We start from the raw sequence: 57,671 nt of genomic DNA, 5'->3' as shown, positions 1-57,671 counted from the left end.
CGAAGCTCCTATTGTTATCTTTCGATTGTTCTCATCTATTGTGATTCTTGAAACGTCGTTACGTTCCCAAGCATCAGAATTTCCAATTATGGCTGAAGCCTTGCCTGACTTATTAATGTAAACGTCATAAATCCCGCCTAATTCCATAGAAGAATCGGCTATCACTTTATCATAGGCGCTTCTTATATCTGTACTGCCAGAATATGGCACCTCGTATTCCACGCCAGATTCAATATCTAGCATATGGGTCATATCATTGGCTGTATCTAAATAAGTCAAAACTCCAACTAAGGTTGCAGACTCTGAGTCTTCTTCCTCAACAATATCATCTACTTTCTTAACCACTCTTCCGAGTGTTATTGAGCTTCCCGGCGTAATTGTACTAGACGACTTGCCATCTCCAGTTAAAGAACAAGCCGAACCAGTAAACAATAAACTAATACTTACCCCTAAAGCCATTAGTCTAAACCACATTCTCTTCATATTATTATCCCTCATAAAAATGGCAGAAAACCCGCCAAAAACAAACCCTACTCCACTTGAATTTTATCACAGTGCTTGGAATTTGTGAAGTTTTAGCTTAATATATTGATTTTTATCTAAGTTTTTTTATGCTATAATATCCATGACTTAGATTGCGCTTGGTGGTGCTAACGACCACTAGTTTGCTCGCGCCCTTATGGGCTATATAAGCGGATGGCTTAGGCGCGCCCTTTGTAGAGCGTTAACATTGCTACTTTCGTGCGCGCAGTATGGGCGCTAACGATATGGGCGGGCACGCCTTGGCAACAAATCTAAGATAATCTAATTTCGAGGTTTATATGGATACTAACTTTAATAAGGAAGCTTTCAAGCTAGAACTTCCAGAGGACGTAAAATTTATAATAAGCAAAATTGAAGAAAACGGACATTCTGCCTACGCAGTTGGCGGCTGCGTCCGAGACACTCTTCTAGATAAGGAACCCCAAGACTGGGACATCACAACTTCTGCTCTCCCAACTCAGGTAAAATCTTTCTTTAGAAGAACCATAGATACAGGCATAGAGCATGGCACCGTAACTGTCATGATTGATAAGAACGGCTATGAAGTTACAACCTACAGAATTGATGGAGAATATAAAGATGGAAGACATCCGGAATCTGTTGAATTTTCAGTATTATTAACAGATGACTTGAGTCGCCGCGACTTCACCATCAATGCCATGGCCTACAACGATAGCGAGGGCCTAGTGGATGAGTACGGCGGAATTGCTGACCTTAATAACAAGCTTATTCGCTGCGTTGGCGTGGCTCACGACCGCTTCACCGAAGACGCTCTTCGAATGATGAGAGCTATTCGTTTTAGTGCCCAACTAGGTTTTGATATTGAAAATGAAACAATGGCCGCAATTTACGATCTCGCCCCAACAATTAAAAAGATCAGTATGGAAAGAGTTCACGTAGAACTTGGAAAGACTCTTCTTTCTGACAACCCAGAAAAATGTCTTTTATATTCAAAAACTGGTTTGTTTAAGGAAATTCTTCCATACATAGATGAGGCGCTAACTAACAAGCATACTAGAAAAACTTTAGAGGCAATGAAACATTTTCCTGAAGATTATGACAAGGACTTGCTTCTTCGTATGCGTTATGCCATTCTTTTCTCTTCCCTTGGAAGTGAAGCAGCCACAAAAACTTTAAAGACTTTAAAGATGGATAATGTGACTATTAAGTTAGTGGGCGCAATTTTAGATGCGAGTGAGAAAGAAATTCAAGAAACAGAGCCTGCTGTAAGAGAGGCCTTAAGACGACTTGGCAGAGACCTATTCTTCTTAACTCTTGATTATAAGAAAGCCTTAAGCCTTGCGGCTTCTGAGCTTACAGGAATTTCTAATCCTGTTAAGATTTCTCACTACGATAATTTGAAAAAAATGGCCACATATATCATAAGCCGAGGTGATTGCTTCTCCATTAAAGAGCTTGATATCTCCGGCAATGACTTACTTGAATTTGGCTTATCAGGCAAGGATATTGGAAAAACTCTAGAATACTTATTGGATTTGTGCATTGAAAATCCTAGACTTAATGAGAAATCTACGCTTTTAAGCATGATTCCTAGAGATTAATATATTCCCCCGTTGATATGGCATCAACGGGGGTTTGTGTTTTGCCCCGGTGGTTGGAGCCTGTTGTGGGCCTGTTCTTCTTCCTGGCTGGCTTATTTCGGGCTTTTTTTCTGCTTCTTCCTGGGGGTTCGGGCCTGTTGCGGGCAATCCTCTCTTTTTAGTTATTTACCTGTATCGTTGTTCTTAAATATCTTTCACAAGCTACCGGTAATTCCAAGAAATCTTCTTATTGACCGTAAGCTAAAAACTTCCGTTCAGCGAGTCATACGGTCAAACTATTCAAAAATCCTATTTGACTGCAAGTTAAATCACTTTTACACAACCCCATGAAACTAACTATACCGTCAATTAATATATTTCTCTGTTATGCCTGTAACCTACTTAATTCCTTTAAGTTGCCTTATACCATCAATCTTGCTTTTCTCGCTTAATTGCCTGTATGTATAAATAAAAAACAATTTTTACTTACCATCAGTTTCAAAAAAACATCCAGTTGACTGTATGTACTTTTAAAATACAATTTCGATTTGCAGGTAAAAGAGTAAATTTCTGTGATTGACTGTATAATTCCCTACATATCTGGCAATCGGTTAAAATTCCTAAACAAAAATAACCCTTTAAAATCAACTTCACAGCCAGCTGATTATTGCAATCACACTAAAAAAACAGAGAAGAGATGAAGGTCATCTCTTCCCTGTTAAATAAGTGGATTCGTCCCACTACAATCCTATTCATATATGTATAGAGCAAGCTCCATACTAGTCACAAGGTTCCACCAGCAAAGCTGGTTCCCCTTATGACAACTAATATGCCTTTCCCCAGTAAACCATCTTCTTAGCTGGCTTGCCGCAGCAAACACATACATCTGAAAGATGTTCCTGTTCAAATGGCATACATCTTGATGTTGCTGTTGTGTCTTCCTTGATCTTGTCTTCACAAGCCTGGTCGCCACACCACATAGCCTTTACAAATCCTGGCTTTGTAGCAACAACTTCCTTGAATTCTTCATAATTAGTTGCAACATTAGTATGAGCTTCTCTATGAGCTCTAGCTCTTTCTAACATTTCAACCTGCATTCTATCTAAAATAGCCTTAATCTCTGTAGCTAATTCTTCAATAGCAACTTCTGTCTTCTCTCTAGTATCACGACGAACGATAATAGCCTTACCAGCTTCAATATCTCTAGGTCCCATTTCAACTCTTACAGGGATACCACGCATCTCCTGTTCAGAGAACTTCCAACCTGGATTCTTATCTGAATCGTCAACCTTAACTCTAAGACCAGCAGCCTTAAGTGCTTCCTTAACTTCAAATGCCTTATCAAGCACGCCTGCCTTCTTCTGCATAATTGGAATAATATCAACCTGTGTAGGTGCAATTGCTGGTGGTAATACAAGACCTGAATCATCACCATGAACCATGATAATAGCACCGATAAGACGAGTTGTCATACCCCAAGATGTCTGATGAACATACTTAAGCTTATTATCCTTATCTGTGTACTGAATTCCAAATGCCTTAGCAAATCCATCACCGAAGTTATGGCTTGTACCTGACTGAAGAGCCTTACCATCATGCATTAAAGCTTCAATAGTATATGTAGTTTCTGCACCAGCAAACTTCTCCTTATCTGTCTTTCTACCCTTAACAACAGGGATTGCAAGAACCTGCTCGCAGAAATCTGCGTAAAGATTTAACATCTGCTGTGTTCTTTCTTCAGCCTGCTCAGCTGTTGCATGAGCTGTATGGCCTTCCTGCCATAAGAATTCTCTAGAACGTAGGAAAGGTCTTGTTTCCTTTTCCCATCTAACTACTGAACACCACTGGTTGTAAACCTTTGGTAAATCTCTATAAGACTGGATTTCATCCTTGTAAAAATCGCAGAATAATGTCTCTGATGTTGGACGTACACATAATCTCTCCTGTAACGGATTAAGTCCGCCGTAAGTAACCCATGCTACCTCTGGGGCGAAACCTTCAACGTGGTCCTTTTCAACCTCAAGAAGACTTTCAGGAATGAACATTGGCATGTATACATTTTCAACACCAGTTTCCTTGAATCTTCTATCAAGTTCTTTCTGTATATTCTCCCAAATAGCATAGCCTGCGGGCTTGAAGATCATGCATCCTTTAACACTTGAGTAACCCATAAGCTCAGCTTTTTTAACAACATCTGTGTACCACTGAGCAAAATCTACATCCATCGATGTAATTGCTTCAACTAATTTTTTCTCATCAGCCATACTACTTTTCTCCTATTCATAATATTTTTTTATGTAATAATTTTCTACATAAAGTTATACGGTGTCTAGTTTAACATTATTCTATAACTAATTCAAGTATAGTTTTATTAGGAAAATGTACCTTTCCCCCACTATTTTAGTTCCGTTCTAAACTTCTGCCCATCCACCTCTAACTCAACTGCCGCAAGGGCTATAGTGTTACGTCTGAGTTTGCATTTTCTTACAAGTCCATCAAAAGTTTCCTTAGAGATGGCCTCGCCTCCTAGCTTTTCATTGGCCATTTGAAAATATTTATAATCCCCAACAATCGCATGTCCCCTTGAGGCTAGCTGCACACGGATCTGATGGTGCCTGCCCGTGTGGAGCTTCACGGAAATCTTAGTAAGATTTGTTGCCTCGTCATAGGATAAAACTTCATAGTCTAGGCGGGCTTCCTTGGCATCTCCAAATCCCTTGGCGTTCTTGCCAGTTCCGAGTTCCTTGGCGTCCTTGCCAGTTCCGAGTTCCTTGGCATCCTGCACGTCGCCTTCCCACACAGAACTTGTATTGTTTAATTTGTCGTGAATCAAATAGTCTGTTAATGTCCCTTTTTTACAATCAAATTTACCATAGACATATGCCTCATAGACCTTGCTAATTGAGCCTTTGTCCTGAACTTCTTTGGAGTATTTTGCCGCCGCTTCTTTAGTTTTTGCAAAAAGAACTAAGCCGGCAACTGGTCTATCCAACCTATTAATTATGGCAGCGTAGACCTCCTCGTCCTTGCGCTTTCTGTAGTTTAGCACCTCGGAAACCAAATCCGGCTCCATGCCTTTTCCACTTTGAGAAAGCTGGCCGGCCTTCTTATCCACAATTAACTTCTCGTTATCCTCATAAATAATCTTTATCATAAAATGTCCTTGTTTTTCCCTATTATTACTATTATAAGTTTCTTTAATTGGCTTTATCTGGCTTTGTTATATACCAACGCTTCCAGTAACCGCAGTGTTTCTGCGCTTTCGCAAGCCGCGAAGCGGATTGCGAAAGAATACTAATAAAGCCTAAATTTGATTATAACACATTTATGAGCTTTCCCACTTGTTAAATCGGGACGTGGCCAGAACCCGCATAGATACTGACTTCCGGGACTTGTAAAAGGCAAGTTGGTGCTTCTTGCTTATTTACTGCTTCCTGGGGTGTATACCATTGCTATAGTTTCTGCGTAAAGCGGACATTCGGAATCCGCTTCGCTACTTCCTCATGAACGCAGTGGCACTTTGTGCCACCTGTCAGAAGGGGCTTTAACCCCTTCTGACACTAGTAAGCTTTATACCCCCGCTTAAAGCTTACGCTTTTGAAGCGGGGGATTGCTTACACTGCGTTCAAAAAAAGAACTCATACTTTTAGGACTTTTTCTGTCCATTAGGTCAACACCTTCCCGATTTAACAATTCTTGTTTTAATCCTTTTGAGGTGTTTTTTACTCAAAAGTACTAATCCCCCTATTTTTACCAAGCTTTTCTCCATATTTATAATCCCTAGAGGACATTTTTTGCCAAAAAGGATTATCTCTTAATTAAATTGAACTATCTTGCTTTCAAAAAATAATCCTTTTTGGAAGATTTCTTCCTGTACGTACTATTTTAGTCCCGCCCAATCACTAAAAAAGAGCTATGAAACTTAGTTTCTTAGCTCTTATAGGTCTTGACTGCTTCGCAGTAAAGACATATTACATCTTAAATCTATAACCTACGCCCCAGATTGTTTCGATATACTGTGGCTTTGATGTATCGTATTCAATCTTCTCACGAATCTTCTTGATGTGAACTGTAACTGTAGCGATGTCGCCAATTGAATCCATATCCCAGATTTCCTTGAAAAGCTCGTCCTTTGTGTAGACGTGGTTTGGATTTTCGGCAAGGAATGTTAAAAGGTCGAATTCCTTTGTAGTAAAGGCCTTCTCTTCGCCGTTTACAAATACACGTCTTGCTGTCTTGTCGATCTTGATACCACGGATTTCGATAGTATCGTTTGTTGGCTTGCCGCTGCTTACCAATCTTTCATATCTAGCAAGGTGGGCCTTAACTCTAGCAACAAGTTCGCTTGGTGAGAAAGGCTTTGTCATGTAGTCATCGGCGCCAACCCCGAGACCACGAATCTTATCGATATCTTCCTTCTTTGCAGAAACCATGATAATTGGTGTGTCCTTCTTCTCTCTGATAGTCTTACAAATCTCAAAACCATCAACTCCTGGTAACATAACATCTAAAATGTAAATGTCGTAGTCATTTTCAAGAGCCTCAGCCATACCGCTAGTTCCATCAGAACAAACTGTTACTGTGAAACCGTTAAGCTCTAAATAATCCTTTTCAATATCTGCAATCGCATCTTCGTCTTCAACAATAAGAATCTTACTCATAATTACCTCCGTGAATGTCGTATTTTTACAAAAATGTTTACAAGCTATAGAATTAATCCCTTACTTGCAACCCTGGCAAGCTAGCTCATTTTTCTTATATTTAGGGAGCTTTAAATGCATTGTAGTGCCTTGGCCCTCAACGCTGTCTGCCCAAATCATACCCTTGTGGTCTTCAACGATTTTCTTAACAATGGCAAGGCCTATGCCGCTTCCGCCCTGCTTAGAATTTCGTGAATCGTCCGTTCTATAGAATCTTTCAAAGATTCGCTCGAGGTCTTTACTTGCAATACCCTTACCGTTGTCGCTAAACTGCACGTGCACGTATTCGCCCTCGTCGTAAATATCGATACCAATCTTACCCTGGCGGCCTTCCACCATGTATTTCTCTGAGTTGCTAATGATGTTGTTAACCACACGCTTTAGCTGCTCAGGATCCACACAAATATAGGCGGCCCCATCTAAATGGGATGTATAATCAAGCTCAATCTGGCTTGCATCAAGTTCCACGCTAATCTCTTCCACGCAGTCGTTAAAGTAGTCGCCCGCGCTGATTTTCACAAAGTTATAAGGAACCCTGTTAGTATCAAGCCTTGAGTAAATCGATAGCTCATCAATAAGTCTGTCCATATCATTAACTTTATTAGCAATGGTTCTAATGTACTTCTCCTGCTTTTCAGGAGTGTCTGCAATTCCGTCCTGCAAGCCCTCCACATAGCCCTTGATGGCTGTAAGTGGTGTCTTTAAATCATGGGAAATGTTTCTAATAAGGTCCTTTTCCTCAAGGTCGGATTTAAGCTTCGCTTCAGTATTCTCTTTTAAAATGAGTCTCATTTCCTCAAAATCCTTACAAAGCTGACCTATCTCGTCATTTCCAGTTTTTGGCATCTTAAAATCAAAGTTTCCATCTTTAATGTTATTAGTTGCCAATTTTAATTTATTAATCGGTCTAACAATTGATTTATAAATCCAGAAAATCAGCAAAGCCGCTGTGATTATAAGCACTATGGCAATGGCTAATACCATCAAAGTCAAAGTGTTTCTAATCTGTGGCACCACCTGCGAGATAGACGTTACAATGGAAACGTTATACACATTTCCCTCTTCATCGCAAAAACCTAAGGTCTTAACAATACAGCCGTACTCACTTTGATAATAGCCGGTATCACAAATACTTCCATATGTAACCTCGCTACATTCTGGAATCAAGCTTTCTAACTCATCGTTTGAAAAGCTTGTTGAGTTATATAACAAAACGCCGTTCCATCGAACTACCAAATCAGAAAGCTTAGTTTTTAGCTCGCTAGATAACTCTCTTAAAGTTGTTTCATCAGAAAAACTCTCCGGATTTGTCTCAGCCTGTTCAATCATGCTTTGATAAATTCCACTTGTTATCTCACTTATGGCGTTTCCGTTTGAATAAAATGTTTCTAAACCTACGTTTGTATCAATGTTATAAGCTTGTTTATAGTTGTATGCTTGCCACTTTATTATTATAAATGCTGCTATGACGAATAAAATCATCGGCACGATAATCATAATGCAGAAGGACAATTTTAATTTATTTTTTAACTTCATAATCTTGCCTTTACTTGTATATTTATTTACTAAAGATATTTTATCACATTTTTAACAAATTGTTTATGATTTAACGATTAAAAGAATAAAGAATGCATTAAAAAAGAATAACATTTTAAAAATGCATCTTCTTATCGACTTTGACAAAATAATCACAAGTCGTTATCGTTTTAACAAACTCAATCAAAAGCCGATATTAAGTAGATTTAATTAGGCTCTTGTCGAATTTGTTAAATTTTTCCCAATCAAAAGTGCCTTCAGCCCGCATAAAATCTACAACTTTCGTAAATTTTTCATTGTACCTTTTACATTATTATGCTACAATCAATTTATGTAAAATGCGCTTAGCCGCAACTGCATACTAACAATTCAATCAAAACTCTAAAGTTTTATAATTCATTGTGAGAAGCTTGACTTTACCGTAACATTTTCCCTTCTATGGGAGTAATTCTTACAATGTTTTTTTATTGTTAGTCAGAACCTGAGCGCGAAAAAAAAATATGGAGGACAATATGATAGGTAATGTTATCGTGGGCCAGTCAGGTGGTCCAACATCAGTAATTAATTCAAGCCTAGCTGGTGTATTTAAAACTGCAAAGGACAGAGGAGCTAAGAAGGTATACGGTATGCTCCACGGAGTTAAGGGCTTACTTGATAAGCAGTATGTTGACTTATCAGAAAAGATTAAGACTGATATTGATATCGACTTATTAAAGAGAACACCTTCTTCTTATCTTGGTTCATGTCGTTATAAGTTACCAGAAATTGGTGAAGACAAGGAAACTTATGAGAAGATTTTCCAGATTTTAGATGAACTTGAAGTAAAGTACTTCTTCTACATCGGTGGAAATGACTCAATGGATACAATCAAGAAGTTATCTGATTACGGTTTAATTATCAACAGTGATATCCGTTTTATGGGTGTTCCAAAAACTATCGATAACGACTTAGCTGTTACAGATCACACACCAGGTTATGGTAGTGCTGCTAAGTTTATCGCATCAACAATGAAGGAAATTATTAGAGACGGTCTTGTTTATGATTATCCACAGGTTACAGTTGTAGAAATCATGGGTCGTAACGCAGGTTGGTTAACAGCAGCTGCTGCACTTGCTCGTGGTGAGGACTGTGAAGGTGTAGATTTAATCTACCTTCCTGAGAAGGTATTTGATATCGATCATTTCATGGCTAGAGTAGAGGAAAAAGTTGGGGATGGACGTTCCGTCGTTGTTGCTGTTTCAGAAGGTATCAAGGTAGAAGATGGACGCTACGTATTTGAACTTGGTGATCACGTAGAATTCGTAGATGCATTTGGTCATAAACAACTTGCAGGTACTGCTAAGTTCTTAGCTGACAAGATTGGTGCTGCTTACGGCGTTAAGACAAGAGCTATCGAGCTTGCTACATTACAGCGTTGTGCTGCTCACATGTCTAGTAGAACTGATATTACAGAAGCATTTAACGTTGGTGGTGCTGCTGTTAAGGCTGCCTTTGAAGGTGAATCAGGTAAGGTTGTAGTATTAAAGAGAGTTTGCGATGACCCATATATGTGCATCACAGAAACTCACGATGTTCACAAGATTGCTAATATTGAAAAGAAAGTTCCACTTGAGTGGATCACAGAAGATGATTATGTAACAACGGATTTAATCCATTACATTCGTCCATTAATTCAGGCAGAGTTATCACCAATCATGGTTGATGGTTTACCACGTCACTTAAATATTAACATCTAATTATAACTAAAATATTTTAAAAAAGACTGTGCAATGAGATTCTATCTCACTACACAGTCTTTTATCTATCTATATATTATTTTTTCCTCAGGAATTTCTCCTTTTATCAAGTTTGAAAGTTCTAAAAATAAGGCTTCCCCTACATCGTCCTTAGTTATAAAAAGCTTTTTTTTATTTGATATAATATTTTCTGATATGTATATTTTTTTTAACTTGAAAATATATCTATTATTTAATCTACAAAACAAATTATTTTTATCATCTTTATATATTTCATAGTCTATATAGACTTTTTTATTCTTTTCGAAATCAAAATATTTCTTCAATTTGGGATAAGCTTGTTTTGGAATTTTTTTAAAATTACCTTTTACACTCTTGTATCCATTTACATAGACTATTGATGCAATTATGCTATATATCATATAATCAATGAACAATTTATCATTTATTATAAAGTAATATATAGTTTCAACAAAAATTGGAGAAATAAACAAGAAAATCAACACGCATGATATAAGCACTGCCTTTCGTTTGATATAGAAATTAAAGTTGATTAGTTTTAAAAAGAACGAATCGTCAGCTTCAAATGAAATCTTCATATTACCTCCTTATATAAGTACTAATGTAAAAACTATTTTGTACAAACCATATACTATTAATACTATAATACCTATTTTTGCAGCGCCTTCTACAGCATTCTTTGTTGCCCTTAATATTTCATTGGTAAATACTAATCCTACTGACACTATATCGCTCATCATTTCATACTGTGCTTCTTTATTTAATTCTCTTGCTTTTCTTTTATTCTCATAATACTTCTTAACATCTTCTAATGGCATGTGTTCTTTAAACGTAATCTTCAATCCAACTTCTACATATTCCGTTAATCCTTCTGAAACATTAGCATCCTTATGTATTAAATATGATATGCTAACTTCTCCTGTTTCTGAAATATTTAGTCCATATTCTATATATCCATTTTTTACATTAAATTGTAATTTGTTCTGCAGATCTACAATGCCATTGTAATCTATATTAACAGAATTATCAGAGGACGCGTCTTTTAATTTGTTCATTACTTCATCGTAGGTTGCATTAACTATCTTTCCATCCTTAACAGTTAAACTTGATCTTCGATTACCACTTCCTACTGACACTTTATGCCCGTAGGTTGTTTCACAAGAAATTGTTAATTCAGGTAAATCAATGGTATATGTCTCATCAAATGATTTTATATCAATGTCATAACCTAGAGCTTTTGTAGTATCTTTACTAAAGTTTAAGGCAATGTCTTTTGATGAAAGTGTCTTTTGACTTGATTCATTAGCCACTATATTTTTAAAGCCCATATATTTACCAGATGTTGCTACACAATCTAGGGCAAAACTACCATCAGCTGAGCCTTGTGTGTATTCTCTTATCTGATCAAAAGCCCAATTTTCTGGTAAAATGAATCCCTTATTACCGCTGAAACCTGTAGACATATCGCTAACAAAACTATAGGTTGCATATCCATTATCAGATATTCTTTTACAGATATTTCTTGGGCCATAGCATCCTACAAGATATTTATTACCGTTTTGTCTAATATATTCTATAATTCCTTGAAAGTGTGGAATTATCATATCTGTTGTCTGATCATTATTAAAATCATAATCAACAGCAAAAAATATAGGCTCTCCATACGGAATCCCTAAATCAGAAGCCGCTTTCACAGCTTTTTTAGCATCTTCAAAACCTTGATTATAATTATAATAATTAACTGTAGTCTCTTCATCTGGATGTGTTCTATAGTATTCTTTTTCATCCTGATAAATAGCGAATACTGATAGCCCCTGGTTAAATAAAGTCTCTAATTCTTCTTTTGTGAGATTTTTAGGGCCAGCAAGAGTACTACCTGTCAAATATCTACCTATAATTCTAAAATCATTGGCATATATTCTCTTAGCTTTAGTACTTGTGACTCTAGTTGATGTGTCACAGGCCAGGACATTTCTTTTTGGATATCCAGTGCTTACAAGAAGAGACATCCATACTTTTATATCTACTTTTCCATCAACTTCTAGTATACCAACATATCTTTGAAAATTTTCGACATTATCTTTCATTTTAGAATCGAATACATCTGAAAATTCTCCATTTTCACTACAATCAAATCTATTTACATTATTTCTTCTTACACCATTACAATAAAGAGCATATTTTGCTATCTTTACTAATTCACCTCTAGCATTGCCAGTTTCTAACTGCTTTTCGCCTGCTAATTTAGTTGTTGCTGGACCAAAATTTCCATTAGCAATTGCCCTATCCATTCCACTCTCTATCTGAAATGCATATATTAAGGCTTCATTAGTTGCTGCATTATATTTACCGTCACAACTAATAATTCCAGTTAAGTCGCTATATTTTCTATTAAGATTTTGTTGGATTTTTCTTAACATTTCTTCTCCACCAGAGACAAGCGTTAATGCATCTGATGACAATATAGCTTTAAATGCTTTAGCTGATAATGTGTCTGATAGATCATTTTCATCAAATCCTGCATCAACCAAAACTTTATGAACAGCCTTTAATGTATTTTCTCCAAAGTACCCTGTTACGGCTGTAGGATTATAACCTTTACAATAAAGTCCATGCTGAAGAATTCTAATTATAGATTTGTCTTTATCTTCATCGCCCTTCTTTATAGGATTCTTATTATATAGATTTTCTGTGGCTTTACCAAAATAACCTGTTGGATTTTCAATGCCAAGTTCGATCTGTAAAGCCGTAACTAAAGCTTGCATAACTACATTACCGGTTCTGCCAGTAACAGATATAGTTTTAAATCCAGTTTTGCCCTGATACTTTTTATTTAACCAAACTTGAGCATCTTTTACGCGTTCATCCATAAGTCTACCTCCCCTTTTATGTCTATCTTAAACGTCAATTTTATTATAAACCTTGGGATAAGTGATATTATTAATAAAGTATAAAAATTTTATGATAAATCTGGAGCTAGACTTATCATTTTTAAATCTAATCCTTAATAACACATAAAAAAAGAAGATAGATACAATTAAACTTGCTCAATTATATCTATCTTCTAAGTTTTGTTTATTATCAAATCAGTATAATAATATCAATTTTATTCGATATTACTTAGCAACTATATTAAAGATCTTTCCCTTAACGTAGATTTCCTTAATAATATTCTTTCCTTCAAGTGCCTTAGCAACTCCAGCAACTTCCTTACCTCTTGCCTTTACTGATGCTTCATCTTCATCAACCGCAATTTCAAGAGTACCACGGACTTTACCGTTTACCTGAACACCGATTTCTACTGTGTCATCCTTACACTTGTCTTCATCGTATGTTGGCCACTGCTCATAAGCGATTGTGTTGTCATGACCTAAGAGCTGCCATAATTCTTCACCGATATGTGGACAAATACATGAAAGCATCTTAATGAATCCTTCTGCATAAACCCTTGGACACTTTTCCTTAACAGCTGCATTCATGAAGATCATCATCTGTGAAATAGCTGTATTAAAGCCAAGTGTTTCAAAATCAGATGTAACCTTCTTAACTGTCTTATGGTAAACCTTTTCAAGGGCTCCACCTTCGCCATCAATTAAGTTTTCTTCTACTGAGAAGTAGTTCCAAACCTTATTTAAGAATCTTCTTGCACCTTCAACACCATCATTAGACCATGGCTTTGAAGCTTCAAGAGGTCCCATAAACATTTCATATAATCTAAGTGTATCAGCACCGTAATCTCTTACGATATCTGAAGGATTAACTACGAATTCTGGGAATCTCTTACCCATCTTAATACCATTAGAACCAAGAATCATACCCTGGTGAACTAACTTCTTAAATGGTTCCTTAACTGGAGAAATACCCTGATCGTAAAGGAATCTATTCCAGATTCTTGAATACATTAAGTGACCAACTGCATGCTCTGGTCCACCGATGTAGAGATCTACTGGTAACCAGTGCTTAAGAAGTTCTGGATCACATAATTCCTTGTCATTCTTAGGATCAATATATCTCATGTAGTACCATGATGAACCTGCTGAACCTGGCATTGTAGAAGTTTCTCTCTTACCCTTAATGCCATTGTGGTCATACATTTTCCATTCTGTAGCATTCTCAAGAGGAGCCTGTCCATTCTTACCCTTGTAATCTTCAAGTTCAGGAAGGATAAGTGGTAATTCATCATCATCTAACACATGAATCTGTCCATCTTCTAAGTAAACTACAGGAACTGGTTCGCCCCAGTATCTCTGTCTTGCGAAAATCCATTCTCTAAAGTGGTAGTTAGCTGTACGCTTAGCAACGCCCATCTTCTCAAGCTTAGATGTGATTGCTTCCTTAGCTTCTTCAACAGTTAAACCTGTGAATTCTTCTGAATTCATAAGCTTGCAGCCCTTACCTAAATAATCCTGCTTTTCAAATGCATGCTCAGATACATCTTCGCCTTCAATAACCTGAATCATAGGAATATTGTGAGCCATAGCATATTCAAAATCTCGCTGATCGTGACTTGGAACCGCCATAACAGCACCTGTACCATAGCTTGCAAGTACGAAATCACCGATATATAAAGGAACTTCCTTGCCATTAACTGGGTTAATACAAGTAACGCCCTCAAGTGGACAACCTGACTTAGTCTTGTTAAGTTCAGTTCTATCCATGTCGTTTTTCTTCAAAGTTTCGTTGATGTATGCCTGAACTTCTTCAGGGTTCTTAACTCTTGGAAGTAAGCTCTTAACAATGTCTCCATCTGGAGCAAGTACCATGAAAGTAATACCATAGATAGTTTCAATACATGTTGTAAAGATAGAGAACTCGCCACCACCAACGATCTGGAACTTAACTTCAACACCTTCAGACTTGCCGATCCAATGTCTTTGCATTTCCTTTGTTGATTCTGGCCAATCAATTTCATTTAAACCTTCAAGTAACTTATCTGCAAAAGCAACCTGGTCAATTACCCACTGCTTCATGTTCTTACGAACTACTGGATAACCGCCACGCTCTGACTTACCATCAATAACCTCATCATTAGAAAGAACTGTACCTAATTCCTCGCACCAGTTAACAGGCATATCGATATATTTTGCATAGCCTTCCTTATATAACTGCTTGAAAATCCACTGAGTCCACTTATAGAATGATGGATCACTAGTAGCAATTAACTTATCCCAGTCATAGTCAAAACCAAGTTCCTTTAACTGACCAGTGAAAGTCTGAATATTCTTCTGTGTAAAGCCATTAGGATGATTACCTGTCTGTACAGCGTACTGCTCAGCTGGAAGACCAAAGGAATCATAACCCATTGGATGAAGGACGTTAAAGCCCTGCATTCTCTTCATTCTTGAAATAATATCTGTTGCTGTATAGCCTTCTGGATGACCTGCATGAAGACCTACACCTGATGGATAAGGGAACATATCAAGTGCATAGAATTTAGGCTTTGAAAAATCCCAAACATCAGTTGCAAATGTCTTGTTCTCCTCCCAGTATTTCTGCCACTTTGGCTCAATCGACTTCGGATTGTAATTAGTTGTATTAGCCATAATCTTAGTCCTTTCATTTATGACAATTTTATTCTAGGGTTTGCACCCGTCACATTTACTATATTAGTGCAAATGCATGCACTCACACGAATTCTAGTATAAAATTTATTCCAACTATTGTCAACGCAAGTTCCTAGTCGTTTGTATCTGTTAGACTAATTGCGCCAACAAGCATAACTACTAAGAAAAGTGCAGCTACAATACCTGTGAAAATGTTATCATTTCGCTGCATTTTCTTGTAATCGTTTCTAGTTGCCTTCTTAACTTTCTTTGTGAATTTCTTCCATGATTTTTTAAAATTTGCCATAGCTAATCCCCCTCATATTTAATTTGTTTTTGAAAATGAGTTAAATCGACCCTAATCCTCCTCTATTACTTCAATCTCTAGATAAGAAAAGTCGATTTCTTCCACAAAATTATCTTGAATAAATTTTACCTTACTATGCTTTTTAAAATCTTCTATATTTGAATTCAACCAGATGGGTTCCCCAAGGTCGAACTCATAACAGGCATCTCTTAAACCGTTGAAAATCTTTCTTGTTCGATTTAAATTTGGATCCGGGTTTTCAATGACTGTATCTTTTACAAGGTGCCTGCTATCATCAAAAATTTTACACCAAAGTCTAAACATAATTTATCTCTCCCATGAAACTTTTTCTTCTAATACTGCGACACATTTTAATAAGCCTTCCTTATCTGCCTCAGAGAAACGATTCTTATAAGGGCTGTCGATATCTAGAAGTCCGATGATTTCACCATTCTTGTGAATTGGAACAACGATTTCTGAATTAGAGGCACTATCGCAGGCAATATGTCCAGGAAATTCATTAACATCTTTAACTAACATTACCTTATCCTCTTTAACCGCAGTGCCGCAAACTCCGTTACCTACAGCAATCTTAACGCAGGCGTTCTTTCCATTGAAAGGTCCCAAAATCAAATCGTAAGGAGAACGTTCCTTATTAGAATGATTGTGAGCGCTTAAATTCTGCTCTTTTACTTCCTTTTTATCAAGGCCTAAAAACTTCTCTGTTAAATAAAAACCTGCCCAGTTTAAGTCCTCTAAATTCTCCATAACTAGTGCGCTAGCATTGGCAAGCACTGGAATGAAGTGGTCTTCTATCTCAATAAAGCCCTCAAACTGAGCCTTTAAAATGTCGTAATCTGTCTCATTTTTCTTAATATAGTCCATTTTTTTCCCTTCCATTGTGGTTAATTTTATATAAAAGTGTAGCAATACATTTGCAAAAAATCAATTAAATTAATAGAATACTTCTTTTTGGCGTGATATAATGGTTTTAATGGGGTGAAGCGATGAATCGCGGCGCCAAAACACGCATGTTACTGCATGCTAGCAGAAAGGGAGGATAGTTTAATATGTCGCAAAGAACAGATATCAAAAAGATTCTCATAATAGGCTCTGGTCCTATTATCATTGGACAGGCTTGCGAGTTCGATTACTCGGGAACTCAGGCTTGTAAGGCACTTCGCCAGCTAGGCTATGAAATAGTCCTAGTAAATTCCAATCCAGCAACCATCATGACTGATCCTGAAATGGCAGATGTAACCTACATCGAGCCGCTTAACACAAAGCGTCTTGAGCAAATCATTGCCAAGGAAAGACCGGATGCGCTTTTGCCAAATCTTGGTGGACAGTCGGGTTTAAATTTGTGCGCCCAGTTAAATAAAGAGGGGATTTTAGATAAGTACAAGGTTCAGGTTATCGGCGTTCAGGTGGATGCCATTGAGCGTGGCGAGGATCGTATCGAGTTTAAAAATACCATGAACAGTCTTGGCATCGAAATGGCGCGTTCAGAGGTTGCCTACTCCGTGGATGAGGCCCTTCGAATCGCCGAAAAGCTTAGCTATCCAGTGGTTTTACGTCCTGCCTACACAATGGGGGGTGCCGGCGGCGGTATCGTTTACAACAAGGAAGAGCTAAAGACAGTTTGCGAGCGTGGCTTGCAGGCTAGTTTAGTGGGCCAGGTTTTAGTTGAGGAATGCGTCCTTGGCTGGGAAGAGCTTGAACTTGAAGTTGTCCGCGATAAAGAGGGCAACATGATTACTGTTTGTTTTATTGAAAATGTTGATCCTATGGGAGTTCACACTGGCGACTCCTTCTGTACTGCTCCGATGCTTACTATTTCTGAAGATGTGCAAAAAAGACTTCAGGAGCAGGCTTATAAAATTGTTGATTCAATTCAGGTAATTGGCGGAACTAACGTCCAATTTGCTCACGACCCTGTGTCTGATAGAATCATTGTAATCGAGATTAATCCTAGAACTTCTCGTTCTTCTGCCCTTGCTTCAAAGGCAACTGGTTTCCCTATTGCCTTGGTTTCAGCAAAGCTAGCAGCGGGCCTTACTCTTTCAGAGATTCCTTGTGGAAAATATGGCACTCTTGATAAGTACAAGCCTGACGGGGATTATGTGGTAGTTAAATTTGCAAGATGGGCCTTTGAAAAATTCAAGGGTGTTGAAGACCAGTTAGGTTCTCAGATGCGCGCCGTAGGCGAGGTTATGAGTATTGGTAAGAACTACAAGGAGGCCTTCCAGAAGGCTATTCGTTCTCTTGAAAAAAATAGATATGGTTTAGGCCATGTTAAAGATTTTGATACACTTTCAAAAGAGAAGCTCTTGATGAAGTTAAATACACCAAATTCAGAGAGACATTTTATGATGTATGAAGCTCTTAGAAAGGGCGCTACCGTAGAAGAAATTCACGAAATTACAAAGGTGAAGAAATATTTTATTGAGCAGATGAAGGAACTTGTGGAGGAGGAAGAATACTTAGTTTCTACTTATCTTGGCAAGGTTCCAGCAAAGGAGGACTTAAAGAAGGCTAAGCTTGATGGTTTCTCTGATAAGTATTTAAGCCAGATTTTACAGGTTTCTGAGTCAAACATTAGACATGCTAGAGAGGATGCCGGCATTTTAGAGGCTTGGGATAGCGTCCATGTTTCTGGAACTAAGGATAGCTCTTACTTCTACTCAACTTATAACGGCGAGGACAAAAATCCAATCAGCTCTGAAAAGCCAAAGGTTATGATTCTTGGCGGTGGTCCAAACAGAATCGGCCAGGGTATTGAGTTTGACTACTGTTGTGTTCATGCCGCACAGTCTCTAAAGAAGCTAGGATTTGAGACTATCATTGTTAACTGTAACCCTGAGACGGTTTCCACTGATTATGATACTTCGGACAAGCTTTATTTTGAGCCACTAACCCTTGAGGATGTGCTTAGCATTTACAAAAAGGAGAAGCCGGTGGGCATTATTGCTCAGTTTGGTGGTCAAACTCCTCTTAATCTTGCCAATAAGCTTAAGAAAAATGGAGTTAAGATTCTTGGTACAAGCCCTGAGGTTATTGACCTTGCAGAGGATAGAGACCAGTTTAGGGCAATGATGGATAAGCTTGGAATTCCAATGCCTGAGTCTGGAATGGCTGTGGACACTAAGGATGCTATTGATATTGCAAATAAAATCGGCTATCCAGTTATGGTTCGTCCTTCTTATGTTCTTGGCGGACGTGGCATGGAAGTGGTTTATGATGACGAGCAGATGACAGAGTACATGGGGGCTGCAATAGGTGTAACACCTGACAGACCTATCCTTATAGATAGATTTTTACAACACGCCCTTGAATGTGAGGCTGATGCTATTAGTGACGGGCTCCACGCCTACGTTCCGGCAGTTATGGAACATATCGAGCTTGCAGGCATCCATTCTGGCGATTCCGCTTGTATCATTCCTTCAAAGCACATCCCTAGAGATGTTCTTCGCACAATCAAGGAATATACAAGAAAGATTGCTGAGGAAATGCATGTTGTGGGCCTTATGAATATGCAGTATGCCATTGAAAAGGGTAAGGTTTACGTTCTTGAGGCAAATCCAAGAGCATCGCGTACTGTGCCTTTGGTTTCTAAGGTTTGTAACATTCGTATGGTGCCACTTGCCACTGACATCATCACTTCAGAAATTACTGGCAGACCTTCTCCTGTGCCAAATCTTAAGGATCAGAACATTCCTTACTTTGGTGTAAAGGAAGCCGTCTTCCCATTTAACATGTTCCCTGAAGTAGATCCACTTCTTGGACCTGAAATGCGCTCTACTGGTGAGGTTTTAGGTATTGCAAGGGATGAGGGCGAGAGTTTCTATAAGGCTCAAGAAGCTGCAAAGCAGACTCTTCCTTTAACAGGTACTGTTTTAATTGCAGTTAACAAGGCGGACAAGCCTTACATTGCTGAGATTGCAAATCTCTTTAAAGAGAGCAACTTCAACATCGTGGCAACGGAAGGAACTTGCAAGATTATTAATGATGCGGGCATTCCAGCTAATCGTATTTATAAGATTTACGAGGGCCGCCCAAATATCATCGATGCAATAAATAACGGCGAAATCGACTTAATCGTCAACTCTCCGGTTGGCAAGGATTCCGCCTATGATGATTCTTACTTAAGAAAAGCAGCCGTTAAGGCTAAGATTCCATATATCACAACCGTTGCAGCTGCCAAGGCCGCAGCTACAGGAATCAAGACAATTAATGAAGCCCACAAGGCTAGAAAAGATAGCGAGGTTAACTCACTTCAGGATTGGCATAAGTTGATCAGTCCAGTGGTGGAGTCTATTTAGCGATAAACTAGTGTGCGGAAGGAAAAGATGGCGAAGCGCGTAGCGCTTTGGCCATCTTTTTTAGTGGTGGGGGTGCTTCCCGGGTGTTGCTGCCTCCCGGGTTTTTGTTCGTAGTGGGGCTTGGTGTCGTCCCGTCTGGCTAGCATTTCCCGGGGATTTGTGCCCCCAACTTGCTTTTCTCGCACTTTCAGGCACAAATTCTATTAAATTCTTGGAAGCTACCCTCTATTCCTTGTGCTCTTTTTCTTCTATCTCGTCCCTAAAGGCACAAACAAGCTTTTTCCACTATTTCCTTGCGGAATTTTCTGTGCCTTTTTTCCCGCGTTAAGCTTCTGGGAAGCACAAACTCGCTTTTATAAGCATTACAGCTGTGGGAATTGCTGTGCCCTTTTTTAGTGTTTTTCGCTCCGGGAAGCACAAACTTGCTTTTTGTAAGCTAAATTTCTCTGTTAAGTCCCGGAAGTTGATGGCTGAAATGAGAGATATCACACACGAAAGGCACAAGTCCCCCATATTAAGTAAACACCCCCTCGCAGTTTCCTACACAACTGTGGCTGAAATGAGAGATATCACACACAAAAGGCACAATCCCCCAGCCAAAAGAAACAGCCTAACAAATATTTACTCACTTCTCATCAAATATCTTCCCCCCATCAGCACAACAAAGCCCCCACCAATGCTTCGCATTGGCGGGGGCTTCCCTATCCTATCTTAGAACCACTCATGTTCTACTAATTCATTTCCTACATAAATCAACTTAAGGTTGAAGAATTCTCTATCTTCTTCTAATGCCTTTAAGAAGAGCTTGTCGCCTTCCCATATTGGAAGGTCGTAGATGTCTTTTATCTTCACCCACTTTAACTTGCCTTCATCACAAGGGAAATTAGTGCCACAAGTTTCCTCATCTCCTGAGAAATCTTCTGATAAGAATACGTGTACGTATTCGCAGATTCCGTTTTGCTTCTTTTCGTAGTCTTCCCTGTTGTCAAAGGCAACGAAAGTCACAATGCCACGGAAGTCTGGCTTATTTACTGTGTAACCTGTTTCTTCCTTGACTTCTCTTATAATGCATTCACTTGGACTTTCATAAGCCTCGAAGTGACCACCAATTCCAAGCCACTTATCCTTGTTGATATCATGCTTTTTTGAAACTCTATGAAGCATGAGATAACTGTCGTTTTTTTTCAAATAAATGAGGGTTGTTAACTCTGCCATCTTCTATCTCCTTATCTCTAAAACCTTGCGGATTGTGACAATTTAGCATCTTTCCGCATGTAAATTAGTATTTTCCATACAATTAAAAACGGATAATCCACAAAGCCTTAGTTTTTAATAGCCATAATCCACAAAAGCAACTAGCTTTCCACTAGCCCACAATGTCTAAAATCTCCATTGGCTTTTCCACGATATATGTAGAACCGCAATCTTCTAATTCCTTGCGAGTTCCGTAGCCGTACTCTGCACCGATTGAATCTATGCCCACCTTGTTAGCGGCGTTAATGTCGAAAAGTCTGTCCCCAATCATGACACAAGTAGAGATATCGTCTACATTTTCCATGGCAAAAACTCGACGAATAAGCTCGTCCTTGCCGTGAGTCTTTGAGTTAGGATCTGAACCCACAACTCCAGCAAAATACTTGTCGATGCCGAAGTGGTCAACGATTGCCTTGGCCATGCGCTCAACCTTTGAAGTCACCACGTAAAGCTTCTTACCCTTAGCATGTAGCTTCTTTAAAACCTCTTCGATGCCCTCGTAGAGCGGAGCGTTGAAAAGAGTTGTAGATTCATAATATTCTCTGAAAATCTTCACGCCCTTGTTGGCCTTTTCATCATCGTAACCAAGAATTCCCACGAAAGAATCATAAAGAGGAGGGCCGATAAATTTGAGCATTGTTTCCTTGCTAGTCTCCTCCTCTCCCATCTTTTTTAGGGTATATTCAATGGCCTGTAAAATGCCAAATTCAGACTGTGTCAATGTTCCATCCAAATCAAAAAATACGTAATTATACATTGTAAAAATGTCCTTTTCTTTCAAAAATTTCCTATTAAGACAAAAATTTTTTCCGTCTTAAACATTGTTTAAGATTATACCATTACGTTGTTTATTAGACAACATTGTGCTATTATTAGAATGTTATTTAAACTATTTTTAGATAATATTTAAGGAGGGATTTTTATGGCATGTTTTTTAGTTCCAACAGCAGGAGCAGTTGCAGCAGGCGTCGCTTCTAAGGTTGCAAAAAAGAATGAAAAACAGGATAACAAAGAAAAAAGCAGTGAGCAGATTCAGGCTATTCCAGTATCAAGAAAGTTATCTTGGTTAGTGAAAATGTTACTCGGTGGGGCAGTTTTACTCGCATTTGAGCATGTTTGGCACGGAGAGGTTGTTCCTTTCTTCCCATTCTTAACAGCAATGGAGGATTCTGCATCAATGGCTGATATGTTCCATGAAATGGCAACTGTTGGTGTCACAATGACAGGTATTATCCTAGTTGTATGGATTGGAATGTTAGCTGTAGTTTCAGCAATGGAAAAGAAGCTATTAAAGGCAAAGGCTAACTAATTAGCTAACACTAATAACTAAAAATAAAAGGGGAATATTTATGACATTACTTATATCCACAATTGCAGCAATTATTGCTACAGTAATTTGGTACGTAAATCCAAAGGCTCGCCAGTTAAAATGTGGAATTCTTATTTGGTTATATTGGGGAGCTTCCCTTATGTGGCTTGGAGATGCTATTTTTGAATATGCAGAATTAAAAGCTGCTTACTTTACACCTAGCGCAGCTGATATGTTAAACGATACATTTCTTGGTTTATCAGTAGTTGTGCTTGCTCTTATTATATGGCTAGTTTATATGTTAATTACTGATCCACTAGGAACATTAAAGTCTGAACTTTTCTTAAAGCAGAATGAAAATGTATCTAAGAAGGACAGCTTTAAGAAGGCAAACTAAATTTTTCAACTATGCTAGATTGACAATAATAACAATAAAATGTCGCTTTTATTCAAACTAAAGTTTTGAATAAAAGCGACATTTTTATTTATATATACAAGCTATCGAGCTTGTCAGATTATGCAAATAACAGCTCCCAGCCATGCAAGCTAGGAGCTGTTTTGGAATATTCCTCTATGTCAGAAGAAGCGTTATATAATGATTAATTAACAAAGAGGTTATGCATTTTTATACAATAACGTTTCTTTCACGACCATCGAAGTATGCGACTATATTTTCATAAATCTCATCCATTAATCTTTCTCTTGCCTCATGAGTTGCCCATGCAATATGAGGTGTAATGATTAACTTGTCGCTATCCTTAATCTTAAGGAGTGGATTGTCCTTAGCAATTGGCTCTACGCTAATTACGTCAAGACCTGCAGCACTAATTCTTCCCTCTTCTAAAGCCTTAGCTAAATCTGCATCGTTAACAATAGGTCCACGACCTAAGTTAAGTAAAACCGCACTCTTCTTCATCTTAGAAAGATTTTCATAATTAAATAAGTTATTAGTGTATTCATTAAGTGGTGCATGAATTGAAATAATGTCCGATTCTTTCAATAATTCGTCGAGTTCCACCTGTCTATATGGACTGTCGTATTTGTGACCACTTGCTGAGTAAGTTAACACTTCGCAACCAAAATCTGCAGCGATTTTAGCTACCTTTGAGCCTATATTTCCAAGCCCTACAATACCCCATTTCTTACCTTTTAATTCATAAAAAATGTTATTAAAATATGAGAATACTGGCCAGTTAGCGTAACTTCCGTCCTTAACGAACTCGTCGTAATGTCTCATTTTTTCATAAAGATAAAAGAGTAGTGCAAATGTATGCTGTACCACTGAATCTGTAGAATAGCCTGCTACATTTGCCACTCTAATACCTTTTTCTTTAGCATATTCAATATCAATATTATTATAGCCTGTTGCAGCTTCTGCAATTACTTTCAAATTCGGAGCGGCATCTATGGCCTCCTTGTTCATGAGAATCTTGTTTACAATTACTACGTCAGGATTGTGTTTCTTTAGTCTTTCTAGAGCCTCACTAGGATTAGATTGCTCATATTTTGTCACATTTCCTAACTTATCAAACTTATCTAACGAAATATCATCACCATAAACGCTAGATTCCAACATTAAAATTTCCATAAATGCCTCCTTATTTTTTTAGTACTTGCTCACCTCCACTACTTTAAATGAAGCAGCTTCATAGCTTGCAATTTCATCACTTGATATATATTCGAAACAATCAAAGACCTGGCTCTGATTAGCTCCCAAATCATTAACGTAAACATAGTCATCACCAATTCTGCTGCCATTAGCATCAACGGCTTCTACATGAATTGAATAACTTGTTGTTTCGGCTTCAAGGTTAGTTACTGTTACTGGTAACTTTGTTGAAGTTATAAATTCGCTATTATCAACACTAAATGCGCCAAAAGAAACCTTAATAGATTTCTCTAATAACTGATCTGTGTTAGATCCGTCTATATCATCAAAAGCGGAATCTACTTCGCTAATTGCGTCATCTACTGCCTTAGATACACTTTCCTGCATGTAAAGTGTAATAGCACAAGCAGCAACACCAAGAACTAAGCCAACAAATGCACTTGCCTTACTAGCTCTCTTAATTAAACTTACCAATCCAAAAATTGCTGCCAACACGCCAAGAACAAACGCTGCGTTGTTGATAATTGGAATGAAGGATAATACAATTGCAACAATACCTAATACTAATGCTGCAGTTGCAAAACCACTGTGTCTTTTTTCCTTTTTTACTTCGTTTTTCATTTCCTCTGCCATAAAAATGACCTCCTCGTTATTTTTTACTTAACGAGAATATCAATTTTCCTATTGCAATGGGTACGCTGACAGCGGACTTTTAACCTAGATTAATAGTATTGACTCTAAACTACTCCATATAAATGCTACAACAGTAAATACTAGTAAAATAATTACAAAATACCAAATTATAGCTAATGTAAAATACAATACTCTATTATTAGTTTTCATTAAAGGTAGCCTATCTCTAATGCCGCGATAATTGCCGATCCAAAAAAATAAGAACCAAAAAGCCAAAGTAAGGTATGTCGTATATATCATTCCTTCAAGAAACTTATAATCTTTAGGAACGCTTGGAAAATAGCAACTACACGAAAACAAAAAACTAGCAATATAATAAATCACCGCAATAATTGCCTTCTTTTTGTTGCCAGATCTAAATCCTGGTAGCTTCAAACTTTTAGTGTTAAAACGACTATTCATTTTGCGTAGCATTTTGCTATCATAGAGCAACTTCAAATTATAAGGCATATGATTCTTATAGCAAAACATAATCGCCTTCATAAATTCATCGATATCTTTAAATCTCTCTTCCGGCTCTAGTTTAGTTGCCTTTCGAATAATCTCCTTATATACCCCACTTGCAATCCTAATCTTAGGATAGTCTCCTGTTAACATCTCATTGAAAACTATTCCTAAAGCATATATGTCAGTTCTTTCATCAGAGGAGTGAAAACCAAGTCCAATCTGTTCTGGCGCAAAGTATTCAGGCGTTCCAATAAATCTGGTATCTGTATTGGCTTCCCTATTAATCTCTTTACCAGAATCCACATCTACAATTTTAACTTCCCCAGTTCTAGTAATAATAATATTATCTGGTTTTATATCTCTATTTATGAAGTTCTTTTTATGCAAATGTTGCAAGCCCTTACAGATATCTATTATTATTTTAACACTTTCATCCTCGGAAAGATGTCCGTTTTTTTCAATTTTTTTGCTTAGAGTTTCCCCGCTTATGTACTCCTCTATAATGATTAATTTTTCGTTTAATTCCTTATCATCAGAAAAATTCTCATCATCTAATATACATTCACTAATGATAGGAAAGAAAACGTTTCTCGTTTCCTTGAGGTAGTCATATATTTTCTTATTATAGTTTTCTAGTTCTTTTTTTACATAAAATTGATTATCTACCAAACTTCTAACTAAACTAACATTATGACCTTCATCAACCTCATCAACAGTTTCATACATAGCCAACGCTACTTTCTCGTATTCTGTCATAATTCCTCTTTGTTATCTAATAATTAATCCCAAAATATCCCTTAGAGATACTTTTATTTATACCTAAAATATTATATCATAAATCTAGTGTCCATCAATATTTGATGGCACTTTATTTTGCTAAAGGATAATGTTTTATCATGATCATGGGGAGGGTATTATGGCAAACAATCAAAAGGATACAGTCGAGTTACTTAATTACTTAGAATCCGTCAATAATCCAAAAGATTTACAAGATTATCTAAGCTATGTTAAAGGACAAGAGCTAAGTTTTAGTCAATATTATAATGACATTTTAGCAAAAAAGAATATTAGCCTAAATGATGCGAGATTAAATTCAGGTCTAGCTAAAAGCTATGCTTACGATATAATAAATGGTAAAAAAACAAATCCCTCAAAAAACAAAATACTAGCTTTAATTGTTTCTGCTCATATGGATGTAAAGGAAGCTAATAAAGCTCTTAGACTAATTAACAAAGGAAGTTTAGATCCAAAAAATCCTCGAGATTTTTGCGTTATATCTCACCTTTTACATGACAATTATGATATTAATTCTATTAACCAAGAAATATATGATTTGACACAAGATGAAAGCTTACTTCTACTATAAACAAAAAATCAAGTCTCATGAACGAGACTTGATTTTTTCTATTTTAATTATTACTAAATATCTATTTATATGCTCTACTCTTGTTCAAATATACATACAATGACAATAAAAATGCTAAAACAATCATTCCTATAATAATTGCTATATGTAAATTTAACAATACATTAATTATAGAAATTACTATCATACATATTGCAATTGTAGTATATCCTTCAAAAAACGATTTATATAAAGGCTCTTTTTTACACCAAAAAAATTCAATTAACGCAATACCCACAAAACCTATTGTGTATATAATTAAATTCACAGGACTAGTTATCCTATTAAAGACTACAATTAATGTCAAAATAAGTACAACTATCAGAGCATATTTTTTATGAACTAAATCTTTTATCTCCATATTCTCGCCCTCCAATCCAATATATTTGTTTGATTGTTTCTTTAATTATACATTGCATCTTTTTGATATACCTGTCAATTAGCCCTTATTTCCTAATCTCCATGGCCATAAGTCCTATAGCTACAATCAAGAATGCACAACTTATCCATATAGCATGAATTCCTATGTCTTTTGAAAATGTTCCACCAATTCCTGCACCTATTGCAAAAATAAAGATTACGATAAAATAATATGCTGCTTTTTTTAGAGTTTCTCTTTTTCTTGTTCTTGTAAACGCTGATAATGCCGCCATTCCACTTCGTAAATTTCCTATACACATTGTTGTTGCATAAGCATTGCCACTTACTTTTCTAAAAGCCTGAACCTGCATTGCACAAGCTAGAGACACTAAAGAATTAGCTAAAATATTATATTTTAAAGGCATAAAGCCTACTGCAAAAAGTATTATGATTTCTATTAATAGTACAATTTGTCTCCAATGCACTTTTTTAGAGTATTTAAACTTAAAGCCAATTTGCTCTGCTATAAATACGCCAAGGGCAAAGGCCACTAATGGGACTAGGTACTTAAGTGCATATATATGCTCATTTTTCATAAAATGTGTACTCATAAGTACAATGTTTCCTGTCTGGGCGTTGGCAAATACATTTCCTCTTAAAATATATGTATAAGCATCTTGAAAACCCCCTGAAAACGCTAGAAAAAGCCCCACAATTAAAGCCTCTGACATCTGTTCTTGTTTTGTAAGTCTACTTGCTAATGATCTCATTTCATTTCCTCTTTTATATTCATCAAGACTCGCTCGCGAGTCTTGCGCGTCGGATTCGGGTCTGCTTAAGCAGACAAATTCCTGTCCGAATCCGTGCGCATCCTCGCGGAGCGTTTAACTCAGTCGGAGCTTGTACTCCGACTGAGTTAAAAAATCCGCCGCAAAATTGCGACGGATTAAATGTTAAATATTAGCTACTAATTCCTTTAATAACTTAACTGAATTAGCAATTGCCTGCTTTTCAAATGTTGGATAATCAACTGTTGCTGAATCATCTGCCTTATCTGAAATAGCTCTAAGAATAAGGAATGGAACCTTATTGATATATGAAACCTGTGCTATTGCAGCACCTTCCATCTCTGTACAGTAGCCATGAAATGTTGATTCAATTCTTTCCTTTACTTCTTTATCAGAAACGAACTGATCACCAGATACTACTCTACCAACATATCCTTTAATTTCAGGTAAAACCTTAGCAACTGCTTCACTTGCAAGCTTTACTAATCTTTCATCTGCCTTAAAAGAAAGTGTATCCATTCTTGGAATCTGTCCTAGTTCATAACCAAAACCTGTTGCATCTACATCATGATGTAGTACATCACTTGAAATAACGATATCAGCGATATCAATCTTTGCATTTAATGAGCCTGCAATTCCTGTATTAATTACGTAATCTGCTTTAAAATCATCTACTAAAATCTGAGTACAAGCTGCAGCATTACATTTACCAATTCCTGAACGTACAACACAAACTTCCTTTCCGTTTAATGTTCCAGCTCTGAAATTCATACCTGCTTTAGACTCTTCCTTTGTAATGTCCATTGCAGCTACAATCTGCTCAACTTCTTCATCCATTGCGCCAATAATTCCTATCATAGGGCAGCATGCCTCCTTTTGTTATTAATTTTCTAATCTCTTATATAATAATCGATTGTTTTCATTTCATTCTAATAATAGACTTTATTTATTATAACACATTTTCCTCTGTCAAAAAATGTTACTAAAAGCTATTATTTAGAATACTTCTTAATTAATTCAATAATAGTTGAAATGGAATCCGCCTGCTTGCTTTCTCCCATTGTCTTTATGAATTCTTCTCTATTCTCATATAATTTATTGATCTGTTCAAGTAATAGAGCACCCTGAATCTTATCATCTTTAATTAAATCGTCCTCATCTAATACTAATGAGTAACCATGTTCCTTAAAGGACTTAGCATTAAGAATCTGATCACCTCTACTTGCCTTAGCTGATAAAGGGATTAAAAGGTTAGGCTTCTTAAGGGCTAACAATTCGCAAATAGCATTAGCACCTGCTCTTGATACCACAATATCTGCCATAGCAAAGAGGTCTTTCATCTCCTCGCTAATGTATTCAAACTGTCTATAACCTGGTAATGTCTCATACTTGCTTTCTTTCTTACCCTTACCGCATAGATGACACACCTGATAGTTCTCAAGTAGTTCTGGTAAAATGTCGTAAATAGCCTCATTAACGTGCTTAGCGCCTGTACTTCCACCAACTACCAAAACGATTGGCTTCTCTTCATTAAAACCGCAAAGCTTACGACCAGCTTCCTTGCTACCCTTAAGTAATTCCTGTCTTATTGGTGAGCCTGTTAAATGTGCCTTTCCTTCTGGAAGGTACTTAACTGTCTCTGGGAAGTTACAGCAAATGGCTGTGGCCTTCTTCATTGCTATTCTATTGGCAAGACCTGGAGTCATGTCTGATTCGTGTATAATTACAGGAATATGTCTATGTCCTGCTGCAAGCACAACTGGTACAGATACAAAGCCGCCTTTAGAAAATACCACATCCGGCTTAATCTTTCTTAACTGTCTATTAGCTTGAACTATACCTTTAAGAACTCTAAAGATATCTGATATATTCTTAGCGCTTAAATATCTTCTTAATTTACCTGATGAAATTCCGTGATATTTAACATTTTCCGCTTCAATTAACTGTTTCTCAATTCCATTGTAAGAACCGATGTATTCAATCTCATAACCTGCCTCAACTAATGATGGCATTAAAGCAATATTAGGTGTAACGTGTCCTGCAGTTCCGCCGCCTGTAAGTACAATCTTCTTCACTTTTAAACTTCCTCCTTATACTGTAAAAGAGCAGTTGCCAACTGATCAGGGCAAGATGTTCCTTTTCCACCGCAATCGATACCTTTTAATCTCTTGATTGCTTCGTCTATATCCATTCCTTCGACTAATCGTGAAACACCCTGTGTATTACCGTCACAACCGCCTAGGAATTCCACATCACAAACTTTTCCATTTTTCACTTCAAAATGTATCTGTCTAGAACAGACTCCTTTAGTCCTATATACCATACTAAATCCTTCTTTCTTGCATAAATACACAATCTCACTAAGTATAGCATACTTGATTTTGAAATTAAACCAACAAAAGGTTGATTAACGAAAATAGCCGCCTGCATAAAGCAAGCGACTACTCCCGTTGTTGTCTATAGTTTTATATGAGATATAGCAATAAAAATTATTACTTTGTCTCCATTCTAGTAGGTCCTAAACCAATTTAGAACCCTGTTCTAAGTTATCTTAGAACTCTCTCTTCTTTGAAACAACTGCAAGTGTCATAGCTGATAACATTGCAATGATGATAAATACAGCTAAGCTGTTAGCATCTGCAGTATTCTTATCTGTTGTTGAAACTTCTGAAGCATCTGCTGCAACTACATCTGTATCTGCTGCGATTTCTCCTGAAACTACAGCTGTGTCAGCTGCAACTTCTGTTGTCTCTTTATTAATTTCTTCAGTAGCAATTTCGCCACTAACAACTAATGTTGCACTAGCATAACCGCCTTCTGAAAGAATTCTTACTTCATGATTACCTGATGATAATGATGCTACATAATCAGCATTTAATGTAATAATTGTTGAACCAGCCTTAGCTGTGTAGTTTGAAGGATCAATTACTACGCCGTCTACTGATACACCCTTAAAGAGTGAGAAGTCAGCTTCTGATCTAAGTACTACATCAACCTTGTCACCAACATTTACTGTCTGGTTAGCACCTTCAAGCATTTCAAAGATTGTATCTTCGTCTGCTGCCACTTCTTCTGAAGGATCTTCTGAAGGAGTTTCTGTTGAAGGTTCCTCTGTTGAAGGCTCCTCTGTTGAAGGCTCTTCTGTTGAAGGTTCTGTTGGTTCTTCTGTTGATGGCTCTTCTGTAGATGGTTCTGTTGGTTCTTCTGAAGCATTAGCTGGGTAAACTTCTACTCCATCAACTACTAACTTAATATTTGTAAATGTTACATCTGCCTGTCTTGCTACAAACATACCAACATATACGTAATCTGAATCTACCTTAGTTAAAGCGAAATCAAATCCGCCTGTAACTGCTGTTTCATTACCGAATGTACAAGCATATCCATCTGAGTTGCTCTGAATCTTAAGATCAAAGCTATCTCCAGCGTTAATAGCTGTGTAGTTTTCACAAGCACCACCGCTTGTAAGTACGCCTGACTTTCTAGCGAAGCAGTTCCACATGCTAGAACCCTTTGTAATCTTTAAAGGACCAGCTGCAACATAATCACCTAATGCATCAGAAAGTGATGTATCAAGATACATGTCATCTCTTGCCATTAAACCAAAGGATACCTGATCATTTTGCTTAATAGAATTAACTGTAGCAGTTGCTGTTAATGTAAATGTAGATCCTACTGGAATCTTATAGTAGTACATTGCAAGTCCATCAACTGTTGAAGCAATCTTACCATTACCATTTAAGGCAGCAATTCTTACTCCACCGTTAACTTCTTCTAATGCGAAGTTATCTGTTGAAATCTTATCTGTTCCACCTACATTACCAAATACTGAACCGCTCCAAATGCCTACATTTTTCCAAATGCTTGAGCTTGTTCCTTCAGCAATTGGTGTGTAGTCAGCTTCTGTGTATTCTGGGTTTACTACTAAAGTATCTGCCTTAGTTGGAGCCTGTGCAAAAACAATATACTTAGCTAAGCTATTATCTGTTTCCTTAACAGCCTGTGTTAAAAGGTAAGCCCAATATGTTGCACCGTAGATATTAGCATGTGTATTATCTACTGATGACTCACTTGATGAATTCCAAGCATGTAAGTAAAGTGTTTCACTAGCACCAAGTTCGTCATATAAGTTCTTAGTAAGTGTTGTCATATCAACAACAGTAATTCCTAAATCCTTACCTAAATCTCTAATTGCCTGTGCGTAATTGCCACCCTCATATTCACCTGATGTAGATGTAATATGAAGATTTGAATTTGACCAGTCTCCTGTAGCTGTTCTTCTTACTACTGGTGTACAAAGAATTACAGTTACGCCCTTTTCCTGTGCAATCTTAATGTAGTTTTCGTAAAGTGAATTTGCGAAACTACCTTCTGTTTTATAATCTCCGTTTGGATTTGTATATCTATCTGCTTCTGCCTTCTCGTCGTTATGACCAAAGCCAATTACAAGGTAATCGCCTTCCTGCATACCATTTATTAATGTCTGGTATTCCTTATCATTTACATAACTCTTTGAAGATCTACCTGATAAAGCTAAGTTCTGAACTGTTATATTAGATGTTAAGTACTTATATAACTGTGTTCCATAGCCATATCTTGGATAATAATATGCATCATTAAATGAAGATACTGTTGAGTCACCAACTACCCATAAAGTATGTGGTGTTGTATCAGCTTCTTCAGCAGGTGTTTCAGGCTCTGCTGGAGTCTCTGGCTCTGTTGGAGTCTCCGGTGTTTCTGGTGTCTCTGGTGTTGTATTATCAATTTCTTCTGCCTTAGCAGCAATATTATCAAGCATTAACTGAGTAAGTGATGTAAAGTAGCTTGAAGTTGTTGTTACAACGCCCTTACCATTTACAGAGAATTCAAATGTACCATCAGCCTTTTCACCTAAAACCTGAGTTGGTTCCTTAACATATGTTGAAATGTTAAGGTTATCATTCTGAATTTCTTCTGCAATTAAAGCTGCTGAAAGGAATCCACCAAGCTTGCTTGAATGTGTTTTATCACCAGCACAGAACAACTGAGTTGCTAGTGGTGATGAACCATTGCTTGCTGAGCTATCTGCTGCATAAGTCTCTTCGTAAAGAGTCTTTGTTAATTCAAATGCATCAATTACTAATACGCCCTGCTCTTCACCTAACTGCTTAACAGCCTCTACATAGGCATTATTAGTTGTAACCTGTGTATTAGTTGTTTCATCAGTTGAATCGTGATGAGGCTTAATCTTTCCTTCTTCTGTGAAGTATAATCTTGATACTGGAGTTACTAATACTGGTGTAGCACCTGCATTTCTAGCAGCTTCAATATACTGTAATAAGTACCACTTATATGTTCCGCCACAGTCATATGAATAATATGTATCACCATATCTATCTACAAGAGATGAAGGTGTTGAAACTTCTGTAGCTGCTGTTGTTGGATAGATACCATTTTCATCAGGTTCTCCAAGTGGAACATATCTATCCTGAATATAACCTGATCCATTAGCGCAGTCATTATGTCCAAACTGAATGAATAAATAGTCACCTTCTGAAATTGTAGCAGCAATCTTATCTAGAGAACCTTCATTAATGAAGTTTCTAGAACTTCTACCACCATTTGCATAGTTAACTACATTTACATAATCTGAATCAAAATAACTCTGAAGGTATTCACCCCATGAGCCCTCATTCTGAGCTACGCCATTGTTATACATACCATTTGCTGAGTAATCCTTAACTGTTGAATCCCCTGCAAGGTAAATATTAATACCGTCACCAATTGTTGGATCTGTTACTGCTCCTGTTGGATCTTCATAACCATCTCTTACAAAAGCTTCTACTGTATAACTCATAGCTTCGCCCACATTACCTGAAATTGTCTGTGGTTCAACTACAAGCTTAACATGCTTTCCAACAGCATCCTTTGAAATCTGATATGTTACATCTGATGTTGCTGTTGCTGTCTTTACTAATTCTTCGCTTCCATCATCTGATACAAGGTACCATCTAATTACTGAAGCATCTGCAGCCATGTTATCACCTAAGTCATAAGCTGCTGTTAATGTATGTCCTGGGTAAGGTGCATTAATATCACCATTATCAACTACATATGGTACTGTAACAAAGCTTACTGTAGCAGTTTCTGTTACATAGCTTGCTGGAATCCAATCACCAAAGTAATCTGATACAGAAATTGTCTTAGCTGTCGCTTCATCAATTACCCCTGTTACACGCTTAGATAAATCAACTGCACTACCATCTGTATAAACTGTGTTGTATTCTTTGTAGTTTGCAGCTTCTGGCTGATGACCACTCATCTGTGTCCAGCCTTCATCAAGGATTAAATCACCCTCTACCTTTGTATTAAGGAATGTAACGTTAGCGTTCTCACCCCAAGGTCTACCAAGGTAACCTTTTGTAACTGTTAAATCATCATTAGCTGAGATTGTACAGTTTCTAAATAAATAACCTGCTGTAGAATTAGGCTTCATAGCTGTAATATAACCACCAACTGAACCTGTGCTATATCCATAGAAGCAAAGGTCACATGCATCAAATACGCAATTACCATCACCAAAGATATAATCTGTGTTACCTTCAATGTGGCAGTTTAGGAAGTAAAGATTAGCATTTGTATTACCTGTGTAAAGTGTATCCTGACTTCCAAGGAAAGAACAATCAACTAATTCTACGTTTGTTGCTTCTACTGCAAATGCTGTTGCTCTCTCTGTTGCTGTCTTTGAAGTTACGTCAGCACCATATTTTCTTTCAAATCTAATGCTTTCAAGGCCGCTAACTTCTACGCCATCTTCTAATTCTTCATCTGTGATATATCTGTTAAATGATGCTTCAAATGTAATTCCTGATGCTCTAAATCCTGTTGCCTTACCATTTACATATACTGAAGCGCCCCATTTTGCTGCTGTGTTCTTATCATACTTATCGTATGCATCTTCTTCGTTATAGAAACCAGTTGAATCTACACTGTAGTACTTGTAACCAATTCCGTAATACCATGTAAGTAATACTTCTTCGTTAGAATCATTTACAAAAGAAATGTAAGGTGTTGAAACAACTACCTGCTCTCTGTATGTACCAGGAGCGATATGAATTGTTACTCTTTCTTCTTCTGAACTTGGGTTCATTAAAGAAGCTGCTTCAACTGCCTCATTTACTGTGTTGTAATTTAAGCTGCCCTTATCTTCGTAACCAACATAAATATCAGATACTAAGCTAATTGCATCCTTTGCCTGTGTTGATACAAACATAATATCCTTAGATACATCTGCACCATTAACAACTACGTGAGTTGTTGTTCTATAACCATCAATTTCTACTTCGAGGCTGTATGAACCATCACGAAGTGAAACGCTATATCCGTTATTAGAAATCTTACCAACATATTCGTAAGAATCATCTACATTAATAAACTTAATGCTTGTTGGAACTGTTGAACCATTGCCTGTGAAGTTACCTGTTACATTGTAAAGAGCCTTCTTACCAACAACGATATCTTCATTAACTGCTTCACTAGATTCAACTTGTCCACCTGAAAGAATTTCGTAATCATTTACTCCATAAAGAGTTGCACTATACTTAACATCTGGTTCAAGTGTTGCTGAGAAGCTACCATCATCTGCAATGTCTAATGTAACATCATCTGCAAGTGAATCTTCATCTGCTTCCATTACTACTGCAAACTTTGATAAATCATAGTTTGAATCAAATCCTGTGATTTTACCTGTATACTGGAATACACTCTTTGGCTCAATCTTGATTACTACATTAGATTTACCTGTTAGGGCCTCATCCATTGTTGTTGTAACAAGCTTTGAATCATTAGTTGGGCCAAATCCCTGTGCCCCACTAAGGCTTGCTGTATATTCTTCGTCTGCTGCAAGGCAAACGCTAAATGTTCCGTCTGAATTTACTGTAGCAACAGTTGTAGCACCTGTGCTTGTACATGTAAAGTTTAAACTGTAATCACTGATATCTGCGCCCTGTAAGTCAAGCTGTCCAGTAACCGCAACTCCTGGAACTCTAACTACTCTGTTATAAATAGGCTTTCCTGCAGAACCATCTGTATAAATCTTATAATTGCCGTCATACTGAGCGATAAATTCATACTTTGCTCCCTTATTAGTAAAGGATGCTGTATCATTCTGACTAGCATCTTCTCCCTCGTAAGTAAAGTATAATGTAGAGCTAGCACCGTTACTTGCTGCCATATAGACTATAATCTTTTCTCCTGCCTCTACATTTTTTATCTCTATATAACGTCTAGCCTCTCCACCGGTACCATTTGCATAGTACATACCATTAGCAGTATAGCCATCACTATAGCTTGTTGTTGCTAATGCACTACTACCAGCATTCTTGCTACCTGAATAGTAAACTCTATCATTTCCATTATAGTAAAGAGTTAAATCTCCCCAACTATAACTTGTTGTTGATGCGAACTTACCATTTGAGCCTAAATCACCGTAATTGTCCCAGAAATCTGTACTAATATAATTAGTATAGTTTGAACCAGACTCTTCAACACCACCGAAATCCCAAACTTCGATTTTAGAAGAGCTTGTCTGTGAAGTTGTTTCTGCATTGGCAAATGAAACGCTACCAAAAACTGTAGTCACTGCCATTAAAGCTGCACAAACACTACTACCGATACGACGAATCAAACTTTTCTTTGATCTGTGTTTCATATTTAGTTGTCCTCCCTTAAAAACGTAAGAGGAAAATTCTAAGATTAGTGCAAAAAAAATCTATCACAGATAAATTACATCCATAATAGATTTCTATGCCTATTAGACATATAATCCTCCCCAATAATAAATTGCTAACACCCCTGTTAGAATAAGTGACAACTATTTTAAAGAGCGAATGCTCTTTAAAACCACCTTAGAGAATGCGGGTAATCTAAGATGAATAGAAAATGTACTTGCTACACATACATCATCTACTAGTTGTATATTAATTATAAAGTCTGACACAATGTCAAGGTCAACGCTTTGGGGGGATTTTTCCTGTATTTAAATTGTATTTTTTATGTATTTATCGATAATTATTTTCTTAGCATTTTCTCTGAAAATGTTTCTTGAGTACTCTTCAGAACAATGTCTTGTAACATAGTCTCTAGCAGCGGAAAGTACGGGAACTCTACTTGTTAGGTTATGAGCGTCGCTAGCCACAAAATCCACCAGGTAATTTTTTATCAATTTTTTTGCACAGCGTCTTGTATTAGTTCTTCCACTTGCAAATAGGGAATCAGCATTTATCTGAATGTATGCTCCCATTTCCCTTAGCTCTTTTATAAGCATTGGCTTTTCTGCAATGCAGGCATATCTTTCCACATGAGCTACAATTGGCTGAAAGCCCGCTAAAAAGCAATCTGTAACTCCTCTTTTTATAGTTTCAAAATCTGTGATAAAGGAAAACTCTAATAAAATGTTTCTAGTAGCGCACATTCTAATTCCCATTAGATCTTTCATTCTATAATCATTTTTACTATCGTCTTCTTTGCCCCATTCATATTCAAACTTTTTTGTCTCGGGATCTTTTACATTTTCCACATCCTCAAAAATATCTGAGCTATAATAGACTTCTCGTCCGAGATATAAAGATAATTCTGGCATCTCCTTTGCCACTTTTCTTTGGAGTGTATTAAAATTTCTTAGGATCAATTCATATGGTGCCTTACCTCTTTTAGGTGAATAATGGGGAGTTATAACAATGTCCCAAATCCCATCTTCTCTAGCAATCTTTAACATCTCCATAGACATTTCTAAATTTCTAGAGCCATCATCCACTCCAAAGAGCATGTGATTATGTATATCAATCATTGTCCAATCATAAGTATATTTTCTAGCAAACAATATTTAATCCTCCAGTATTCTATTCCATTACGCGCCCCTTCATCTCTTTGCATGATAGCACATAATTCAATTTACTACAATTTTATTTTAGAATTTAGGTCATTTTTGTTTTGCTCTTTTTTATGTTTTCGTCTAAAATTAATGATGTGAATATTTATTCATCAAACAAAATACTAACTATAAGAAAGGATGGATTTTATGAAATATAAAATCAGTGATCTTGCAAGACTTATGAATGTGTCCACTAATACCATAAGACGTTATGAGAACATGGGCTATTTCACTTCTGACAGAGATCCTTCTAATAGCTATAGAATGTATGATGAGGAAAGTGTTTTTCAAGCTCTTAATGCTAGACTTCTTAGAAAATATGGCTTTTCCCATGAGGAACTTGCGGCCATGAACACATTTTCAATGGAAGAAAATATTACTGCATACCAAGATAAAATGAAAGAACTAGAAGACACCATCTCCAATTTACAAAATATTCATCATCGTTTAAAGGACGATATTAAACTAATGCAAAAGGCTACTAGCAGTGTGGCGCAGCCATATTTTAAGGACTGTGTGGATCTATATTACAGTCTTTATTCTGAAGGTAGCAAGCTTGCTAAAGATGCAAAACATCAGGAGATTTTAAACAACTTTATCTATGATTATCCCGAAGTTCAAAGAATCTATCTTATGAAAAAAAAGGACATCGATAATAAGAGCTACACTCTTTGTTCTGGTTGGGCCGTTAAGGGCTACTTAGCTGAGAAAGTCAATTTAACTACTAATGAATTTGTTCACTATTATCCAACTACTAAATCAATTATGTGTATGGAAAAGATTTCTACTGATGAATTAAACGAAGGAGATGGCTGTCTAATTTTCCACAAATTGAGCCAAAACATCATGCAGATTATGAAGGATACTAACTCTACACTTAATGGTGACATTATTGGTGTCGCTGTTTCTAAGTGTTTTGAGGATGGAAAGGAGATGCTATACATTTTAATTAGCGCTCCAGTTTCCAGCAAATAGGTCCATATATTTATAGCTTTTAAGGGAAAATGTTTACATTTTCCCTTTTTTTGTAAATACTTTTAGAATATTTTTACTTGCATTATCAACAATGTGGTAGTATTATTGTCTTACAGATGTAGTTTTCATTACTACATGCACAAGTAATTAATAACTACATGTCTAGTAACTACAACAGTCTAGGCATTGCAGAGAGTATATACATCGCTAACAGAGGAGGTATAAATATGGACTACTTAAGACCTATGAACAACAGTACAATTAATCTTGATAATTCAATCTTTAAGAACACTTTCCGTCTTCGTGATACTTACGGCGGCAATTCTGTTTATCGTCACAAGAAGGAGAATCACATCATTAGACTTATTTCTTTTGATAAGTTAAAGGAAAAGGGTAATTTTAGATTAAAGGATCCAGGAAGCGCTATTACTCATTTAATAGCCATGATTATAGCAATTATTGCTATGCCTGCTATGGTTTATCAGGCTTCAACTACTAACAATATTGTCAACGTTATCTCCGTTACAGTATTTATGCTTAGTATGATTGCCCTTTATGCAGCTAGCACAACTTATCATTCTTATGATATTTCTGCTTCTGCTAACAAGATTTTGAAAAAATTGGACCACAGCATGATTCCTGTTTTAATTGCCGGAAGCTACACTCCTATTTGTCTTGTGGCTCTTCACAATACAGTGGGTTATGTAATGCTTTCCATTGTTTGGGGACTTGCCCTTGTAGCTATTGCTTTTAAGCTTTTATGGGTTACTTGTCCAAAATGGGTCTCTTCTGTAATTTATCTAATTATGGGATGGACATGCGTTATGGCCTTTCCTCAGATTTTAGCAGCTGTTCCATTGACTGGTTTTATCTGGCTTTTCGCTGGTGGCGTTATGTATAGCGTAGGTGCAATTATTTATGCATTAAAGCCTGTAAAGTTTGATATGGCTCATCCAAATTTTGGCAGCCATGAGATTTTCCACCTCTTTGTAATGGCCGGAAGTCTTTGCCACTATATTATGATTTTTACTTACGTTGCTACAATGTAGAATTAGTTATAAATAAAAAGCCTATAACCTTTGACTATCGTCTCTGGTTATAGGCTTTATTCTTTAATATTTTTTTATTCTTAAATCTTACATCTCAACATGAACTTTTTCTAACTTCCAAATATCTTTTACATATTCTTCAATTGTTCTATCTGATGAGAACTTTCCTGACTTAGCAGTATTTAGCATTACTGTCTTAGCCCAGCCTGCCTTGTCTTTATATCTCTTATCAATTTCTTCCTGTGCCTTAGCATAAGACTTGAAATCCTTTAAGATAAAGTAAATATCAGCTCTTCTTCCATCCTGGAAATTAAGTAATGAATTGTAAATGTCTCTAAACTCTTCAGGATCATTTTCAGAATACTTTCCATTAATGAGTTCCATAAGAACTTCTCTAACATCCTGATCTTCATTAAAGATTTCCATTGGATCATATCCGCCTTCATTTTCGTACTTAATTACCTCATCTGAGCTAAGTCCGAAAATAACTGCATTTTCTTCGCCAACTTCCTGTACGATTTCTACATTTGCACCATCCATTGTTCCAAGAGTTATAGCACCGTTGAGCATAAACTTCATGTTACCTGTTCCTGAAGCTTCCTTTGATGCAGTTGAAATCTGTTCTGATACATCTGCTGCCGCAAAGATTATCTCACCGTTTGATACTCTGTAGTTTTCAATAAAGACAACCTTTATCTTGCCAGATATTGAAGCATCGTTATTGATTACATTTGCCACATTATTAATAAGCTTAATTGTCTGCTTAGCGATTCTATATCCAGCTGCTGCCTTAGCTCCAAAAATGAATGTTCTTGGCTCCATATCAAAAGTTGGATCACTCTTTAACTTGTTATAAAGGTACATTACATGAAGAATGTTTAATAACTGTCTCTTGTATTCGTGTAATCTCTTAACCTGAACATCAAAGATTGAGTTAGGATCCACATCAATTCCATTGTACTTCTTTATGTACTCTGCAAGTCTTACCTTATTCTTATATTTAATATTCATAAATTCTTGCTGAGCTTTTTTATCATCTACATAAAGTGATAACTTGTCGATCTGCTTAAGGTCTGTTATCCAGCCATCACCAATCTTGTCTGTAATCCATTCTGCAAGAAGTGGGTTACCATGAAGTAAGAATCTTCTCTGTGTGATACCATTTGTCTTATTATTAAATTTCTCTGGCATCATTTCATAGAAGTCCTTTAATTCCTGCTTCTTTAAGATTTCAGTGTGAAGTTTTGCAACGCCATTTACTGAATATCCGGCACAAATTGCTAAGTGAGCCATCTTTACCTGTCCATCATAAATAATGGCCATCTTTCTAATCTTTTCCTGGTCTCCTGGATACTTAGCCTTGATTTCTTCTACAAATCTTCTATTGATTTCCTCAACGATTTGGTAAATTCTAGGTAATAATCTTGAGAAGAGTTCGATTGGCCATTTTTCAAGGGCTTCTGCCATAATTGTATGGTTTGTGTAAGCTACAGTCTTACTTGTAATATCCCATGCCTGATCCCAATCTAATCCATTCTCATCCATAAGTATACGCATAAGTTCTGCAACTGTAACTGTTGGATGTGTATCATTAAGTTGGAATGTAACCTTTTCATATAACTTAGAAACATCACCATTATGCATATTCTTATATCTATCAACTGCTCTTTGAACTGATGCTGATACAAAGAAATATTGCTGCTTTAATCTAAGTTCCTTACCTGCATAATGATTATCATTTGGATAAAGTACCTCAACAATATTCTTTGCGAGGTTTTCTTCTTCAATTGCCTTCTGATAATCGCCCTTATCAAAGGAATTTAAATTGAAAGTTACCACTGGCTCTGCATCCCATATTCTAAGGGAATTAACTGTATTATTACCATATCCTAAAATTGGTAGGTCATAAGGCACTGCTATTACTGAACGATAGTCTTCCTGTACGAAATTCTCACGTCCTGTCTTCTCATCCTTAACTACCTTTACATATCCGCCAAATTTTACTTCGTATCTATACTCTGATCTTTTTATTTCAAATGGATAACCTTCTCTTAACCAGTCATCTGGTGTCTCAATCTGGTAACCATCCTTTATTTCCTGCTTAAACATTCCATATCTATATCTGATACCGCATCCATAAGATGGATATTCAAGTGTAGCTAAAGAATCAAGGAAACATGCTGCAAGTCTACCAAGGCCGCCATTACCAAGAGCTGGATCTGGTTCCTGATCTTCTATCTCATCAACATCAAGTCCAAGTTCATCAAGGGCCTTCTTTATTTCCTTATACTGCATAAGATTAATCATATTATTACCAAGGGCTCTTCCCATTAAGAACTCCATAGACATATAATAAACAACCTTTGGATCTTCCTTGTCATACTGCTTATGTGTTGCAATCCACTTATCCATAATTAAGTCCTTTACTGCATAAGCTACTGACTGAAACCTTTGCTGCTGACTTGCCTCGTCTAATGTTTTTCTGTATAAAGACTTACAATTTCCAACTACGGCTTTTTTAAACTCTTCTTTATCAAATCTAGCTTTATGTATTGCCATAACTCCTCCATTCTGCTAAGTCTATACCTGATCCCCTCCAAGAAATCGTATAACTTACACCCAAAAAATTCTAAAAATATTATACTAAATCAAAACTATTATTGCAATCTATTATATATTTTAAAAATATAACGCAAAAAGAGAAGTATAAGCTTTTACCCTGACTGAGTTAGAATTTATCTTTTCATGCTTTACACTTACTAACTTATTGACCTATCATCATCTTGAACATCTGTTCTAGTTGTGATACAATTATATGCGAAAGGAGTAGCTTTTTATGGAGAATTGTTTTATAGCCATTGATTTAAAATCATTTTATGCATCAGTTGAATGTGTTGAGCGCGGACTAGATCCTCTATCAACACACCTTGTCGTTGCTGATGAATCTAGAACTGAAAAAACCATATGTTTAGCAGTTACTCCTTCACTTAAAGCTTATGGAATTTCTGGTAGAGCTAGACTTTTTGAAGTTGTTGCAGGGGTTAAAGAAATTAATGCTGCAAGAAGAATCAATGCAAAGAATCACCAATTTAATTCCACTTCTACAGATGCTACTATATGTAATTCAGACCCTAATGTAGAAGTTGACTTTATCAGAGCTGTTCCTAGAATGCAATTATACATGGATTATTCCACAAGAATTTATAATATCTACCTTAAGTATATTGCTCCTGAAGACATTCACGTCTATTCAATTGATGAAGTTTTCATAGATGCAAGCCATTATCTTAATACTTACAAGATGACCGCGAAAGAACTAGCCCTACATATGATTAAAGATATTCTTAATGAAACCGGAATCACTGCTACAGCAGGGATTGGCACTAATTTGTATCTTTGTAAAGTTGCTATGGATATCGTTGCTAAACATATGCCTGCTAATGAAGATGGCGTAAGAATTGCTCAGATAGATGAATATAGTTATCGTAAATACTTATGGAATCATAGACCTTTAACAGACTTTTGGAGAGTTGGTAGAGGTTATGCTAAAAAACTAGAGACCCACGGTCTTTACACAATGGGAGATATTGCTCGCTGTTCTATCGGCTCTCCTAATGAATATTACAACGAAGATTTACTTTATGAATTTTTTGGAATTAATGCAGAATTACTTATAGACCACGCTTGGGGATGGGAACCTGTATCAATAGCGGATATTAAAGCCTATAAGCCAAGCACGAATAGCCTTAGCCAAGGACAAGTTCTTCACTGTCCCTATGAATATGATAAGGCAAGAATTGTTGTTTCAGAAATGGCAGATGCACTTAGTCTTGATTTAGTTGACAAAAAGCTAATGACTGACCAAATTGTTTTAACAATAGGCTATGATATTAATAATCTGAATGAACCTAATCGCCTAGCTAATTTTAAGGGTTCAATAAAAGTAGATCATTATGGTAGACGCATTCCTGAACATGCCCATGGAACTGCTAATTTTAATAGTCACACATCATCTTCAAGAGAAATTATTAAATTAGTAGATTCTTTATATGAACGAATTGTAGATAAAAATCTTCTTATAAGAAGAATAACCCTTGTTGCAAATCATGTATTAGCCGAGGATAAAGTTACTAACAACTCGCCTTTACTTGGACAACTTGATTTATTTACTGACTATGACAAACTTGAAAAAGAAACTAAGAAAAAAGAAGAAGAATTAAAGAAAGAAAAGTCTATTCAAAAAGCTCTTCTTGATATTAAAAAGAAATATGGTAATAACGCCATTGTAAAGGGTACTAATTTACAAGAAGGTGCAACAGCCATGGACAGAAATAGACAAATAGGAGGACATAAAGCATGACTTTTAATCAATCAGATAAATATAATGATATTATTAACCTTGAACATCATCAATCAAAGCATCATGCTCATATGTCTATACATGACAGAGCTGCGCAATTTTCACCTTTTGCTGCTCTTACAGGTTATGATTCACAAGTTCAAGAAACAGCGCGTCTAACTGAAGCCTACAAAGAATTAGATAATTATGACTTAGATAAATTAAACATGCAGATTAATCAATTATTATCTTTAGATAATTACAAAAAAGTTTCTGTGACAATTAATTATTTCTCACCAGATAATAAAAAAGAAGGAGGTGAATACCTCCTTCTAACTGGTTTTATAAAAAAAATTGATGCAATCAATAAAGAAATAATCATGGACAATGATCAACATATAAATTTTAAATTTATAACTGATATTCAGATATCGAACAATTCCTGAAATACCTCCCATATATCATTTTCCAAAGTCATTTATATACCATTTATCTATTTGCAATATGTTCATCCACATCTAATAGGAACACATAATAAATCATGCCAAATGTAGGATCATTTACCAGATGTCCAAAATCATCTACAACTTTTTCTGTTCCATCTTTACATTTTATTTTATATCTTATGTAATCTAGATTACCATGATTATCTGACTTGCCTTGTTGAGTATTAATTTCTTTTAAAACCTTCTCATACTCATCTGGATGTACGATTCCTTTAAAGGAATTGCCAATATATTTTCTAAAGTCATTCATATCATCACATTTAAAAAGTTCTACCATGGATTGATTAGCATAAAGGATTTTCTCATCGCCTTTTGCTTCATATACGAAGAAGCCTCCTGGAAGAGATTTTGAAAATTCTTCTAATCCAAACATCAATTGATTCTGATGGGCATTAATAAAGCCTTTTTCGTAAAATGTATATCTTGCCCTTCCTCGATATTTAGCATCATATAAAGCAATATCTGCCTTTTCTAATAATTCTGCAAAATTCTTTCCATGGTCTGGATACATTGTTACACCAACAGAAAATGTAAAAGGTATCATTCTTCCGTTTATCATTCTCGCAGGTTTTTGATCCTCGATAAACTTATCTAATTTTTCCTTAACCTCTTCCTTATCTGTATTAATATAAAAAACTACAAACTCATCGCTATCCATTCGTAAGACTATTCCCTTATCTAGAAAATACTTACTAATCTCATCCGCACTTTCTGTAATTATCTTATCGCTTACCTTATGTCCAAATGTATCCTTTACATTTTTAAACTTATCACACTCAAAAATAATATAGGCACATTTTTCATCAGGATGTTCCTTAATATAATCATTGATTTCTTCTTCTCCGCCTCGTCTATTTAGCAAGCCTGTTATTGCATCTTCTTCAGCTAAAAGATAAAACTCGTCTTTTTCATTATATCCCATAAGAAGCCTCCTATTAAAATTTTCACGATACCACACATATATATTTATTGTAACATATTTTTACATATAAACAAGAGAACATAAACATTTCTAGTACTATAGTATGACGTTTATGAAATATTTGTAAAATAGGGGTAATTTTTGTTGCTAAATAGTTTCCTTAGTGTTAAAATTACAAACTGTTAGAATAGTTATTTATTTAGGAGGTCAAAAAATGAATGGTAAAGAGTTAACTTTAAGAGTTGAAAGAGTTTCAAGCGGTTTAAGCTACTGTGCTTATCTCAATGATAAGAAAGTAATATCTGCTTCAAGCATGGAAGAACTTATTAAGAAGTTAAACAATGATTGCACAGATATTTACAGCACATTTAGCATGATCTAATTAATATAGAAGATAAATATAAATGCCTAGACATTTTTTATGTCTAGGCATTTTGATTACATAGTTAATAAATATGAAATTAAAGGTAAAGTAATAATACTTACAAGTGTTGTAAATACCACTGCTCCTGATGCATATTCTTCATTATGTCCATATTTAACGCTAAAGGCTGAGGTAATTGCTGCTGTTGGACAAGAAATTAAGATAACGCATACATTTGCAACAATACCAGTTATTCCTGTTAATTTTACAATAGCAAAACATATTGTTGGTATTACTAACATTCTTACTAAGATTGTAAAATATATGTCTTTATTTTTCAAAAGCTTAAGGATGTTGCTATCTGCAATAAGCATACCTGTAATAATCATTGATAACGGTGTATTCATATCTCCCACCTGACCTAGCGGCTGTGATATTACTAGTGGCACCTGTATCTGAGTTAAATAAAAGAACAATCCAATAATTACTGCATATAATACTGGTGTTCTTATAATGCTTTTTGCAATAGACTTTGCACTTATGGCTCTACTCATAATACCTACACCGATTGTCCATAAGAACATGTTAAACATAGTTACAAAGACGCTGGCATATAAAAGTCCTTCTGCTCCAAACATTGCAGTAATAAGTGGAAAGCCCATGTATGCGCAGTTGGAAAAACCTATGGCAAACTGCATTACTCTTCTATCCTTAGATGGATACTTTAGAGTTACTAAAAATGCAATAACCACACTTACTGCTAAAACTAAGGTGCTAAGTCCTAAAGTCTTTACAAGATTTGGCAAAATGTCTGGATTGAATTCTTGTAAATAAGAATCCACAACCATACATGGCACAATAATATATAATAAAAGATTGGAAAACCATTGCTTTCCTTCTGGCTTTATTATGTTTAACTTTCTAGATAAGAAGCCAATGAAAATCAAAATAAATAAAACAAATACCTGTTGAAATGTTATATACGCTAAATCCATTTTTAAATCCCTTTCAATAACTAAATCTATGTGATTTTAGCACAGTATCTTGCTAAATTTCAATAGTATAAGCCATCTCATTTTATATATGATTCTTTGGATAACTTTTAGAAATTTTTTATTATAATATAGCAAAAGTATATTTTAAATTGACAATTCTTTATATTTGTGGTAAATTGTACTCAATCGATTCAGTATGTAACTTTAAGTAGGCATTAACTGTACAATAACACCGGAGGTGTATTGTTAGTTAATGTTTTTTATTGTCTATTTTTTATCAAAGCTTAGATTCCCCCTAAAAGAACATTAAAACTTAATCTACACCTCACAAAGCAAAGATACATTTTGTATTGGCTAAATTTAAGGAGGTTTACATGAAAGGTAAAATTTTTGGTGTTTTACAGAGAATCGGTCGAAGCTTTATGCTTCCAATCGCGGTTCTACCAGTAGCTGGTCTACTACTTGGACTTGGTAGTTCATTTACTAATGAAACTACTATTGCAACTTATCACTTAGAAGCTATTTTAGGACAGGGTACTATTCTAAATGGCTTGCTTACAGTTATGAACGCAGTAGCTAATACTATTTTTGACAACTTGCCACTGATATTCGCAGTTGGTGTTGCCATTGGTATGGCTAAAAAAGAAAAAGAGGTTGCTGCTCTTTCTGCAACAATCGCTTACTTCGTAATGCACTCAGCAATTAGTGCTATGATTACACTTACAAATTATGAAGAGTCAGCTCTTGACGGTACTATTGCAAGTGTTTGTGGTATTACAACTCTTCAGATGGGTGTTTTTGGTGGTATCATCGTTGGTTTAGGTGTTGCTGCCCTACATAATAAGTTCCACAAGATTGAACTTCCAAATGCGATTTCATTCTTTGCTGGTTCTAGATTCGTTCCAATTATCTCTACATTAGTTTACACATTTGTTGGTATTTTAATGTTCTTTATCTGGCCATTCGTTCAGAACGGCATTTATGCATTAGGTGGCCTTGTAACAGGTAGTGGTTATGTAGGAACTTTAATCTTTGGTTTAATTAAGCGTGCATTAATTCCTTTCGGTCTTCATCACGTTTTCTATATGCCATTCTGGCAGACAGCCGTTGGTGGTACAGCTACAGTAGCTGGTCAGTTAGTAGAAGGTGGTCAGAACATTTTCTTTGCTCAGCTTGCTGATTCTGCTAACATTGCACACTTTAGTGCTGATGCAACAAGATATTTCTCAGGTGAGTTTATCTTCATGATCTTTGGTCTTCCTGGTGCTGCTCTTGCTATGTATAGAACAGCTAGACCAGAAAAGAAGAAGGCTGTTGGTGGTCTTTTACTTTCAGCTGCCCTTGCTTCAATGTTTACAGGTATTACAGAACCTATTGAGTTCTCATTCCTTTTCGTAGCTCCAGTGCTTTTCGGCGTTCAGGTAATCTTAGCTGGTTCTGCTTACATGATTGCTCATATGCTTAATATTGCAGTTGGACTTACATTCTCAGGTGGATTTATTGACCTCTTCCTATTTGGTATCCTTCAGGGTAACGCAAAGACAAGCTGGTTATTAATCATTCCTGTTGGTATTATTTACTTCTTCCTTTACTACTTTATCTTTAGCTTCCTTATTAAGAAGTTAAACTTAAAGACTCCAGGTAGAGAAGATGATTCAGAAGAAACAAAGCTCTATACTAAGGCTGATTACAAGGCTAAGCAGGCTGGTGAAAATGGTGAAACTAGCGCCTTATCAGCAGCTGATGAATTAAGTGATCAGATTATGAAGGGGCTTGGCGGTAAGAAGAACATCTCTGATGTAGACTGCTGTGCTACAAGACTTCGTTGTACAGTTAATAAGCCAGAACTTGTTAACAAGGCTTTACTTAAGAGCACTGGTGCTTCTGGTGTTGTAACAAATGGACAGGGTGTTCAGATTATTTATGGACCTCGTGTTACAGTTATTAAATCAAATTTAGAAGATTATCTAGAAAAAGCTCCAAATGAGGAGTATATTAATAGTAACCCTATTGAGACTGAAAAGGATAATTCTAATGCAGCTTCTGATGATAATACATCTAAGAAGCCAAGTAAAACTGTTACTATCTACAGCCCTATGGACGGAAATGCTGATGATTTAGCAACTGCTCCAGATGAAGCTTTTGCTGGCAGAATGATGGGTGATGGTGCAGTGGTTACTCCAAGCACTGGATATGTATATGCTCCAGCAGATGGTGAAATCGGTTTTGTATTTGATACAAAGCATGCCATCGGTTTTGTAACTGAAGATGATATTAACTTACTTATTCATGTTGGTATCGACACAGTTAAGTTAGCTGGTCAGGGCTTTGAAGTATTAGTTACAGATGGTCAGAAGGTAAAGAAGGGTGAGCCATTAATGAAGCTTGACCTTGATTTCTTAAGCAAGAACGCACCTTCTGTTACATCTCCTATTATCGTTTCAGATATGGATGAAGATTCTATGAAAATTCATCTCCTTAAGTCAGGTGAAATAAAAGCAGGAGACCCATTATTTGAAGTAGAAATCTTTGAATAAGAACAAATACGGATATGTACAAGGTAAAGAAAGTATTAAATCATAATACGGTAATTGCCGTTAACACAGATGAATTAAATGAATATTTGATTCTTGGCAAAGGGATTGGCTTCGGTAAGAAGCCAACCCAAGAAATTGCCATCAGCTCGGAAGAAAGAATATTTTCTCTATCAGAGACTACAGAACGAGGCAATATAAAGGAGTTCGTTAAAAATGTATCTCCTATCTACATAGAAATGGCCGATAAAGTTCTTTGTGTTGCAGATGAGAAATTTGATAATGTTGATCATAACATTATCTTTCCTATGGCAGACCATTTAGAGTTTGCTGTTAAAAGAATAGAAAAGGGCGAGGAAATCTCTAATCCACTTATAGATGATATTAAAATCTTATTCCACAGTGAGTATAAGATTGCAGAAACAATTCGCCCACTTTTAAAGGAACAATTTAATATTGAAATTAGTGATGATGAAATCGGCTATGTTGCACTTCATGTACATTCAGCCATTTCAAACGATATGATTTCTCAGTCAATGGAAATTGCAAGAGCTGTTAGAGAATGTGTCACAATGATTGAAAATGTTACTAAGACCACCATTCGTGTTGACTCCCTATCCTATAACCGTCTAATGAATCACATTAGATATATGGTAGCAAGAGTTCAACACAATGAGCCTCTTAAGCTTAACATGAATGACTACATTCTCAATACTTTCCCACAATCCTTTGGCATAGCTGCTACAGTTTGCGAAGAATTAGGAAATAGCCTTGGTACTAAACTAGATGATATCGAAATAGGTTATCTTGCAATGCATATTGAAAGAGTAAAGACTGATATAGAGCAAGATAGCTAATTAAATTTTTAAAAAAAGAAATCGGGAAATGAAATATTTCATTTCCCGATTTTATTATGTCAAAATTTAGTCATATCTAAATTTAGTCAATATTCTATAGACAACTTAGCTTTTATCTTCTTTCAACGCCAAGGCTAACCTTTTCTCCGTTGATATCCCAGTCCTTTGTTGAACCAGCAAGACAATCTGTCTTAATTTCTTCTACTAAGCAAACGCCCTTAACCTGATCTGCATTCTTAGTTACAAGAGCTGCTACCTTATCATTACCTGAAATGTAAAGTGTAATCTTATCCATAACTTCAAATCCAGCATCCTTACGCATTGTCTGAACCTTAGAGATTACTTCACGTACGAAGCCTTCCTCTAATAATTCTTCTGTAAGGTTTGTATCAAGTACTACTGTAACGCCCTTATCAGAGTTAGCTACATAGCCTTCCATCTGAGTCATCTCAATAAGAAGGTCTTCCTTAGCAAGATCAATTTCCTGATCTGCAACTGTAAGCTTTAATACTCCAGTGCTGTTAAGTTCGTCCATAGCCTTATTGCCATCAAGTTCTGTAAGAGCAGTTCTGATGCCGTTAAGAATCTTACCATACTTTGGTCCAAGTGTCTTAAGCTGTGGCTTAAATGAATAACTTGTAAAGTCTCTTACATCATCCTTGTATTCTACAGTCTTAACATTTAACTCATCTGCAATGATTGCTGTATAGAAATCATCTAACTTCCAATCTGCCTTGATAAACATCTTGCCAATTGGCTGACGGTTCTTGATATTAGTTGTGTTACGGCAAGCACGACCAATAACTACTGCATCAAGTACGTCTTCCATTGTCTCTTCAAGCTTCTTATCTACAAACTTCTCATTAGCTACTGGGAAGTCGCAAAGGTGAATTGACTCTGGAGCTGTCTTATCAATGCTTCTTACTAAGTTCTGATAGATGTTCTCTGTCATGAATGGAACCATAGGTGCTGAAATCTTAGCAAGTGTTACAAGTGTTGTATAAAGAGTCATATAAGCATTAATCTTATCCTGCTCCATACCCTTAGCCCAGAATCTCTCACGGCTACGTCTTACATACCAGTTAGATAACTCATCAACGAAGTCTTCTAAGGCTCTAGCTGTTTCTGTAATCTTGTAGTTAGCTAAGTTCTCATCAACTAATGTTACAAGTGAGTTAAGCTTTGATAATACCCACTTATCCATTACTGATAACTTATCATAATCAAGTGTGTACTTTGTAGCATCGAAGTTATCGATGTTAGCGTAAAGTACGAAGAATGCATATGTATTCCAGAATGTACCCATGAACTTTCTCTGGCCTTCTGAAACCCATTCATCCTTAAATCTATTAGGAATCCATGGTGCTGAGTTCTCATAGAAATACCATCTAATAGCATCAGCGCCGTGTTTCTGTAATGCATCGAAAGGATCAACTGCGTTACCCTTTGACTTACTCATCTTCTGTCCATCAGCATCCTGAACGTGACCAAGTACGATTACGTTCTCGTATGGTGCCTTGTTAAAGAGAAGTGTTGAAATAGCAAGAAGTGAATAGAACCAACCTCTTGTCTGATCTACAGCTTCTGAAATGAACTTAGCTGGGAACTGCTTCTCAAATAAGTCCTTATTCTCAAATGGATAGTGATGCTGTGCAAATGGCATTGAACCTGAATCAAACCAGCAGTCAATAACTTCTGGGACTCTGTGCATCTCTTTACCAGTCTTAGGTGACTTAATAACAACCTGATCGATATATGGTCTATGAAGTTCAACCTTAGCATCCTCTGGGTTACCAGAAAGTTTAGCAAGTTCTTCTCTGCTGCCAATACAGATTCTTTCTGTACCATCTTCTGTCTCCCAAACTGGAAGTGGTGTACCCCAATATCTGTTACGTGAAATACCCCAATCCTGTACATTTTCAAGCCAAGCACCAAATCTACCTGAACCGATTGTCTCAGGGATCCAGTTGATTGTCTTGTTGTTAGCAATTAAGTTAGCCTTAACTTCAGGATCAGACATCTTTACAAACCAGCTTTCTCTAGCATAGTAGATAAGTGGTGTATCACATCTCCAGCAGTGTGGATATTCATGCTCAAACTTAGGTGCGTCAAATAACTTACCTTCAGCATCTAAGTCCTTAAGTACTAATGGATCAGCCTTCTTAACAAATGTACCAGCATATGGAGTTTCCTTTGTTAATTCACCCTTACCATCAACGAACTGTACGAATGGAAGGTCATACTTACGACCAACCTTAGCATCGTCTTCACCGAATGCAGGAGCGATATGTACAATACCTGTACCATCTGACATTGTTACATATGAATCACATGTAACAAAGAAGCCCTTCTTATTCTGCTTAGCAGCTAATTCGCCAGCACAAGCAAATAATGGCTCATATTCCTTATGTTCAAGGTCACTACCCTTATATTCTTCAAGGATCTCGTAGTCAAAGCCTTCGCCTGAACCCTTTGCTACAAAGTTACCCTTCTCATTCTTCTCAAGTGCTTCGCCCTTTACTGTCTTTCCTTCCTTAACTGATAAACCAGAAAGAACTGAATCAAGTAAAGCCTTAGCCATATAATAAACCTTATCTTCAGCTGTTCTTACCTTAACGTAAACCTCATCTGGGTTAACACATAAAGCTACGTTACTTGGAAGTGTCCAAGGTGTTGTTGTCCATGCAAGGAAGTAAGCATCTTCACCAACGCACTTAAATCTTACAACTGCTGAACGCTCTTTAACTGTCTTATAACCTTGGGCAACCTCGTGTGATGAAAGAGGTGTACCACATCTAGGACAGTAAGGAACAATCTTAAAGCCCTTGTATAATAAGCCCTTTTCCCAGATTGTCTTAAGAGCCCACCATTCTGACTCGATGAAATCATCATCGTATGTTACATATGGATTATCCATATCAGCCCAGAAACCTACAGTAGATGAGAAATCTTCCCACATACCCTTGTACTTCCAAACTGAATCCTTACAATGCTTAATAAATGGCTCAAGACCGTATTCTTCGATCTGTTCCTTGCCATCAAGACCAAGCATCTTCTCAACTTCAAGCTCTACAGGAAGACCATGTGTATCCCAACCAGCCTTACGTGGAACCTGATAGCCCTTCATTGTTCTATATCTTGGAATCATATCCTTAATTACTCTTGTAAGCACATGTCCAATATGTGGCTTACCATTAGCTGTAGGAGGTCCATCATAGAATGTGTATGTTTCTCCTTCCTTACGGCTATCAATACTCTTTTGGAAAATGTTATTGTCCTTCCAGAATTTCTCAACTTCTTTTTCTCTTGCGACGAAATTCATATCTGATGATACTTTCTCGTAAACCATAATTCTCTTCCTTTCTTTGCTTTATTACAACAAAAGCCCCACTGCCGTAAACGGCAATGGGGCGAAAATTCACTCATTACTAACCAATTACGACATACCAGCATATGCGTCCCTAGATTTCTCTTAACGATGGGATTACCGTCCTTGCTTACTCTAAGAAATTCTTATTTCTGCTTGGCTGCTCGGAAGTGATGTTCAATTAAGTTCTACTAGTACCGGCTCACACCAACCCGGCTCGCTCTTAGCTTCAAACAAAATCTACTGTCTTCGTCTACGCATTTTAATTAATTGTAGTTAAAATATATAAAAAAGTCAAGACGACTTTTTGTTATTAAAAATTCGAGGCAAAAATATAATAAAATCTAGTACACTCTCACTAGGCAACCTCTGACTTTTCATCTAGCTCAAAAGAGGACTTTTCTGGCAATACTTTCTCAAATGCCTCATAAATTTTTTGTCTATGAATAAGAAAATCTTCTTCGCTCTCCTCAGAGGAATCATTAAGAAGGAAAATCTTCTCTTTCTTATTTACAACAATATCCACTAAAGTATCAATATCCCAGTTAACATCTGTGTAAAAGCCAAGCTCTCCCACATTAATAGGATTAAAATCACCCTTGGCAAATCTCCAATAACGCATCATCCAATGACTAAAGTCATAAGCAGTTCTAAACCTGTTGTGACACATTTTATCAAGAAGCTCGCCTTCCTTTTCCCAAATCTCTTCAAAAGTAGACTTTTTATGGGCCAAAGCTAAGTGCTGATTCTCAAAACTTGAATATCTCTTAGTTAGTCTATTAACCGCATTCGTTATATTCTCCTTTAATGGATAATTAGGATTTATCCATTTTGAAAATGGCTTGTGGCCGTAAAAGTGCTTATTAATTAAGCTCATGTTATTAAAGACGGTATAGTAAATCTGATGTCCGTAGACGTAATTTACCATGGTTCTTGAAAAGAGACTGTCACAAACCTTATCGTTTTTAAAAAACATCTCTTCCTTAATCTCATCAATAACATACATGTCATCGTTAAAGAGCACGAAATTCTCTGATAAGTCCTTAATCCTATGTAGGTTTAGCTCAATAACGTTGGAATTATAGGTGGGCAAATATTCCTCTGGAATAAAGTCCCTGTGATTAACGATTCTAAGTCTCTCATTCTTAGTGTTAAGAAACTTTGGCAAATGTCCCCAAGTAATAAAAAATACCTTATTAATCCAGGGCATATTCTTTTCGATTCCTCTAAAGAAGAATTCTAATAAATCATAATCTCTAAAACAAGAAGATGGATTTATCTGTTTGTCTTTATCCGAGAGTTTATACTGGCTTCTTTCCTTTTGCCATTCCTTATCTGCACCGTCAACCCATAATACTACTGCATCAATTTTTTTGTTTTCCATAATTTTCTAGCCTTCTTAAAATGTCCATTGTTATAAAGTGGAGCTTTAAAATCCACGTACTGCGCTTATTTTAAGCTAAAGCAAGTTTTATTGCAAATATTGTATATTTAATTTTAGATTTTATTGGGTTACCTTTTGACTTAAGCATATGTCGCATTTTTTCAAAACACTTGCCCTTATAAAATTTCTTAGCACCCTTATCTAAATCTGACCAAACTTCATGTATATTGAAAAGGTAAACTTTCTCCGCTAGTGCTTGTAATTCATCAATCTTATTAGCTTTATAATAGGCAATATGCTTCTCTAGCCAGAACATTCTTTGTTCCTGTTCTTCTATACTAAAATTTCTCTTAGAAGTCATTATGCTTCCTGGTCTATCTCTATACATATAAAGAGCTTTACTAGTCCAGGCTATTTTCTTGGCTTCAAACATATATTCACGCATTATATATGCATCTTCTGCTATTTTTATATCCGTAAATGGATGCTTTTTTATAATGTCTTTTTTATACAATTTATTCCATACAACACAAAAGACACCCATGTCATTATAAAGCCTCTTCATTATTCCCCAAGAATCAGTTACAAAGTTGTATTCAGTAGCTTCTTTAGGATAAACAAAATTAGTTGTTCCTGGTACATTTCTATAGAAACGACAACCAGCAATATCTGAGTCTGTTTCTTTTAGTAGCTTATATAGTTCTTCAATAAATGTCTCTTTTATACAATCATCACTATCAATAAAAGCAAAATATTCTCCTGTTGCTACTTCTACTCCTGCATTTCTTGCCTTACCTATTCCGCCATTTTCTTTATGAATTACTTTTATTCTAGTATCTTTCTTACTAAAATCATCACATATTTTAGAACTATTATCAGTTGAACCATCATCAACTAGTATTATCTCTAAATTCTTATAGGTCTGATTTATAATGCTAATCACGCACTCCTCTAAATAATCTGCAACATTATAAACTGGCACTATTACTGATATAGTTTCTTTTTCCATTTTTACCTCTTACTATAAACACATTCTTAAAATCTTACTTATATCCTCTTTTGTTAAAGGCACGAAAGCATTAGATAAATCGTTATACTTAATAGTATCCTCTGCCATTAAATCAATCTTAGAATCATCGATTCCGATTTCTGTAAGTGTCATTGGAATACCGCATGCCTTAAAGAACATCTCTGTTCTATCGATGGCCTCATTAGCAATGATGCTTAACTCGCCCTTTGAAAGGCCGTCAATACTATCAAGCTCGCCTCTGATGTTCCATACATTATGACCGTACTGTGCAAACTTAAGTACAGTATCCTTATTTAAAATGTATCTCATCCATCTAGGTGTAACAATGGCAAGGCCTACACCATGAGTTATATCATAATACGCACTGAGCTCATGTTCAATAGGGTGACATGTCCAAGCTCCACCTGTACCACAAGACATAAGTGAATTAAGAGCTGTAGTTGATGCCCACATTAAGTTAGCTCTAGCCTCGTAGTTGTCTGGTTCCTGGAGAGCTACAGGACAGTACTTAATACATGTCTTTAAGATTGACTCACAGAAAGACTGTGTAAGATAAGCGCCTGTATCCTTTCTAAAATACTGCTCGAAGGTATGGGACATAATATCTGCTGTACCAGCTGCTGTCTGAATTGCTGGAAGTGAGAAAAGATATGTTGGGTCACAAATTGCAGCTCTTGGTATAAATTCCTTAGAGCTTGTACCAAGCTTCTCATTTGTTTCCATATTGGAAACGACTGCATTTTTATTACACTCAGAACCAGTTGCGGCAATTGTAAGAATTGCAATAACTGGTAAAACCTTACCAATTTTATTGCTATCAAGAACCATATCCCATGGGTCTCCGTCATAGTAAGCACCTGCTGCCACTACCTTAGAGGTATCAATAACTGAACCGCCACCGATGGCAACTACAATATCGATATCATTTTCCTTACAAAGCTTAGCACCTTCTCTAATCTTCTCAATCTTAGGGTTAGGTTCGATTCCATTAAGTTCGCAAACCTTGCAGCCCTGTAAAGCTTCCATAGCATCATTATAAATGCCATTCTTCTTGATACTTCCACCACCATAAACTAAAAGTACGTTTGGTTTATCTAGTTCCTTAATTTCACCTAACTGGCCAAGTGCCTGTCTATTATACTTAGCCACCAATTCCTTTAGGCTCTTAATCTGGCCCTTGCCAAATCTAACATCAGTACGAACGTAGTAATTAAAATCTAACATACTAACCCGTTACTGAAAACTTATAAAAAGTTATATACTTTATGTTTCATTCCTACTTCAGCGAGTATGCTTTTGATGGTATAAATACCTATCTACTCACA

43 protein-coding genes (1 of these 43 running past the window's edge) are annotated in these 57,671 nt (G+C 36.4%); 13 read left to right on the top strand and 30 right to left on the bottom strand.

Translation table 11 applies throughout. From position 1 onward, the window contains the following. Nucleotides 1–498, bottom strand: the 5' end (the start) of a protein-coding gene (locus BLQ66_RS00205; protein ID WP_083330205.1) for a PEGA domain-containing protein. Its footprint begins 861 nt before the window's first position; only the first 498 of its 1,359 coding nucleotides appear in the window; it begins with the start codon at nucleotides 496–498; the stop codon falls past the left edge of the window. Between the two features lie 323 nt (nucleotides 499–821). On the opposite strand from BLQ66_RS00205, the gene BLQ66_RS00200 reads away from it, so the two are divergent. After that, on the top strand, nucleotides 822–2,105 hold the full coding sequence (locus tag BLQ66_RS00200) for a CCA tRNA nucleotidyltransferase (RefSeq protein ID WP_074520379.1): 1,284 nt from the start codon (nucleotides 822–824) through the stop codon (nucleotides 2,103–2,105). A gap of 803 nt (nucleotides 2,106–2,908) precedes the next feature. On the opposite strand, the gene proS is transcribed toward BLQ66_RS00200, so the two are convergent. From proS to BLQ66_RS00180, 4 genes are all read right to left on the bottom strand, one after another. Further along, nucleotides 2,909–4,348 carry a proline--tRNA ligase gene (gene proS, locus BLQ66_RS00195; RefSeq protein WP_074520378.1) on the bottom strand — a complete coding sequence of 480 codons (1,440 nt, stop codon included), beginning with the start codon at nucleotides 4,346–4,348 and terminating at the stop codon, nucleotides 2,909–2,911. Nucleotides 4,349–4,479: 131 nt separating this feature from the next. After that, nucleotides 4,480–5,238, bottom strand: coding sequence for an RluA family pseudouridine synthase (locus tag BLQ66_RS00190; protein WP_074520377.1), 759 nt, complete (start codon nucleotides 5,236–5,238; stop codon nucleotides 4,480–4,482). An 817-nt stretch (nucleotides 5,239–6,055) separates the two neighbouring features. Beyond that, nucleotides 6,056–6,745, bottom strand: coding sequence for a response regulator transcription factor (locus BLQ66_RS00185; protein ID WP_027431471.1), 690 nt, complete (start codon nucleotides 6,743–6,745; stop codon nucleotides 6,056–6,058). A gap of 60 nt (nucleotides 6,746–6,805) precedes the next feature. Then, nucleotides 6,806–8,281, bottom strand: a complete 1,476-nt coding sequence (locus BLQ66_RS00180) for a sensor histidine kinase (protein ID WP_242869293.1) — start codon at nucleotides 8,279–8,281, stop codon at nucleotides 6,806–6,808. Between the two features lie 551 nt (nucleotides 8,282–8,832). Between BLQ66_RS00180 and BLQ66_RS00175 the strand changes: the two genes are divergently transcribed. After that, nucleotides 8,833–10,056, top strand: coding sequence for a 6-phosphofructokinase (locus BLQ66_RS00175; protein WP_074520375.1), 1,224 nt, complete (start codon nucleotides 8,833–8,835; stop codon nucleotides 10,054–10,056). Between the two features lie 65 nt (nucleotides 10,057–10,121). Here the strand turns inward: BLQ66_RS00175 and BLQ66_RS00170 are convergent, their stop codons facing one another. The 6 genes from BLQ66_RS00170 to BLQ66_RS00150 all read right to left on the bottom strand — a co-directional run bounded on the left by BLQ66_RS00170 (nucleotide 10,122) and on the right by BLQ66_RS00150 (nucleotide 16,812). Continuing rightward, a complete protein-coding gene (locus tag BLQ66_RS00170; RefSeq protein WP_074520374.1) occupies nucleotides 10,122–10,655 on the bottom strand; it encodes a hypothetical protein in 534 nt (177 codons plus the stop codon). Nucleotides 10,656–10,664: 9 nt separating this feature from the next. Continuing rightward, nucleotides 10,665–12,947, bottom strand: coding sequence for a glycoside hydrolase domain-containing protein (locus BLQ66_RS00165; protein ID WP_074520373.1), 2,283 nt, complete (start codon nucleotides 12,945–12,947; stop codon nucleotides 10,665–10,667). A gap of 246 nt (nucleotides 12,948–13,193) precedes the next feature. Then, nucleotides 13,194–15,620, bottom strand: a complete 2,427-nt coding sequence (gene leuS / locus BLQ66_RS00160) for a leucine--tRNA ligase (protein ID WP_074520372.1) — start codon at nucleotides 15,618–15,620, stop codon at nucleotides 13,194–13,196. Between the two features lie 133 nt (nucleotides 15,621–15,753). Continuing rightward, nucleotides 15,754–15,927, bottom strand: a complete 174-nt coding sequence (locus BLQ66_RS11925) for a hypothetical protein (RefSeq protein ID WP_180364667.1) — start codon at nucleotides 15,925–15,927, stop codon at nucleotides 15,754–15,756. Between the two features lie 51 nt (nucleotides 15,928–15,978). Further along, nucleotides 15,979–16,251 (bottom strand): hypothetical protein, encoded by a 273-nt coding sequence (locus BLQ66_RS00155; RefSeq protein ID WP_074520371.1) that lies wholly within the window; start codon nucleotides 16,249–16,251, stop codon nucleotides 15,979–15,981. 3 nt (nucleotides 16,252–16,254) lie between these two features. Further along, a complete protein-coding gene (locus tag BLQ66_RS00150) occupies nucleotides 16,255–16,812 on the bottom strand; it encodes a GAF domain-containing protein (RefSeq protein WP_074520370.1) in 558 nt (185 codons plus the stop codon). Nucleotides 16,813–16,997: 185 nt separating this feature from the next. Here BLQ66_RS00150 and carB point away from each other — a divergent pair, with 185 nt between their 5' ends. Continuing rightward, a complete protein-coding gene (gene carB / locus BLQ66_RS00145) occupies nucleotides 16,998–20,249 on the top strand; it encodes a carbamoyl-phosphate synthase large subunit (RefSeq protein ID WP_074520369.1) in 3,252 nt (1,083 codons plus the stop codon). A 711-nt stretch (nucleotides 20,250–20,960) separates the two neighbouring features. Here carB and BLQ66_RS00140 read toward each other — a convergent pair. Then, nucleotides 20,961–21,464: an NUDIX hydrolase gene (locus BLQ66_RS00140; protein ID WP_074520368.1), complete on the bottom strand. Its 504-nt coding sequence runs from the start codon at nucleotides 21,462–21,464 to the stop codon at nucleotides 20,961–20,963. 151 nt (nucleotides 21,465–21,615) lie between these two features. Continuing rightward, nucleotides 21,616–22,260: an HAD-IA family hydrolase gene (locus BLQ66_RS00135; protein WP_074520367.1), complete on the bottom strand. Its 645-nt coding sequence runs from the start codon at nucleotides 22,258–22,260 to the stop codon at nucleotides 21,616–21,618. Between the two features lie 165 nt (nucleotides 22,261–22,425). Here BLQ66_RS00135 and BLQ66_RS00130 point away from each other — a divergent pair, with 165 nt between their 5' ends. Beyond that, on the top strand, nucleotides 22,426–22,812 hold the full coding sequence (locus BLQ66_RS00130) for a hypothetical protein (RefSeq protein WP_074520366.1): 387 nt from the start codon (nucleotides 22,426–22,428) through the stop codon (nucleotides 22,810–22,812). A gap of 40 nt (nucleotides 22,813–22,852) precedes the next feature. Beyond that, on the top strand, nucleotides 22,853–23,209 hold the full coding sequence (locus BLQ66_RS00125; protein ID WP_074520365.1) for a hypothetical protein: 357 nt from the start codon (nucleotides 22,853–22,855) through the stop codon (nucleotides 23,207–23,209). Between the two features lie 228 nt (nucleotides 23,210–23,437). Here BLQ66_RS00125 and BLQ66_RS00120 read toward each other — a convergent pair whose 3' ends face one another. From BLQ66_RS00120 to BLQ66_RS00110, 3 genes are all read right to left on the bottom strand, one after another. Continuing rightward, nucleotides 23,438–24,400 carry a D-2-hydroxyacid dehydrogenase gene (locus BLQ66_RS00120; RefSeq protein WP_074520364.1) on the bottom strand — a complete coding sequence of 321 codons (963 nt, stop codon included), beginning with the start codon at nucleotides 24,398–24,400 and terminating at the stop codon, nucleotides 23,438–23,440. Nucleotides 24,401–24,418: 18 nt separating this feature from the next. After that, nucleotides 24,419–25,054, bottom strand: coding sequence for an FxLYD domain-containing protein (locus BLQ66_RS00115; protein WP_074520363.1), 636 nt, complete (start codon nucleotides 25,052–25,054; stop codon nucleotides 24,419–24,421). An 84-nt stretch (nucleotides 25,055–25,138) separates the two neighbouring features. Next, nucleotides 25,139–26,317 carry a serine/threonine-protein kinase gene (locus BLQ66_RS00110; RefSeq protein WP_074520362.1) on the bottom strand — a complete coding sequence of 393 codons (1,179 nt, stop codon included), beginning with the start codon at nucleotides 26,315–26,317 and terminating at the stop codon, nucleotides 25,139–25,141. A 160-nt stretch (nucleotides 26,318–26,477) separates the two neighbouring features. Here BLQ66_RS00110 and BLQ66_RS00105 point away from each other — a divergent pair, with 160 nt between their 5' ends. Further along, nucleotides 26,478–26,927 carry a hypothetical protein gene (locus BLQ66_RS00105; RefSeq protein WP_074520361.1) on the top strand — a complete coding sequence of 150 codons (450 nt, stop codon included), beginning with the start codon at nucleotides 26,478–26,480 and terminating at the stop codon, nucleotides 26,925–26,927. Between the two features lie 61 nt (nucleotides 26,928–26,988). Here the strand turns inward: BLQ66_RS00105 and BLQ66_RS00100 are convergent, their stop codons facing one another. The 7 genes from BLQ66_RS00100 to BLQ66_RS00070 form a co-directional block, all read right to left on the bottom strand. Next, nucleotides 26,989–27,327, bottom strand: coding sequence for a hypothetical protein (locus BLQ66_RS00100; RefSeq protein ID WP_074520360.1), 339 nt, complete (start codon nucleotides 27,325–27,327; stop codon nucleotides 26,989–26,991). Nucleotides 27,328–27,412: 85 nt separating this feature from the next. Next, entirely contained in the window at nucleotides 27,413–28,096 is a 684-nt protein-coding gene (locus BLQ66_RS00095) for a YoaK family protein (RefSeq protein WP_074520359.1), read from the bottom strand. 183 nt (nucleotides 28,097–28,279) lie between these two features. Further along, nucleotides 28,280–28,972, bottom strand: a complete 693-nt coding sequence (locus BLQ66_RS00090) for a 5'-methylthioadenosine/adenosylhomocysteine nucleosidase (RefSeq protein WP_074520358.1) — start codon at nucleotides 28,970–28,972, stop codon at nucleotides 28,280–28,282. 134 nt (nucleotides 28,973–29,106) lie between these two features. Further along, the gene (locus tag BLQ66_RS00085; RefSeq protein ID WP_074520357.1) at nucleotides 29,107–30,189 is read right to left on the bottom strand and encodes an undecaprenyldiphospho-muramoylpentapeptide beta-N-acetylglucosaminyltransferase; all 1,083 of its coding nucleotides are present in this window, start codon (nucleotides 30,187–30,189) and stop codon (nucleotides 29,107–29,109) included. A gap of 2 nt (nucleotides 30,190–30,191) precedes the next feature. Continuing rightward, nucleotides 30,192–30,437, bottom strand: coding sequence for a TIGR03905 family TSCPD domain-containing protein (locus tag BLQ66_RS00080; protein WP_074520356.1), 246 nt, complete (start codon nucleotides 30,435–30,437; stop codon nucleotides 30,192–30,194). 228 nt (nucleotides 30,438–30,665) lie between these two features. Further along, nucleotides 30,666–36,803, bottom strand: coding sequence for a pectinesterase family protein (locus tag BLQ66_RS00075; protein ID WP_074520355.1), 6,138 nt, complete (start codon nucleotides 36,801–36,803; stop codon nucleotides 30,666–30,668). 327 nt (nucleotides 36,804–37,130) lie between these two features. After that, entirely contained in the window at nucleotides 37,131–37,973 is an 843-nt protein-coding gene (locus BLQ66_RS00070; RefSeq protein WP_074520354.1) for a CpsB/CapC family capsule biosynthesis tyrosine phosphatase, read from the bottom strand. 198 nt (nucleotides 37,974–38,171) lie between these two features. On the opposite strand from BLQ66_RS00070, the gene BLQ66_RS00065 reads away from it, so the two are divergent. Further along, complete coding sequence (locus tag BLQ66_RS00065) at nucleotides 38,172–38,999, top strand: MerR family transcriptional regulator (RefSeq protein ID WP_074520353.1); 828 nt, start codon at nucleotides 38,172–38,174, stop codon at nucleotides 38,997–38,999. A gap of 227 nt (nucleotides 39,000–39,226) precedes the next feature. After that, on the top strand, nucleotides 39,227–40,048 hold the full coding sequence (gene trhA, locus BLQ66_RS00060) for a PAQR family membrane homeostasis protein TrhA (RefSeq protein WP_242869292.1): 822 nt from the start codon (nucleotides 39,227–39,229) through the stop codon (nucleotides 40,046–40,048). Nucleotides 40,049–40,135: 87 nt separating this feature from the next. Here the strand turns inward: trhA and BLQ66_RS00055 are convergent, their stop codons facing one another. Then, nucleotides 40,136–42,607, bottom strand: coding sequence for a glycogen/starch/alpha-glucan phosphorylase (locus BLQ66_RS00055; RefSeq protein ID WP_180364666.1), 2,472 nt, complete (start codon nucleotides 42,605–42,607; stop codon nucleotides 40,136–40,138). A 277-nt stretch (nucleotides 42,608–42,884) separates the two neighbouring features. Here BLQ66_RS00055 and BLQ66_RS00050 point away from each other — a divergent pair, with 277 nt between their 5' ends. Further along, a complete protein-coding gene (locus BLQ66_RS00050; protein ID WP_074520352.1) occupies nucleotides 42,885–44,408 on the top strand; it encodes a Y-family DNA polymerase in 1,524 nt (507 codons plus the stop codon). Further along, complete coding sequence (locus BLQ66_RS00045) at nucleotides 44,405–44,833, top strand: YolD-like family protein (RefSeq protein WP_074520351.1); 429 nt, start codon at nucleotides 44,405–44,407, stop codon at nucleotides 44,831–44,833. The genes BLQ66_RS00050 and BLQ66_RS00045 overlap by 4 nt, the downstream gene beginning before the upstream one ends. 43 nt (nucleotides 44,834–44,876) lie before the next feature. On the opposite strand, the gene BLQ66_RS00040 is transcribed toward BLQ66_RS00045, so the two are convergent. Beyond that, complete coding sequence (locus BLQ66_RS00040) at nucleotides 44,877–45,815, bottom strand: diguanylate cyclase domain-containing protein (RefSeq protein ID WP_074520350.1); 939 nt, start codon at nucleotides 45,813–45,815, stop codon at nucleotides 44,877–44,879. Nucleotides 45,816–46,029: 214 nt separating this feature from the next. Between BLQ66_RS00040 and BLQ66_RS11920 the strand changes: the two genes are divergently transcribed. Next, nucleotides 46,030–46,197 carry a hypothetical protein gene (locus tag BLQ66_RS11920; RefSeq protein WP_180364665.1) on the top strand — a complete coding sequence of 56 codons (168 nt, stop codon included), beginning with the start codon at nucleotides 46,030–46,032 and terminating at the stop codon, nucleotides 46,195–46,197. A gap of 56 nt (nucleotides 46,198–46,253) precedes the next feature. Here BLQ66_RS11920 and BLQ66_RS00035 read toward each other — a convergent pair whose 3' ends face one another. Further along, a complete protein-coding gene (locus BLQ66_RS00035; protein WP_027431437.1) occupies nucleotides 46,254–47,174 on the bottom strand; it encodes an AEC family transporter in 921 nt (306 codons plus the stop codon). Between the two features lie 374 nt (nucleotides 47,175–47,548). On the opposite strand from BLQ66_RS00035, the gene BLQ66_RS00030 reads away from it, so the two are divergent. Beyond that, complete coding sequence (locus tag BLQ66_RS00030; RefSeq protein ID WP_074520349.1) at nucleotides 47,549–49,711, top strand: PTS sugar transporter subunit IIABC; 2,163 nt, start codon at nucleotides 47,549–47,551, stop codon at nucleotides 49,709–49,711. Between the two features lie 14 nt (nucleotides 49,712–49,725). Further along, nucleotides 49,726–50,565, top strand: coding sequence for a PRD domain-containing protein (locus tag BLQ66_RS00025; RefSeq protein WP_074520348.1), 840 nt, complete (start codon nucleotides 49,726–49,728; stop codon nucleotides 50,563–50,565). 112 nt (nucleotides 50,566–50,677) lie between these two features. On the opposite strand, the gene ileS is transcribed toward BLQ66_RS00025, so the two are convergent. The 4 genes from ileS to BLQ66_RS00005 form a co-directional block, all read right to left on the bottom strand. Then, a complete protein-coding gene (gene ileS, locus BLQ66_RS00020; protein ID WP_074520347.1) occupies nucleotides 50,678–53,914 on the bottom strand; it encodes an isoleucine--tRNA ligase in 3,237 nt (1,078 codons plus the stop codon). A gap of 376 nt (nucleotides 53,915–54,290) precedes the next feature. After that, nucleotides 54,291–55,316, bottom strand: a complete 1,026-nt coding sequence (locus BLQ66_RS00015) for a Stealth CR1 domain-containing protein (RefSeq protein ID WP_074520346.1) — start codon at nucleotides 55,314–55,316, stop codon at nucleotides 54,291–54,293. A 70-nt stretch (nucleotides 55,317–55,386) separates the two neighbouring features. After that, nucleotides 55,387–56,325 (bottom strand): glycosyltransferase family 2 protein, encoded by a 939-nt coding sequence (locus BLQ66_RS00010; RefSeq protein ID WP_074520345.1) that lies wholly within the window; start codon nucleotides 56,323–56,325, stop codon nucleotides 55,387–55,389. A 12-nt stretch (nucleotides 56,326–56,337) separates the two neighbouring features. Continuing rightward, nucleotides 56,338–57,570: an iron-containing alcohol dehydrogenase gene (locus BLQ66_RS00005; protein ID WP_074520344.1), complete on the bottom strand. Its 1,233-nt coding sequence runs from the start codon at nucleotides 57,568–57,570 to the stop codon at nucleotides 56,338–56,340. Nucleotides 57,571–57,671 lie beyond the last annotated feature (101 nt).

The organism is Lachnospira pectinoschiza, assembly GCF_900103815.1.
In the GTDB taxonomy this organism is placed as follows: domain Bacteria; phylum Bacillota; class Clostridia; order Lachnospirales; family Lachnospiraceae; genus Lachnospira; species Lachnospira pectinoschiza_B.
This window is presented reverse-complemented; position numbering and strand designations above follow the sequence as displayed.

Bases quoted from the DNA above. Each gene is read 5' to 3' on its own strand.
- BLQ66_RS00200 (WP_074520379.1), top strand. From the start codon at position 822: ATGGATACTAACTTTAATAAGGAAGCTTTCAAGCTAGAACTTCCAGAG.
- proS (WP_074520378.1), bottom strand. From the start codon at position 4,348: ATGGCTGATGAGAAAAAATTAGTTGAAGCAATTACATCGATGGATGTA.
- BLQ66_RS00190 (WP_074520377.1), bottom strand. From the start codon at position 5,238: ATGATAAAGATTATTTATGAGGATAACGAGAAGTTAATTGTGGATAAG.
- BLQ66_RS00185 (WP_027431471.1), bottom strand. From the start codon at position 6,745: ATGAGTAAGATTCTTATTGTTGAAGACGAAGATGCGATTGCAGATATT.
- BLQ66_RS00180 (WP_242869293.1), bottom strand. From the start codon at position 8,281: ATGATTATCGTGCCGATGATTTTATTCGTCATAGCAGCATTTATAATA.
- BLQ66_RS00175 (WP_074520375.1), top strand. From the start codon at position 8,833: ATGATAGGTAATGTTATCGTGGGCCAGTCAGGTGGTCCAACATCAGTA.
- BLQ66_RS00170 (WP_074520374.1), bottom strand. From the start codon at position 10,655: ATGAAGATTTCATTTGAAGCTGACGATTCGTTCTTTTTAAAACTAATC.
- BLQ66_RS00165 (WP_074520373.1), bottom strand. From the start codon at position 12,947: ATGGATGAACGCGTAAAAGATGCTCAAGTTTGGTTAAATAAAAAGTAT.
- leuS (WP_074520372.1), bottom strand. From the start codon at position 15,620: ATGGCTAATACAACTAATTACAATCCGAAGTCGATTGAGCCAAAGTGG.
- BLQ66_RS11925 (WP_180364667.1), bottom strand. From the start codon at position 15,927: ATGGCAAATTTTAAAAAATCATGGAAGAAATTCACAAAGAAAGTTAAG.
- BLQ66_RS00155 (WP_074520371.1), bottom strand. From the start codon at position 16,251: ATGTTTAGACTTTGGTGTAAAATTTTTGATGATAGCAGGCACCTTGTA.
- BLQ66_RS00150 (WP_074520370.1), bottom strand. From the start codon at position 16,812: ATGGACTATATTAAGAAAAATGAGACAGATTACGACATTTTAAAGGCT.
- carB (WP_074520369.1), top strand. From the start codon at position 16,998: ATGTCGCAAAGAACAGATATCAAAAAGATTCTCATAATAGGCTCTGGT.
- BLQ66_RS00140 (WP_074520368.1), bottom strand. From the start codon at position 21,464: ATGGCAGAGTTAACAACCCTCATTTATTTGAAAAAAAACGACAGTTAT.
- BLQ66_RS00135 (WP_074520367.1), bottom strand. From the start codon at position 22,260: ATGTATAATTACGTATTTTTTGATTTGGATGGAACATTGACACAGTCT.
- BLQ66_RS00130 (WP_074520366.1), top strand. From the start codon at position 22,426: ATGGCATGTTTTTTAGTTCCAACAGCAGGAGCAGTTGCAGCAGGCGTC.
- BLQ66_RS00125 (WP_074520365.1), top strand. From the start codon at position 22,853: ATGACATTACTTATATCCACAATTGCAGCAATTATTGCTACAGTAATT.
- BLQ66_RS00120 (WP_074520364.1), bottom strand. From the start codon at position 24,400: ATGGAAATTTTAATGTTGGAATCTAGCGTTTATGGTGATGATATTTCG.
- BLQ66_RS00115 (WP_074520363.1), bottom strand. From the start codon at position 25,054: ATGGCAGAGGAAATGAAAAACGAAGTAAAAAAGGAAAAAAGACACAGT.
- BLQ66_RS00110 (WP_074520362.1), bottom strand. From the start codon at position 26,317: ATGACAGAATACGAGAAAGTAGCGTTGGCTATGTATGAAACTGTTGAT.
- BLQ66_RS00105 (WP_074520361.1), top strand. From the start codon at position 26,478: ATGGCAAACAATCAAAAGGATACAGTCGAGTTACTTAATTACTTAGAA.
- BLQ66_RS00100 (WP_074520360.1), bottom strand. From the start codon at position 27,327: ATGGAGATAAAAGATTTAGTTCATAAAAAATATGCTCTGATAGTTGTA.
- BLQ66_RS00095 (WP_074520359.1), bottom strand. From the start codon at position 28,096: ATGAGATCATTAGCAAGTAGACTTACAAAACAAGAACAGATGTCAGAG.
- BLQ66_RS00090 (WP_074520358.1), bottom strand. From the start codon at position 28,972: ATGATAGGAATTATTGGCGCAATGGATGAAGAAGTTGAGCAGATTGTA.
- BLQ66_RS00080 (WP_074520356.1), bottom strand. From the start codon at position 30,437: ATGGTATATAGGACTAAAGGAGTCTGTTCTAGACAGATACATTTTGAA.
- BLQ66_RS00075 (WP_074520355.1), bottom strand. From the start codon at position 36,803: ATGAAACACAGATCAAAGAAAAGTTTGATTCGTCGTATCGGTAGTAGT.
- BLQ66_RS00065 (WP_074520353.1), top strand. From the start codon at position 38,172: ATGAAATATAAAATCAGTGATCTTGCAAGACTTATGAATGTGTCCACT.
- trhA (WP_242869292.1), top strand. From the start codon at position 39,227: ATGGACTACTTAAGACCTATGAACAACAGTACAATTAATCTTGATAAT.
- BLQ66_RS00055 (WP_180364666.1), bottom strand. From the start codon at position 42,607: ATGGCAATACATAAAGCTAGATTTGATAAAGAAGAGTTTAAAAAAGCC.
- BLQ66_RS00050 (WP_074520352.1), top strand. From the start codon at position 42,885: ATGGAGAATTGTTTTATAGCCATTGATTTAAAATCATTTTATGCATCA.
- BLQ66_RS00045 (WP_074520351.1), top strand. From the start codon at position 44,405: ATGACTTTTAATCAATCAGATAAATATAATGATATTATTAACCTTGAA.
- BLQ66_RS00040 (WP_074520350.1), bottom strand. From the start codon at position 45,815: ATGGGATATAATGAAAAAGACGAGTTTTATCTTTTAGCTGAAGAAGAT.
- BLQ66_RS11920 (WP_180364665.1), top strand. From the start codon at position 46,030: ATGAATGGTAAAGAGTTAACTTTAAGAGTTGAAAGAGTTTCAAGCGGT.
- BLQ66_RS00035 (WP_027431437.1), bottom strand. From the start codon at position 47,174: ATGGATTTAGCGTATATAACATTTCAACAGGTATTTGTTTTATTTATT.
- BLQ66_RS00030 (WP_074520349.1), top strand. From the start codon at position 47,549: ATGAAAGGTAAAATTTTTGGTGTTTTACAGAGAATCGGTCGAAGCTTT.
- BLQ66_RS00025 (WP_074520348.1), top strand. From the start codon at position 49,726: ATGTACAAGGTAAAGAAAGTATTAAATCATAATACGGTAATTGCCGTT.
- ileS (WP_074520347.1), bottom strand. From the start codon at position 53,914: ATGGTTTACGAGAAAGTATCATCAGATATGAATTTCGTCGCAAGAGAA.
- BLQ66_RS00015 (WP_074520346.1), bottom strand. From the start codon at position 55,316: ATGGAAAACAAAAAAATTGATGCAGTAGTATTATGGGTTGACGGTGCA.
- BLQ66_RS00010 (WP_074520345.1), bottom strand. From the start codon at position 56,325: ATGGAAAAAGAAACTATATCAGTAATAGTGCCAGTTTATAATGTTGCA.
- BLQ66_RS00005 (WP_074520344.1), bottom strand. From the start codon at position 57,570: ATGTTAGATTTTAATTACTACGTTCGTACTGATGTTAGATTTGGCAAG.